This window comes from Streptomyces bungoensis (assembly GCF_001514215.1).
Lineage (GTDB): Bacteria > Actinomycetota > Actinomycetes > Streptomycetales > Streptomycetaceae > Streptomyces > Streptomyces bungoensis.
The window spans coordinates 302,475-357,534 of sequence record NZ_KQ948852.1 but is presented as its reverse complement, the minus strand read 5'-3'; the positions used below and the strand labels follow the sequence as shown (position 1 = coordinate 357,534).

Genomic DNA, 55,060 nt, shown 5'->3' with positions numbered 1-55,060 from the left:
CCGGCGCCGCGGGCGACACGTCCGCCCTGGCACTGAAGATACTGGTCGCCGGCGGATTCGGTGTCGGCAAGACGACCCTCGTCGGTGCCGTCAGCGAGATCCGTCCGCTGCGCACCGAGGAACTGCTCAGCCAGGCCGGTCAGCTGGTGGACGACACCGACGGCGTGGACCAGAAGGTCACGACGACCGTCGCCATGGACTTCGGACGCATCACGATCCGCTCCGGCCTCTCCCTGTACCTCTTCGGCACGCCGGGGCAGGACCGCTTCTGGTTCCTGTGGGACGAACTCTCCCAGGGGGCCCTCGGCGCCGTGGTCCTCGCGGACACCCGCCGGCTGGAGGACTGCTTCCCGGCGGTCGACTACTTCGAGCACCGGCGCATCCCGTTCGTCGTGGCCGTCAACTGCTTCGCCGGAGCGCGCAGCCACGACGCCGACGACGTCGGCAGGGCCCTCGACCTGGACCACGGCACCCCGGTGGTGCTGTGCGACGCCCGGGACAGGAACTCCGGCAAGGAGGTGCTGATCCGACTCGTCGAGTACGCCGGGCGGATGCACACCGCCCGGCTCCTCGACTCGGTGGGCTGAGCCTCAGCCGGCCAGGTCCCTCACCGCCACCACCTTGTCCACGGCCACCCGGACCAGGAGTTCACCCGGGACGCCGTTGCGGGCCCCGTACTCCTCGGCACGCTCCTCGCCCATGTACCGGGCGGCGATGCGCGTGGCCCAGCGGCGCACCTCGTCCAGATCCTCCGACAGGCGGGCGCGCCCGCTCAGCACGACGAAATGGAACGGCGGCCGCTCGTCGTCCACGCACAGGGCGATCCGTCCGTCACGGGCGAGATTGCGCCCTTTCACGGTCTCCTTGCCGGTGTTGAAGACCAGTTCCTCCCCGTCCAGCAGGAACCAGATCGGGGCGACATGGGGGCTCCCATCGGCGCTGACGGTGGACAACTTGCCGGTTCGGGTGCCGTACGAGACGAACGCCCGCCATTCCTCATCGGTCATCTTCTGTGCCATACGCCCATCCTGCTTGCCCGGACGCCGGTCGTGGGGAAGGCTGGCGGGCAGACCTACAGCCAGGAGACGACGTCACACGGGGAGACGGAACATGGCGCAGAACCAGGGTCTCGGATGGCTCCTGGACGATCTGACCGAGCGGGTGCAGCACGTCCGGCACGCACTCGTGCTGTCCAGCGACGGACTCGTCACGGGAGCGAGCACGGGGCTTCGCCGGGAGGACGCCGAGCATCTGGCGGCCGTCGCCTCCGGTCTGCACAGCCTGGCGAAGGGGTCGGGGCGCCACTTCGGTGCGGGCAGGGTGCGCCAGACGATGATCGAGTACGACGACGCCGTACTGTTCGTGACCGCCGCCGGCGCGGGCAGCTGCCTGTGCGTGCTCAGCGGCGCGGAGGCCGACATCGGCCAGATCGCCTACGAGATGACCCTCCTCGTCAACCGCGTCGGCGAGCACCTCGGCGTGGACGCCCGGCAACCCGACCGCAGTCCCACCTCAGACCTCTGACCTGCGTATTCGCGGTCCCCCGCGGAGTTGTCCACAGGCTCGCAGCGGTCTGTGCCGAAACGGCTACCGTGTGTGCACGGCAAACGCACAGGGCGTGAGCCACACTCCACGGGGGAGTACGACCATGTCGGGAAGCACCTTCGTCCCCACTCGCTCCAGTGCCGGCGGCCCCACCCGCTCCAGCACCTGGGCGCCGAGCCGCGCGGCTCGCGAACTGGAGCTCAAACGAGCCGAGTTCGATCTCGCCGTCCACCTCGGCCGCATCCGTACCGTGCCCGGCGGGGGCGGCGGGGGCGGCGGGGGCGGCGGGGGCCGCCGGGTCGAGCGTGCCGAGATCGAACGGCTGCGCGCCCAGGAGGGGTTCCCGGAATCCCTCCGGCAGCGCGTCCAGGTCGTGGGTACCGCGGAGGGGGCCGCGCTCATGGGCATCTCCGCAGGCAGGTTCACCCGCCTCGCCCGGTTGGGTCTCCTGGTGCCGGTGCGCTTTTATCTCAACCGCTACCGCGCCGTGGTCTGGCTGTATCTGGCCGAGGAGATGCGGCAGTTCGCGGCCGGTGAGGAGAACGCGCACCTGCTCAAGGGGCGCACCCCCGAGACCCTGCGCAGCCAGGTGGCGGCCGGTGTGGACCTGCGCGCCCGCAACTGGCGCGGACGGCACCTGGGATTCCTGCTCCGCCAGGCGGAGGACCCGTGGGCCCGGGCCGGTGCCGTGGCGGCCTTCCTGCCGCCCGTCGAGGTGGCCGAAGTCGTCACCGACCCGAGCGAGCGCGCCGAGCTGCACCGGTTCCGGCCGACGCCACCTCATCAAGGGGCGCCCGCATCGCCCACCGCGCACCTCGCCGGCGAACTCGTGACGGCGCAGGACCCGGACGAGATCGGCTGGCTGCGCAGCGACCTGGCGCACGCCGTGCGGGAGGCACGCGCTCACGCGACGGCTTCGCGCCCGGCCCCACGAGGCACCGAACCCGAGGCCCGGACGCCGGCGGCACACGCCAGGTCCGCGGTCCGGACCGGCACCCGGCCCACCTGCCGGCCGGAACCGACGCCGGAACAGCAGAGCAGCGGCCTCGAGGGCCGGCGTCCGGGCCGTGGACTGAGGAGCTTGCTCCGCCGCAGAAGTCCCCGGCCCGCAACGGTCTGACTCCCCTGCGGGCGCGGCGCAGGTCCTCGACAAGTCCGGAAGCGCGCTTACAGAGCCCGGAACAGACCCTCCTGGACCACCGACACGAGCAGCCGTCCCTGCAGGTCGTAAATGCGCCCACGGGCCAGACCGCGCCCGCCGGTGGCGATCGGGGACTCCTGGTCGTAGAGGAACCACTCGTCCGCACGGAACGGCCGGTGGAACCACATCGCGTGGTCCAGCGACGCCATGTCGAAGCCGCGCCGGCCCCACAGAGGTTCGACCGGGATGCGGACGGCGTCGAGGAGGGTCATGTCACTGGCGTAGGTCAGCGCGCAGGTGTGCACCAGCGGGTCGTCCCCGAGCGGTCCCACGGCGCGCATCCACACGGCGCTGCGCGGCTCGGCCCCCTGTATCTCCTCGGCGTTCCAGCGCAGCCGGTCGACGTAGCGGATGTCGAACGGCTGACGGCGCGCCATTCGCTCCAACTGCTCCGGCAGCGTGCCCAGATGCTTACGGATCTCCTCGGTCACCGTCGGCAGCGTCTCCGGGTCCGGCACCTCGCGGGCCGGCGGCAGCTGGTGTTCGAACGGTCCTTCCTCAGGCTTGTGAAAGGAGGCGGTCAGATTGAAGATCGTGCGGCCCTGCTGCACGGCCGTGACCCGGCGCGTGGTGAACGACCGCCCGTCGCGTACCCGCTCCACCTGGTACACGATCGGCACGCCCGGCCGGCCCGGGCGCAGGAAGTACGCGTGCAGCGAGTGCACCGGGCGGTCGCCGTCCGAGGTGCGCCCGGCGGCCACCATGGCCTGGCCCGCCACCTGCCCGCCGAAGACCCGCTGCAGGGACTCGTGCGGGCTGCGGCCGCGGAATATGTTGACCTCGATCTGCTCCAGGTCGAGGAGGTCGACCAGTCTCTCGGCCGGATTCGTCGTCATCGGTGGGACTCTCCCGGGGTCACAGCTGGCCGACATCGGTGACACGCACGATCGCACGGCCCTCGGCGTCGGACGCCGCGAGGTCGATCTCCGCGCTGATGCCCCAGTCGTGGTCGCCGCGGGGGTCGTCGAAGATCTGGCGCACACGCCACAGACCGTTCGCCGGCTCCTCCTTGATGACCAGCAGCTTGGGGCCTCGGGCGTCCGGTCCGGTGCCGAGGTCGTCGTACTCGTCCCAGTACTTGTCCATCGCCTCGCCCCACGCCTCGGCGTCCCAGCCCGCCTCGCCGTCCATCTCGCCCAGTTCCTCGACCTGGTCCAGGGCCGCCAGCTCCACGCGGCGGAACAGGGCGTTGCGGACCAGCACCCGGAAAGCGCGCGCGTTGGTGGTGACCGGCTTGACCTCGTCGGCCTTCTCCTGGGCCTCCTCGGCGGTCATCTCCTCCGGATTGGCCAGCTGCTCCCACTCGTCCAGCAGGCTGGAGTCCACCTGGCGGACCATCTCGCCGAGCCACTCGATCAGATCCTGCAGGTCCTCGGACTTCAGGTCGTCCGGGATGGTGTGGTCGAGGGTCTTGTAGGCGCTCGCCAGGTAGCGCAGCAGGATGCCCTCGGTGCGGGCCAGCTCGTAGACGGACACCAGCTCCGTGAAGGAGAGCGCCCTTTCGTACATGTCCCGGACGACCGACTTCGGCGACAGCGGGTGGTCGCCGACCCACGGGTGGCTCTTGCGGTAGGTGTTGTACGCGTGGAAGAGCAGTTCTTCCAGCGGCTTCGGGTACGTCACGTCCTGGAGGCGCTCCATGCGCTCCTCGTACTCGACGCCGTCGGCCTTCATCGCGGCCACGGCCTCGCCGCGCGCCTTGTTCTGCTGGGCGACGAGGATCTGCCGCGGGTCGTCCAGGGTGGACTCGACGACGGACAGCATGTCCAGGGCGTAGGACGGCGACTCGGGGTCGAGGAGTTCGAACGCGGCGAGTGCGAACGTGGACAGCGGCTGGTTCAGCGCGAAGTCCTGCTGGAGGTCGACCGTGAGCCGGACGATGCGCCCCTCGGCGTCCGGCTTGTCGAGCTTCTCCACGATCCCGCCGTCCAACAGGGAGCGGTAGATCGCGATCGCCCGGCGGATGTGCCGGAGCTGCTGTTTGCGCGGCTCGTGGTTGTCCTCGAGGAGGTGGCGCATCGCCTCGAAGGCGTTGCCGGGGCGGGCGATCACCGACAGCAGCATCGTGTGCGTCACCCGGAACCGCGAGGTCAGCGGCTCGGGCTCGGAGTCGATGAGCTTCTGGAAGGTGTTCTCCGTCCAGCCGACGAACCCCTCCGGCGCCTTCTTGCGGACCACCTTGCGGCGCTTCTTCGGATCGTCGCCCGCCTTGGCGAGGGCCTTCTCGTTCTCGATGACGTGCTCGGGGGCCTGGGCGACGACGAGTCCCGCGGTGTCGAAGCCGGCCCGGCCCGCGCGGCCCGCGATCTGGTGGAACTCACGGGCGCGCAGCGTGCGCACCCGGCTGCCGTCGTACTTGGTCAGGGCCGTGAACAGCACCGTCCGAATCGGCACGTTGACCCCCACGCCGAGGGTGTCGGTGCCGCAGATGACCTTCAGCAGACCGGCCTGGGCGAGCTTCTCCACCAGGCGCCGGTACTTGGGCAGCATGCCGGCGTGGTGGACGCCGATGCCGTGCCGGACGTAACGGGAGAGGTTGCGGCCGAACTTGGTGGTGAAGCGGAAGTTGCCGATCAGCTCGGCGATCTGCTCCTTCTCCTCGCGCGAGCACATGTTGATGCTCATGAGCGCCTGCGCCCGCTCCACGGCCTGTGCCTGGGTGAAGTGCACGATGTACACCGGCGCCTGCCTGCTCTGCAGCAGATCCGTGAGCGTCTCCGTCATCGGGGTGTACTTGTACTCGTAGGACAGCGGGACCGGGCGGGTGGCCGACCGGACGACCGCGGTAGGGCGACCGGTGCGGCGGGTGAGGTCCTTCTCGAAGAACGACACATCGCCCAAAGTCGCCGACATGAGGATGAACTGCGCCTGAGGGAGCTCCAGCAGCGGGATCTGCCAGGCCCAGCCCCGGTCGCCCTCGGCGTAGAAGTGGAACTCGTCCATGACGACCTGGCCGACGTCCGCGCCCTTGCCGTCGCGCAGGGCGATCGAGGCCAGTACCTCGGCGGTGCAGCAGATCACGGGCGCGTCGGCGTTCACGGAGGCGTCGCCGGTGAGCATGCCGACGTTCTCGGTGCCGAACAGCTTGCACAGCTCGAAGAACTTCTCCGACACCAGCGCCTTGATCGGGGCGGTGTAGAAGGTGACCTCGTCCCGGGCCAGCGCGGCGAAGTGCGCCCCCGCCGCGATCATGCTCTTGCCGGATCCGGTGGGTGTCGAGACGATCACGTTCGCCCCGGAGACCACCTCGATCAGCGCCTCTTCCTGATGGGTGTAGAGGGTGAGACCGCGCTCCTGCGCCCACGACTCGAAGGCTTCGTACAGGGCGTCGGGGTCGGCGGTCGGCGGCAGCTGATCGATGAGGGTCACGCCCCCATCTTGCCTGGCCATCTCTCTCAGAGGGGAATCGGCTGCGGCTGCGAAGATCATGACCGCTACGCTGTGTCGCCGGCGAGGCGCCGGCGCGCCAGGTCAACTGGACAGCGGCACACGAGGAATGGGGCGGGAAGCGGCCATGATGGGACCAGCACACTCACTGTCGGGGGCGGCGGCCTGGCTGGGCGTCGGGGCGGCCGCCGCCGCGGCCGGGCACCCGATGCCCTGGCCGGTCCTCCTGGTCGGCGCGCTGATCTGCGCCGGCGCCGCGCTCGCCCCGGACCTCGACCACAAGGCGGCCACCATCTCGCGGGCCTTCGGACCCCTCTCGCGCTGGATCTGCGAGATCGTGGACAAGCTGTCCTACGCGGTTTACAAGGCGACCAGGATGAAGGGCGACGCGCGCCGCTCGGGCGGTCACCGTACGCTCACGCACACCTGGCTGTGGGCGGTCGTCATCGGCGCGGGCAGCTCGGCGGCCGCGATCGCCGGGGGCCGCTGGGCGGTGCTGGCGATCCTCTTCGTGCACATGGTGCTGGCGATCGAGGGGCTGCTGTGGCGGGCGGCCCGGGGCTCCAGCAGCGACGTCCTGGTCTGGCTGCTGGCGGCGACCAGCGCCTGGATCCTCGCCGGAATCCTGGACAAGCCGGGCAACGGTTCCGACTGGCTGTTCACCGAGCCCGGACAGGAGTACCTCTGGCTGGGGCTGCCGATCGTGCTGGGCGCCCTGGTGCACGACATCGGGGACGCGCTGACCGTCTCCGGCTGCCCGATCCTGTGGCCTATCCCGTTGGGCCGCAAGCGCTGGTACCCGGTGGGGCCGCCCAAGGTCCTGCGGTTCCGGGCCGGCAGCTGGGTCGAGCTCAGGGTGCTGATGCCGGCGTTCATGCTGCTCGGCGGCGTTGGCTGTGCGGCTGCCCTCAACGTGATCTGAGGGGCCCGGCTCCCTCAGGTCGCCTCGCCCGCCCCTGCCTCGCCGTACCGGCGCTCGAACCGGGCGATGCGGCCCTCGGTGTCCACCGTGCGGGCCTTGCCCGTGTAGAAGGGGTGGCTCTCCGAGGAGATCTCCACGTCGATCACCGGGTAGGTCTCTCCGTCGTCCCACTCGATGGTCTGCTCGCTCCTGGCGGTGGAGCGGGTGAGGAAGGCGTAGCCGGCCGCGCGGTCGCGGAAGACCACGGGGTGGTAGTCGGGGTGCTTGTCCTGCTGCATGGCGGCTCCTCGCGCGCGGTCGGGCGGGCGGCGACCGGTCCGCCCCCGTCGCCGGCGGCGTCCCGGTCGTCCGGATCAGCCGGGAAGGGTGTCCTCGTCGACGATGTGCATCGCGGCCTCCTCGGCGGAGGCGGCAGCCCCGTCGATGCCGACGTCGGTGGCGACGAGAGCACTCTCCTCGTCCTCGTGCACCCCTTCGTCGGGGGCCACCAGGCGGCCGGAGCGCAGGGCGCCGACCTCGTTGTCGAGGAGTTCCCCGTCGGTGCCCTCGCAGTCGCCGAGACCGTCGCTGTCCGGCGCGGCGGTTTCGGGCAGCTCCTCGGCGAGCCGCTGGTCCAGCGTCTCCCCGGTCTGGCGTTCGCGCGCCGTCACCCCGGTGTGCTCCACCGCCCACGGCCGCTCGGGAGGGGACCAGCCGCGGTCGAGGGGGTCTTCGACGCCGTCGAAGTCCAGTGTGTCCTCGACGTCGAGCACACCCGAGTCCTCCCGGATCTCGGAGGGATCGGGCTGGTAGACGTCATCCCCCCATCCGTCGGCGCTGTCCACGGGTACCTCCAGGTGGTGAGGGCGGCCTCGTGCCCCGGCGAGGGGCGGCGCGCCGCCGGCACGCTCGGCACAGGGTGCGCACGACGGGAACCGCGGGGTCCCCGGCCGTTCCCCGAGCCGGTGCCGCTCTCCAGCCTTCCACTGCTGTTCGGCACCGCGCAACGGCACGGCGTCCCGCCGGTGGCGGAACGCCGGGGCCGGGATCTCCCCACGGGCTCTTGCCGGGGCCCGACGTCACCTGTGGACGACGCCGTTCATCCCCGCGCCCGCGCCCTCTCACCCGTGCCAGGACCGCCACAGGGCCGCGTACGCCCCGTCCGCCGCCACCAGCTCCTCGTGGCTGCCCAGCTCGCTGATGCGGCCGCTTTCCACGACGGCGATCATGTCGGCGTCGTGGGCGGTGTGCAGGCGGTGGGCAATGGCGACGACCGTGCGGCCGTCCAGGACGCGGGCCAGGGAGCGCTCCAGGTGGCGGGCCGCGCGCGGGTCGAGCAGCGAGGTCGCCTCGTCCAGGACCAGCGTGTGCGGGTCGGCCAGTACCAGCCGGGCCAGCGCGATCTGCTGGGCCTGTGCGGGGGTCAGCGTCAGCCCGCCGGAGCCGACCTCGGTGTCCAGGCCGTCGTCCAGCGCCCTCGCCCAGCCGTCCGCGTCGACCGCGCCCAGTGCCGCCCACAGCTCGGCGTCCAGGTCGCCGGGGGTCTCCCCGCTCGGGAGGAGCCGGGGGTGGGGGAGGGCCAGCAGGAGGTTGTCGCGCAGGGAGCCGACGAAGACGTGGTGCTCCTGGTTGACGAGGGCGACGTGGGAGCGGACGCGTTCCGCCGGCATCCTGGACAGCTCGGCGCCGCCCAGGGTGACACGGCCGTCCCGCGGCGCGTAGATGCCGGCGAGCAGCCTGCCCAGGGTGGACTTGCCCGCGCCGGACGGCCCGACCAGGGCCAGCCGGGTGCCCGGGGCGACCTCCAGGGAGACCTGGCGCAGCACGTCGACGCCCTCGCGGTAGCCGAAGCGCACCCGGTCCGCGTGCACGTCCCGGCCGGCCGGGGCCAGCCCAGGGTCTCCCGCATCGGGCTCGATGTCCCGGACGCCGACCAGGCGGGCCAGCGACACCTGGGCGACCTGCACCTCGTCGTACCAGCGCAGGATCAGGTTCACCGGGTCGACGAGCATCTGCGCGATGAGGGCGCCGGTGGTCAGCTGCCCCACGTCGATCCAGCCCCGCAGCACGAAGACGCCACCGACCATGAGCACCGAGCCGAGCACGGTGAGGTGCACGGTGTTGATGACCGGGAACAGCACGGACCGCAGCCAGAGGGTGTACCGCTCCCAGGCCGTCCACTCCTTGATGCGCTGCTCCGAGAGCGCGATGCGCCGGTCGCTCAGGCGGTGCGCCTCGATCGTGTGGCCCGCGTCCACGGTCTCGGTGAGCGCGGCGGCGACGGCGGCGTACCCGGCGGCCTCGGAGCGGTAACCGGCGGGGGCCCGCCTGAAGTACCAGCGGCACCCGGCCACCAGCACCGGTACCGCGAGCAGGACGGCGGCCGCCAGCGGCCAGGCCGTCACCACGAGGCCGCCGAGGAGCAGTACGGCCCACACGGTGCCGATGGCCAGCTGCGGCACGGCCTCCCGCATGGCGTTGGCGAGGCGGTCGATGTCGGTGGTGATGCGGGACAGCAGGTCGCCCGTGCCCGCCCGCTCCAGCACGCCCGGCGGCAGCCCGACCGAGCGCACCAGGAAGTCCTCGCGCAGGTCGGCCAGCATCCGCTCGCCGAGCATCGCACCGCGCAGCCGCACCTGCCGTACGAAGACGGCCTGCACGACCAGCGCGAGGACGAACACCCCGGCGGTCGCGGGGAGATGAAGGTCCCGCGCCTTGTCCGACACCCGCTCGACGAGGCCGCCGAGCAGGTAGGGGCCGACCATGGAGGCGACGACACTCACGGTGTTGACGGCGATGAGCAGCAGGAAGGCCCGGCGGTGCCGGCGGAACAGCTCGGCCACGTAGGCGCGCACGGTGGCGGCGGCGCCGACGGGCAGGGTGGTGGCGGTGGTCGGGGCCGCCGGGTCGTACGCCGGTGGCGCAACGCCGATCATGCGCTCTCCTCGATCTCTGCGAGCTTGTCCGAGGCACCCAGGAGGGCGCCCTGCCCGGTCAGGTTCCGGTCCGCGCCGGCCGGCGCCGGGTCCTCCTCGGTCTCCCGGGTCACCACGGCCCGGTACCGGGGGTCGGTGGCGACCAGTTCGCGGTGCACGCCGACCGCCAGGACCTCGCCCTCGTGGACGAGGGCGACCCGGTCCGCCCGGTCCAGCAGCAGGGGCGAGGAGGTGAACACCACCGTGGTGCGCCCCGTGCGCAGCCGCCGCAGACCGTCCGCGATGCGGGCCTCGGTGTGCGAGTCGACCGCGGAGGTCGGTTCGTCCAGGACCAGGACCCCGGGATCGGTGACCAGGGACCGGGCCAGGGCGAGCCGCTGGCGCTGGCCGCCCGACAGCGAGCGGCCGCGCTCGGTGATGCGCGCGTCCATCGGGTCGGCGGCCTCCAGCGACCCCTGCACCAGGGCCTCCAGCACGTCCTCGCACTGCGCGGCCGCGAGCGCGTCCTCGGCGCTGACGGCACCGGAGGCGGGCACGTCGAGCAGTTCGCGCAGCGTGCCGGACAGCAGCACCGGGTCCTTGTCCTGGACGAGGACCGCGGTGCGGGCGCTGTCGAGCGGAAGGTCGTCGAGCGGCACCCCGCCGAGCAGTACCGATACGCCCGGCTCGGCGGGATGGCCGCCCAGGCGTTCCGCGAGCCGCCCGGCCGCGTCCGGGTCGCCGCACACCACCGCGGTGAGCAGGCCCTCCGCCGCGAGCAGACCGGTGGCCGGGTCGTACAGATCGCCCCGGGGCACTCCGGCCTCGCGCGATCCTCCGGCGTCCGTGGGCCGCTCCAGTGACAGCACGCGTGCGGCCCGCTTGGCCGACGGCCGGGAGAAGGAGTACGCCATGGCGATCTCCTCGAAGTGCCGCAGTGGATAGCTGAGGATCATGACGGCGCTGTAGACGGTGACCAGTTCGCCGACCGTGATCCGGCCGTGGCGGGCCAGGTGGATGCCGTGCCAGACGACCGCGATCAGCAGCAGTCCGGGCAGCAGCACCTGAATCGCGGAGATCAGCGACCACATGCGGGCGCTGCGCACGGCGGCGTGCCGGACCTCCTGCGAAGCACGCCGGTAGCGGTCCAGGAACAGGTCCTCGCCGCCGATGCCGCGCAGGACGCGCAGCCCCGCGACGGTGTCCGAGGCGAGTTCGGTCGCGCGGCCGGCCTTCTCGCGCTGGAGGTCGGCGCGGCGGGTGGCCCGGGGCAGGAGGGGCAGAGCGGCGAGTGCCACGACCGGCAGGCCGACGGCGACGACCACGCCCAGGGCGGGCTGGTAGACGAGCAGGCCGACGCAGGCCACGACGACCGTCACCGCGGCCGCGGTGAACCGGGACAGGGCCTCGACGAACCAGCCGATCTTCTCCACGTCCCCGGTGGAGACGGCCACGACCTCGCCGGCCGCGACGCGCCGGGTCAGCGCGGAGCCGAGGTGGGCGGCCTTGCGGGCCAGCAGTTGCTGGACACGGGCGGCGGCGGTGATCCAGTTGGTGACGGCGGCCCGGTGCAGGAAGGTGTCGCCCACCGCGATCCCGATGCCGCACAGCAGCATCAGAGCACCCGTCAGGGCCAGGTCGGTGCCGGACTCCTCGACGACCGCCTGGATGGCGAGGCCCACGCAGAAGGGCAGCGCGGAGACGGAGACGAAGTGCAGCAGGCCCCAGGCCAGCGACCTCAGCTGGCCACCCAGCTGATTGCGCCAGAGCCACCACAGGAGGTGAGGACCCGATCGCGCGTCCGGTACGCCCGGGTCGGAATACGGAAGGTCTTGGATCTGCATGACGTCCCAGTGGCTCGTGTCAGGGCGGAGGAGATGGCGGCAAGCGGCGGCAGCAAACCGTGAAAGGGTCGCGTCGCGGCACGGCGAATTTCAACCGGTTTTTCCACCCGCCCGGTGAAGTCCGCCGGATCGGAGCCGCTTTCGGTCCGGCTCCGGTGACGCGGGGACAAGCCCGTCGCGCAGGCGGGGCCCCGGCGTGTCCAATACCGGGGTGGGCGCACGGCCTTGGGAAGGGGGATGCGACCATGGGTCGCGTGCGGATCGACGGTGTGTGGCGTGTGACGGCAGGAGTGGCGGCGTTCGGAACCCTGCTGGCGGGTCTGTCCGCCTGCGGTGGTGCCTCCGGAGGCGGCGGCACCCGTTCGGGTGGGGCGCCCGGCTCGGCGGCCAAGGCGTCGCAGAGTCCACCGGCCGACTCGACCCGAATCCCGGGCATCGGTGACCGCCTGTACCGGCACATACCCGCCGACTCCAGTCAGGTCGTCGTCGCGACCGGTGCGGGCAGGAACTCGGCCGAGACCACGGTGATGCTGTACACCCGGCGCGGTACGCGCTGGCACGCGGCGGGCAGTTGGCCCGCGCACAACGGCCGCCAGGGCTGGACCACCGACCACCACGAGGGCGACAAGCGCAGCCCGGTCGGCGTCTTCACCCTCTCCGACGCGGGAGGCGTACTGCCGGACCCGGGTGCCAAGTTGCCGTACGACCACAACGCGGCCGGCTATGCGACCCCGCGGTACTGGGCCGCGTCCCACCGGCACGACTTCGACTACGTCATCGCCATCGACTACAACCGCGTCAAGGGCACCGCGCCGCTCGACGGCACCCGACCCCTGGGCCAGGAGAAGGGCGGGGGTATCTGGCTGCATCTGGACCACGGCAGCGGTACCTCGGCCTGCGTCAGCGTCTCCGAGGAAGCCATGCGGTACCTGCTGCGCACGCTCGACCCCGCCCGGCACCCCGTGATCGTCATGGGCGACCGGGCGGACCTGGGCGGCTGACCGCGCCGCCGGCGCTTTCACGGCGACCGCGGCGGATCGGCCGGAAGGCGTTATTGCGGGCAGACAGGTCTCCCCGTAGAAAACCGGCCATGAGAAGACGGTTAGTCATGTCCATGCTCGCCGGAGCGACCCTCCTGGTGAGCACGCTGTTCGGCACCGGGGCTGCCGCCGCGCACGCCGCGGACGTGCCGCCACAGTTCGGCACCGACTGGCACGACCCGGTGACCGCGGCCCCGCAGGTCCCGCGGCCGCACACCACATCCTGCCGGGTCACCCTGGCCGAGGCGCGATTCCGCGACTTCAGCCCCTACCGGGGCGCGTACACGCCGCCCCGAGGCTGCGGCGAGCGCTGGAGCAAGGTCGTGCTGCGGCTCGACGGCACGGTGAAGGGCCGTCAGTTCGACCGCCTGGGCTATCTGCACGTCGGTGGTGTCGAGATCCTGCGCACCTCGACACCCGAGCCGTCACCCGACGGCATCGCCTGGCGCGTGGAGAAGGACGTCACCCGCTACAGCGACACCTTCCGCCGGGCGCAGGACGTCGAGATGCTCATCGGCAACGTGGTGGACGACACCTACACCGGCGTCATCGACGTCGAGGTGACCCTCACCTTCTACGCGGGCCGTCCCGCGAGCCCGGCCCCCGACCGCGTCCTCACCCTGGCCGGCACGCCCGGCGCCACGACCCTCACCACTGCGCGCAACAGCGAACGCATCGTCGCCGAGGTGTACGCCACCGGGTCCGGCGGCGGCTGCGAGGAGTTCTGGTACCTGACCGTGGCCGACCCGGCGCCGTACTCCTGCAAGGCCGATCGCGGTCCGTACCGGGAGGTGCAGATCAGGGTCGACGGACAACTGGCCGGGATCGCCGCGCCGTTCCCGCACGTGTGGACAGGCGGCTGGTCCAATCCCTACCTCTGGTACGTCGTTCCGGGCCCGCGGGCCTTCGACGTGCGGCCCGTCGAGTACGACCTCACTCCGTTCGCGGCGCTCCTCGACGACGGCCGCCCGCACCGGGTGGAGGTCTCCGTCGTGGGCGTGCCGGCCGGGCAGTCCGGCTGGAGCACACCCGTGAACGTCCTGGTCTGGCAGGACGCACACCGTGCCCGGCTGACCGGGGCGCTGACCGTGAACCGGGCGACGGACCTCGCCGACTCCTCGGTCTACACGCCCGGTACGCAGAACCGGGTCGACACCGAGGCCGGACACCGGCTCACCGTGGCCGGATACCTCGACACCTCGCACGGACGTGTGGCCACCACCGTCACCCGCACCCTCGCCAACCACTCCGCGCACCGCTGGACAGACGGCGAGAACGCGGACGGGCTGGACGCGACCTGGACGGACGACGAGGCGGTCACCACCGCAGGCGCGGCCGGCCCCGCGCGGACGACGCACACGCACCTGACGTACACCGTGAACGGGACCACGACCCTCGACCCGGACGGCCGGCTGCGCACCGTGCTGACCCTCGGCGACCGGGCCGCCCTCGTCCAGCGGCAAGGCGGCCGGCGCACCGCGTGGTGGCGGCTCGACGACACCTACAGCGGCGACGCCACGTACACGGTGAACGTCCCGCGCGAGCAGCGCCACGCGGTGGGCACATCGAGCGAGCGGTACCGTCGCCGTGGCTCGGACGGCTGCTACGACCGTTCCCTGACCACCGTGCAGGGGGTGCTGACGCAGGACCGCATCCGCTGCTGAGTCCGGGAACTCCTCCTGCGCCCGGTCCGGAGGGGCGGCCTCAGCAGTGCTTGGCGGGTGCGGCGGCCTCTCCCTCGATCAGCGTGTCCAGGAGCACACCGAGCACCTGGCGCTCCTTCTCGGTGAGCGGCGCGAGGATCTCCTCGGCCGCCGACCGGCGCGCCCCGCGCAGCTCGCGCAGGGCCGCCCGGCCGTCGTCCGTCAGCTCGATGCGGGTCACCCGCCGGTTCGCCGGGTCCGGCATCCGCCGCACCTTGCCGCTCGCCTCCAGCGCGTCGACCAGCGTCGTCACCGCACGGGGCACCACCTCGAGGCGCTCGGCGAGGTCCGCCATGCGGGGAGGGGAGTCGCAGTGCGCCAGGGTGCGCAGCAGCCGGGACTGGGCCGGCGTGATGGCGAGGTCGCGCCGCTCCAGGTGGCGTTTCTGGATGCGGTGGACCCGGCGGGTGAGCCGCAGCAACTGCTCGGCGAGCAGGCCGTCGGGATCGGGGCTGGTCATGCGGGAACAATATCAGGATGCCGTTCATTGTGAGTATAGGTAACAATGAGCTACGATCCGTCAGTCGCCGCCGGCGGTCCCATGCCGGCGCCCGCTCACCTCCGTAGGAGCCCATGCATCCCGACCGTGAACCCTCCTGGACCCCACCTGCCGACGCCGGGGAACAGCCGCGGCAGGTCCGCCGCATCCTGCGTCTCTTCCGCCCCTACCGCGGGCGGCTCGCGATCGTGGGCGTGCTGGTCGGCGCCTCCTCGCTGGTCTCGGTGGCCACGCCGTTCCTCCTCAAGGAGACCCTGGACGTCGCGATCCCGCAGGGCCGCACCGGCCTGCTGAGCCTGCTCGCCCTGGGCATGATCCTGAGCGCGGTGCTCTCCAGCGTCTTCGGCGTGCTGCAGACGCTGATCTCCACCACCGTGGGCCAGCGCGTCATGCACGACCTGCGCACCGCCGTCTACGGCCGCCTGCAGCGCATGTCCCTCGCCTTCTTCACCCGCACCCGCACCGGCGAGGTGCAGTCCCGCATCGCCAACGACATCGGGGGCATGCAGGCCACCGTCACCTCCACCGCGACCTCGCTGGTCTCCAACGCCACCAGCGTCGTCGCCACCATCGTCGCGATGGTCGCGCTCGACTGGCGGCTGACCGTCGTCTCCCTGCTCCTGCTCCCGGTCTTCGTGTGGATCAGCCGCCGCGTCGGCAACGAACGCAAGAGAATCACCACCCAGCGGCAGAAGCAGATGGCCGCGATGGCCGCCACGGTCACCGAATCGCTCTCCGTCAGCGGCATCCTGCTCGGCCGCACGATGGGCCGCTCCGACTCGCTGACCGCGTCCTTCGCCGAGGAGTCCGAAGGCCTGGTCGACCTCGAGGTCCGGTCGAACATGGCCGGGCGCTGGCGCATGGCCGTCATCACCATCGTGATGGCCGCGATGCCCGCCGTCATCTACTGGACCGCGGGCCTGGCCCTCCAGCTCGGCGGCCCGCGCGTCTCGCTCGGCACCATCGTCGCCTTCGTCTCGCTCCAGCAGGGCCTGTTCCGGCCCGCGGTGAGCCTGCTGGCGACCGGCGTCCAGATACAGACCTCCCTCGCGCTCTTCCAGCGCATCTTCGAGTACCTGGACCTGCCCGTCGACATCACCGAGCGCGCGCAGCCGGTGCACCTCGACCGGATCAAGGGAGAGGTCCGCTTCGAGGGCGTCGAGTTCCGCTACGACCAGGACGAAGCGACCCGTCCCGTGCTCGACGGCATCGACGTGACCGTCCCCGCCGGCGGCAGCCTGGCCGTCGTCGGCCCGACCGGCGCCGGCAAGTCCACGCTCGGCTATCTGGTGCCGCGGCTGTACGACGTGACCGGCGGCCGCGTCACCCTCGACGGCGTCGACGTCCGCGACCTCGACTTCGACACCCTGGCCCGCGCGGTCGGCGTCGTCTCGCAGGAGACGTACCTCTTCCACGCCTCGGTCGCCGAGAACCTGCGCTTCGCCAAGCCGGACGCCACCGACGAGGAACTGCACGCGGCGGCCAGGGCGGCGCAGATCCACGACCACATAGCCGCACTGCCCGACGGCTACGACACCGTCGTCGGCGAACGGGGCCACCGCTTCTCCGGCGGCGAGAAGCAGCGCCTGGCCATAGCCCGCACCATCCTGCGCGACCCGCCGGTCCTCATCCTCGACGAGGCGACCAGCGCTCTGGACACCCGGACGGAGGCCGCCGTGCAGGATGCCATCGACGCCCTGTCCGCCGACCGGACGACCGTCACGATCGCCCACCGCCTGTCCACCATCCGCAGCGCCGACCAGATCGTGGTCCTGGACTCCGGCCGGGTCGCCGAACAGGGCACGCACGAGGAACTGCTGTCCCTCGACGGGCGGTACGCGGCCCTGGTGCGCCGCGACGCGCAGTTGGAGCCGGCGGGCTGACGCGGCGGGGCGGGGCGCGGGCCGCCCGGCAGGGGCCCGAGTCGGCGGCTGGTGCGCAACCGTGGCCGACAAGATGACGATATGTCGGATTTGATGTCGTCTGCGTACTACCGTGCCCGCATGCAGATGAACACTCCGCGACGGAGCGCGAGGCGGCGCGGTACGGCGCTACGGAGCACGATGCCACGGAGCACGGCACGCCGCGGCACGGTGCGGCGGGGCGCTGTGCGAGATGGGGCGTTGCGTCTGACACGCCGGGGCAGGGTCGCCCTCGTCGCGACCGGCGCCGTGCTGGTGGGCGCGGCCGTGGCGGTGCCGCTGCTGAAGCCGAACGGCGGTCGTCCGGCGCCGGAGACCGGCACCCCGACGCGGACGCTGGTCGTCCCGGAGGGCTGGCGCGCGAGCCAGGTGTACGACGCCGTCGACCGGACGCTCGGACTGCCCCCGGGGAGCACCCGCGTGGCCCTGGACAAGGCCCACCTGCAGTTGCCGAGCGAGGCGGCCGGCAACCCGGAGGGCTACCTGTTCCCCGCGACCTATCCCGTCGCGAAGGGCGCCACTCCCGAGTCAGTGCTGCGTCAGATGGTCGACACCGCCAACGACGAGTTCCACAAGGCGCCGGTCGCGGCCGGGGCTCAGCTCAACGCGTTGAACGTCTACCAGACGGTCACCATCGCCAGCATTGTGCAGGCGGAGGCCGCGACGAAGGCCGACATGGGCAAGGTGGCGCGCGTCGTCTTCAACCGGCTGCAGCGCGGCATGCCGCTGCAGATGGACTCCACGCTCAACTACGCGCTGAACCGTACCGCCGTGCACACCAGCATCGACGACGTCCGCATGGACAACCCGTACAACTCCTACCAGCGCTTGGGCCTGCCGCCCACCCCCATCGGCAACCCCGGCGAGGACGCGATCCGCGCGGTGACCAGTCCGCCGGCGGGTGACTGGCTGTACTTCGTCACGATCGATCCCGGAGAGACCCGCTTCACCGCCGACTACACCGAGCACCTGCGCAACGTCGCCGAGTTCAACGCCCGCCACCAGCCGTCGACGCAGCCACCCCTGCCGAGCGGCAGCCCGAGCCCGCAGCGGTCCGCGGTCACCCGGCCTGCGGCCACGCCGCCAGCCCACTGAGCCCGCGTCTCGTCACGCGGCCGGCTCCAGCGGCTCACCGGACAGCAGCCGCCGGATGTCGCGCACGGCCGCCCGCCCGGCCCGGTTGGCGCCGACGGTGCTGGCAGACGGCCCGTAGCCGACGAGATGGATGCGCGGGTCGGAGACCACACGGGTGCCGTCCACCTGGATGCCCCCGCCCGGCCCGCGAAGCCGCAGCGGCGCGAGGTGGTCCAGCGCGGGCCGGAAGCCCGTGGCCCAGAGGATGACGTCGGCGTCCACGTGCCGGCCGTCCCGCCACTCCACGCCGTCCGGGGTGACGCGGTCGAACATCGGCTGCCGGTCCAGCACCCCGTCGGCCAGGCCCTGCCGGACGGCGTCGTTGAGCGGGAGCCCGGTGACGGAGACCACGCTGCGCGGCGGCAGTCCCTGCCGGACCCGGTCCTCCACCAGCGCGACGGCCGCCCGGCCCGCCTCCTGGCCGAACGGGCCCTCTCGGAAGACCGGCGGCCGCCGGGTGACCCAGGTGGTGGCGGCCGCGTAGGGGGCGAGCTCCAGCAGGTGCTGGGTGCCGGACGCGCCACCGCCCACCACCACGACCCGCCGGCCGGTGAACTCCTCCGGTCCGGCGTACTGCGCGGTGTGCATCTGCCGTCCCCGGAACGTCTCCTGGCCGGGGTAACGCGGCCAGAACGGCCGGTCCCAGGTGCCGGTCGCGTTGATCAGCGCGCGGGTGCGCCAGGTGCCGTCCGACGTCTCCACCAGCAGCCGCCCGCCGTCCCCCTCGCGCACGGCCCGCACGTCCACCGGCCGCCGCACCCGCAGCCCGAAGGCGCGCTCGTAGCGGTCGAAGTACTCGCCGACGACCTCCGCCGAGGGCCGCGCCGGATCGGCCTGCGTCAGCTCCATGCCGGGCAGGGAGTGCATCCCGTGCACCTTGCCGTACGTCAGCGACGGCCAGCGGAACCGCCAGGCACCGCCCGGCCCGGGGGAGTGGTCCAGCACCACGAAGTCACGGCCGGGCTCGAAACCGGTGCGCCGCAGGTGGTAGGCGCTGGACAGCCCGGCCTGTCCGGCACCGATGACGACGACCTCGACCTCGCGTGTTGCGTCCACGCCGCTACCAACCCGGTCATGTCCCGGGATCTTCCCGGCCGCCCGGCGCCCCTGACGTGTGGAACCCGGCGCCTGGGTCAGGATGGGGGCATGTCAGATGTCTTCACCACGCGAGTCCTGAACGTCGCCACCGGGTCCCGGGAGCGCGTCGTCGACCTCACCGGCGAGTGCGCGGAGTTCCTGCGCGAGGCCGCGGCGGGCCGTGACGGCCTGCTGAACATCTTCGTCCCGCACGCGACGGCCGGCATCGCCGTCATCGAGACGGGCGCCGGCAGCGACGACGATCTGCTGGCCGCCCTGCACACCCTGCTCCCCGCCGATGACCGCTGGCAGCACCGCCACGGCAGCCCCGGCCACGGCCGGGACCACGTCCTCCCCGCGATCGTGCCGCCGCACGCGACCCTCCCCGTCATCGGCGGCCGCCTCGAGCTGGGCACCTGGCAGTCCGTGTGCCTGGTCGACACGAACCGGGACAACCCCGACCGGCAGGTGCGGCTGAGCTTCCTGGGCTGACAGGGCGACGGGCGTCAGGCGTCCTTGTCCTGCTTCTCCTGCTTCAGGTTCTTGATCCGCGCCGCTTCCTTGCGGACCTCGGCCTGGGTGGCGCGCTCCTTCTCCAGCCACTCGGGCCGCTCCTGCTTGAGCGCCTCGATCTGCTCGGTGGTGAGCGGGTCGGTGACCCCTCCGCGGGCGAGACCGGCGATGGAGACGCCGAGCCTGGCCGCGACCACCGGGCGGGGGTGGGGGCCGTTCTCCCGCAGCTCGCGCAGCCACTGGGGCGGGTTGGCCTGCAGTTCGTTCAGCTCGGCGCGCGAGACCACACCCTCCTGGAACTCGGCGGGGGTGGCGGGGAGGTACACACCCAGCTTCTTCGCCGCGGTCGCGGGCTTCATCGTCTGGGTGCTCTGCTGCGAACTCATGAGGTCAAGGGTATCGGCCGGGCGCGGGCGGCCCGACCACGCCCGGTAACCTGACCTGGTGACAGGCTCGGAGGCACCACCGTCGTTCCGGCTTGCGTACGTTCCGGGAGTGATCCCCGCCAAGTGGGTGCGGATCTGGAACGAGCGCCTGCCGGACGTCCCGCTCACCCTCGTCCAGGTCCCGGCGGCCGAGGCGGCGGAGCTCCTGCGTGGCGGAGAGGCCGACGCGGGCTTCGTACGGCTGCCGGTCGACCGTACGTTCTTCAGCGCGATCCCGCTCTACACCGAGACCTCGGTGGTCGTCGTCCCCAAGGACCACCTGATCACGGCGGTGGACGAGGTGACCCTGGCCGACCTGTCCGACGAGGTGCTCTTCCACCCCCTCGACGACGTGTTCGACTGGGACAGCCCGCCGGGCGAGCCCGCCTTCGAGCGCCCGGCCACGACCGCGGACGCGATCGAGCTGGTGGCGGCGAACGTCGGCCTGCTGGTCGTCCCGCAGTCGCTGGCCCGCCTCCACCACCGCAAGGACCTCACCTACCGCCCCGTCGTCGACGCCCCCCGGTCCACCGTCGCGCTGTCGTGGCCGGAGGAGGCCACCACCGATCTGGTGGAGAACCTCATCGGCATCGTCCGCGGCCGCACGGTCAACAGCACGCGGGGCCGCACGGCGGCGAAATCCGACGAGCAGAAGCCGCGGAAGGAGCAGAAGGGGCAGCAGCGGAAGCGGCCGGACCAAGCGGGTACGCGTCAAAAGCCGTCTGCCGCCAAGTCGGCGGGTGGGACCGCGCGGGGCCGCTCGGGCGGCGGCAAGCCGGCCAAGCGGGGGAAGCCGCGCCGCAGGTCCTGAGACCGGCCCGGCCCGGCGCAGGGCCGCGAGGCCCGGCAAGCGGAAGACCCGCCGCAGCCCGCCCCGTCTCCTCAGGCCCCCCGCCCGACCCTCTCCTCCGCCCCGCCCTCCTCCGATCCCCGGCGGGCCCCCGCCCCCGCACTGACCGGGGCCGGGTTCAGGTGCCGCTCCCGCATGTCGGCGACCGCCAGCGCCACCGCGACCAGGATGATCCCCACCGCGGTCAGCAGTCCGAATTGCAGCGCCGTGCCGGGGCGGCCGTGGTTGGCCAGGTGGGCGAAGTAGACCGCGCCCACCACGGCGATGCCGGCCGCCGAACCGACGCGCTGCCCGGTCTGCAGGACACCGCCGGCCGCGCCGGCGCGGTGGACGGGCACCCGGGTGAGCGTGAGCGTGGTGTTCGGGGAGACCGTCAGGCCGGAGCCGATCCCGCCGACGAGCAGCGGCAGCGCCGTGGCCCAGCCCACGTCCTGCCCGGGCGCGAACTGCACCGCCAGGACCACGCCGAGCAGCCCCGCCGCCACCGCGCTCAGACCGATGACGACCAGCCTGCGGCCGAACCGCACCACCAGCCGGCCCCCGAGGGCGGCGCCGACCGCCGAGGCCGCCGCGAAGGGCAGGACGGTGAGCCCCGACGCCAGCGCGCTGTAGCCGACCGCGTTCTGCAGGTAGAGCGAGTAGACGAAGAACACCGTCGTGAAGCCCGCGAAGTACGAGAGGCTGATCAAGGCCCCCAGTGTGAAGGACCGCAGGGAGAACAGGCCCAGGTCGAGCAGTGGGGCCCGCCCAAGCAGCCCCTGCCGCTTCTCCCACGCCCAGAACGCGGCCAGCAGCAGCGCGGCCACCGGCAGCAGCGCCCACTTCTGCCGTCCGGTCCACTGCTGCTCCTGCACCAGGGGCAGCATCAGTGCGAGCACACCCGCCCCGAGGAGGGCCACCCCGAACAGGTCGAACTCCTCGCGCCTGTCCGTGGACGGGGGGTACCGGGGCAGCAGCCGCACCCCCGCGGCGAGGGCCGCCACCCCGATGGGCAGGTTGACGAAGAACACCCAGCGCCAGCCGTCGTCGGTGCCGACGGCATCGATCAGCAGGCCGCCCGCGAGCGGGCCCACCGCCGTCGACACCCCGATCACGCTGCCCAGCAGCCCGAAGGCCTTGGCGCGCTCGGCGCCCTGGAACATCTGCTGGATCAGCCCCGAGGTCTGCGGCGCGACCATGCCCGCCGCCGTGCCCTGGAGAAGCCGGAACAGCACCAGCCAGAACGCGCCGGGCGCCAGCCCGCACGCCGCCGAGGCCAGCGTGAACAGGGCGAGCCCGAACAGGAAGGCCTGCCGCCGCCCGCGCATGTCGCCCAGCCGGCCCGCCGGGACGAGCGCGAGCCCGAAGGCGAGGGCGTACCCGGAGACCACCCATGACTGGTCGGCCTCGGAGGCGCCCAGCCCGCGTTGCATCGAGGGGAGTGCCACGTTCACGATCGAGGTGTCGAGCAGCGAGATGAAGCCCGCCGTGAGACAGACCCCGAGCGCCTTCCACCGCCGGTCGTCGGGGGCGGGCTGGGCCTGGACTGTGGTCATGGGGTCACGCTAAGCAGTCGCCCGGCCCGCCGCGCGGCGGAACCGCCCGCCGCCGGCCTCGCACCCGCGCCTCCGGGCGCCGTACGGCCGTGACGCCGCCCCCGCGACCGCGCGGCCGGGCGTTACGCCGACCGGGCGGCGTACCCGCCGGGCGACGGGACGTCGACGCGTCGGGCGTCAGCCGCGCGCCGCCCGCCCGACCGACTCCACCAGGGGCAGCAGCCGGTACGGCACCCGTTCGCGCAGCGCCACCTCGGTGCGGGTGCGCACCACGCCGGGCATGCTGATCAGCTTCTGGATCACGTCCTCCAGATGGGCGTTGTCCCGGCCCACCACCCGCGCCAGCAGATCCCCGCCGCCCGTGATCGAGAACGCCTCCACGATCTCCGGTACGGCGGCCAGCGCGTCCCCCACGTCGTCCAGATGGCCCTGCGTGACCTCGATGTGCACGAACGCCAGCACGGGATGGCCGAGCGCGGCCGGGGAGAGCGAGGGACCCGTGCCGGTGATCACACCGTCCCGTTCCATGCGGTCCAGACGGGCCTGGAGCGTCCCTCGGGCGACGCCGAGGATGCGGGCGTACTCGCGCACGCTGGTGCGCGGCTGCTCCAGCAGCAGCCGCAGGATGCGGGTGTCGAGTTCGTCCACGCTCATGGCGTCGACTGTACCAATGGCCCAGGAGCACAAGGGGGAGCTGTGCCGTCCCACCTGGGCCAATTGTCTTCGAGGAGGTGGAGGAGAGGGCTGAGAATTACGCCAATGGACCAGTGATTCGGTCGAGACTTGAGCCATCGACCTCTTTGATGCTCTCATGGGGCCGTCGATGGCGCTGCGGACCCCGCGGCGCCTTTTCTGTGCTCTCCGGGGAGGGACTCCGTGCTGAAGAGGGTGTTCGTGGCTCCGGACCCGGGGCGGGCGCGGTTGCGCTTCGCCGCGCGGGCCGTCCTCGGCATCGCCCTGGCGGTCGTGGGGTGCGAACTGGCGGGGCAGTCCCTCGCCGGTGCCGTGACCGGCGGCCTGACGGCCCTGCTCGCCCTGTTCACCGTCGCCGACGCCACCGTACGCGGGCAGGCCGTCACCACGGCGCTGCTGCCGGCCGTCGGCGTGCCGGTGCTGGCCGCCGCCGCCGAGCTGCACGCGTTCCCCGTGGCACGGGACCTGGTCTTCCTCGCCGTGGTCGGCGCGGGCGTGTACGCGCGCCGCTGGGGCCCGCGCGGGCACAGCCTCGGCGTCTTCGCCTTCATGACCTTCTTCATGGCGCAGTTCCTGCACGCCGTGCCCGCACAGCTCCCCGGCCTGTACGCCGCCCTCCTGCTGTCCGTGCTCGCCGCCGCCGTGGTGCGCTTCGGCCTGTGGTGCTACGAACGCCGGCTGCCCCCGGCCGTCGTGCCCGCGCCGCCCGGCGGCACCGGACTGGCCCGCGTCACCACACGGCAGGCGGTCCAGGCGCTCGCCGGGTCGGGTTTCGCGCTGGCCGCGGGGCAGTTGGTGTCCGGGCAGCGCTGGTACTGGGCCGTGGGCGCCACCTGGTGGGTCTTCGTCAACACCGCCTCGCGCGGCGAGACGCTGGTCCGCGGCTTCCGGCGGGTCCTCGGCACCGTCGTCGGCATCGGCCTCGGCCTCCTCGTCGCCGTCCCCCTGCACGGCGCGCCCCTGCCCACCCTCGTCCTCCTGGCGGTCTGCGTCTTCGGCATCTTCTACACGGCCGCCGTCTCCTACACGTGGATGATGCTCTGGGTGACCCTGCTCGCCGAGCTGCTCTACGGCCTGCTCGGCGTCCTGAACCCCGGCCTGCTCGCCCTGCGCCTGGCCGAGACCGGCGTCGGCGCCCTCGGAGCCGCGCTCGCCGTGCTGCTCGTGCTGCCCGTCACGACCCACGCCACCACCGACGCCTGGATCCAGCGGGCCCTGCGCTGCGTGCACGCCTGCACCGCCGAGGCCGCCGCCCGGCTCGCCGGCTCTCCCACCGCCGACCCGGCGCCCCGGGTGGCGGAGCTGGAGGGGCTGCTCGGGCGGGTGCGGCTCTCGGTCGCTCCGCTGGTGCACCCGCTGAACCCGGTGCTCGGCCGCAAGCGGCGCGCCCGGCGGGTCCTGGCCCTCCTCGACGACTGCGCCCGGGAGATCCGCGGTCTGGTCGCGGTCGCCGCGGACCCCGAGGCCTCCCACGACGCCCGGCTGGCCGCCGCCTGCTGGCGGGTGGAGGCCGCGGTCGAGGCGCTCACCGAGGGCGGCTCCGGACACCTCCACCGGCCCGCCGAGACCCCGGCCGAGCCCGCCCTCGCCCATCTGCACGGCCTGGAGCGCGCGCTCGCCGAACTGGCCGAGCCGCTGCGCGCACGGCCGGTGACCCCGCTGGTGGAGGCCTGAGAGAAACGGCCTCCCGCTTGGTCTAGACCGAAGCCGGTCGACTGCTACCGTCGGCACTGGCGCGGACCGAGAGGGGACAGCGGTGGCACAGGGCGGCAGACGGCACAGGGCGTTCATCGGGTCGTTCACCGCGGCGGGCGGCCCGGGCCTGGTCACCGCCGAGGTCCACCCGGGCACCGGCGCCCTCACGCTCACCGGCAGCCTCGGCACCGTCCCCGACCCCTCCTACCTGGCCCTGTCCCCGGACGGGGCCATGCTCTACGCGGTCAGCGAGACGGCCGAGGGCGCCGTCGCCGCGTTCCGCGTCGGCGGCGACAAACCGGAGCCCGCCGGTCCGCCCGTGCCGGTCGGCGCCGGCGGCCCCACCCACCTCAGCGTGTACGCCGGGCACGTGCTGACCGCCAACTACGGCTCCGGCAGCGTCACCGCCGTCCCGGTACGCCCGGACGGCACCCTGGGCGCGCCCTCCGGAGAGCTCCGGCACACCGGCTCCGGTCCGCACGACCGGCGCCAGCGCGGCCCGCACGCCCACCAGGTGCAGCCCGACCCCAGCGGCCGGTGGGCGGTCAGCGTCGACCTCGGCACGGACTCGGTCCGGGTGTGCACCCTGGACGGCGGCGCCGTGGCCCTGCACCGCGAGATCGCGCTGCGTCCCGGCTCGGGCCCCCGCCACCTGGCGTTCCATCCGGACGGCGAGCACGCCTACGTGCTCAACGAACTGACCCCGACCGTCACCGTCTGCCGCTGGGACGCGGCCGGCGGCGCGCTGAAGCCGCTGGCCGAGGTCCCGGTCCTGCCGGGCGCCCCGGCGGGCGACGCCTACCCCTCGGGCATCGTCGTGGCGCCCGACGGCCGCTTCGTGTGGACCGCGACCCGCGGCGAGGACGTCCTGTCCGTCTTCGCGGTCCGGGCGGACGGGCTGCGCCTGATCGGCACGGTGCCGTGCGGCGGGCACTGGCCCCGCGCCCTGGCCGAGCACGCCGGGTTCCTCTACGCGGCCAACGAGCGCTCCGGGGACGTGACCTGGTTCGCGCTCGACGAGCGGACCGGTCTGCCCCGCTACGACGGCTCCGTGCAGGTCGCCGCGGCGTCCTGCGTGGTTTTCGGCCGACCGGCCCCGTGAGGCGGCGAGAGGCCCGCCCCCCCCGGACACGGCGAAGGGCCCGCTCCAGCTACTGGAGCGGGCCCTTCGCCGTGTCCGGGGGCGACGTGCCGGTCAGCGGGCCGGCGTGCCCTGCGCCGGCTGCGGGGCGATGCCCAGCGCGGTCGTGTACTTGGCGAGGGCGAGCTTGCCGATCGCCGGGTAGGCGCCGAGCGCCTCGGCCGTGGCGCAGCCCACCTCCTCGGCGGCGGCCGTGAGCAGCGCCGCGTCGATCTCCGGGCCGATCAGGTACGGCGCGAGGGCCAGCTGCTGGGAGCCGGAGGAGCGCAGCTGCTCGGCCACCGAGGCGATCGAGCCGTCCTGGTCCAGGGCCGCCGCCATCACCGGCACCGCCAGGCGCGCGGCGAGCAGCATGCCGGTGATGCCGGCCGCCTGCACGGCCTCCTCGCCGCCCACGGAGGCCAGGATGATGCCGTCCGCGGCGGTGGCCACGGTGAACAGGCGCGCACGGTCGGCGCGCGCCAGGCTCGCCTCGGACAGGCGCACGTGCAGCGCCTCGGCGAGCAGCGGGTGCGGGCCGAGCACGTCGGTCAGCTCGGCGGCGACCCGGCTGTCCATCACGGACTGGCGGATCTGGCGCAGCAGCGAGCTGTCCGGGCCGGCCAGCAGCGGGACGACGACGGCGACCGGGCCGTCGGGCTCCTTGACCTCGGCACCGGCGGCGAGGGCCCGCTCGTAGCGGGCGGTGCGCTCCTCGGCGGCGCGCGTCAGAACGGCCTTCAGGCTGGGGAACTCGGTGTCGTCCCCGTCCAGGTACCCGATCCGGGCATCCAGGCCGGGCAGCTCGGAACGAGCGATGCTCACGACCTCCTCGGCGAGGCTGCGCGTGGCGGCGCTGGGCACGCCGGGCACCGCGAGGACGAGCGCGGGCGCGCCCTCGGGAGCCACCAGCGGTTCCGGCCGGCGGTGCCGTCCGGGCTGGCGGGGTCGCGGCATTCGTACTGGCAGGCCGGACGCGGGCCCAGTGGGGGAGCTCATGGCGCCGCATGTTACTAACTTCCTGGGCTCCCCTGTTCGGGGAGGGTGCAGGTGAGCGGTATCCGTCCGGTTTTGTCTGCTGAGTTACGCCCTCTTGGCAGGTGTTTCAGGTACGCGCCGGACAACTCGCACAGAACCGCCGTTATGCGGGAAACACGCAGAGCAGCGTGGGCTCACCCGGGAGGGCGAGCCGGCCCGCCGCCAGCTCGTCGGCGATCCGCACGCAGCCGTGCAGCGGGTCGCCCTCGGCCGGGACCTGCCGCGCGTGCGGCAACCGCTGCGACAACTCCTCGCGCAGCGGTGCGAGGAGAGGGGCGCCCATCTTCAGGAGGCCGCCCGTGAGCGCCACGTCGGGCTCGCCGGAGGCCGGGCACACGGCCGCGGCGGACTCGGCGACGTTGCGGGCGGCGGCGCGCAGGATGCCGGCGGCCACGGGGTCGTGCGGGGCGCTGTCGGCCACCCGGGGGGCGAACGAGGCGAGCACGGCCGGGCGGTCGGCGCGCGGGTAGAGCAGGCCGGGCAACCCGCGCACCGGGCCGAACTGCTCCTCCGCGCAGGCCAGCAGCGCGGCGGAGCCGCCGTCGCGGCCGTCGTGGGCGCGCAGCGCCGCCTCCAGGCCCGCCCGCCCGATCCAGGCCCCGCCGCCGCAGTCGCCCAGCAGATGGCCCCAGCCGTCCGCGCGCCGCCAGCGGGTCAGGTCGGTCCCGATCGCGATGAGGCCGGTGCCCGCGGCGACGACGGCACCCGGACGCGGCCCGAGCGCGCCGACGTACGCCGTCACCGCGTCGGCGGCGAGCGCCACGGTCCGCACGCCCAGCTCGCGGCCGAGCGCGCCGGGCAGTTCGGCGCGCAGGGCGTCGCCCAGGGATGCGAACCCGGCGGCGCCGACGACGGCCGTGCCCAGTTCGCCCAGCCCGGCTTGCTGTCTCAGGTGCAGGACGAGGGGCACCAACTGGGCCGTCAGATGCCCGGGATCGATCCCCCGGGCACCGGTGCGGACCGGTTCCGCCGTCGCTCCCCGGGCCGACGGCGCCCGCCCCGGGACACCGACGGCGACCCGGAGGCCCGAGCCCCCTGAGTCCACGGCCAGGTAGCCGGGGACGGTCACGGCAGGCGCCAGTCCACCGGCTGTCCGCCCTGCTGGATCAGCAGGTCGTTGGCCCGGCTGAACGGACGCGAGCCGAAGAACCCGCGGTCGGCCGACATGGGCGACGGGTGGGCCGACTCCACGGCGGGCAGCCGGCCCAGCAGCGGGCGCAGGTTGCGGGCGTCGCGGCCCCACAGGACGGACACCAGCGGCTTGCCGCGTCCCGCGAGGGCCCGGATCGCCTGCTCGGTGACCTCCTCCCAGCCCTTGCCCCGGTGCGCGCCCGGGCTGCGCGGCGCCGTGGTGAGCGCCCTGTTGAGCAGCAGCACCCCCTGCTGGGTCCACGGTGTGAGGTCGCCGGTGGACGGCAGAGGCAGCCCCAGGTCGGTCTGCAGCTCGCGGAAGATGTTGATCAGACTCGGCGGCAGCGGGCGCACCTCGGGCGCGACCGAGAACGACAGGCCGACCGCGTGGCCCGGGGTGGGGTACGGGTCCTGACCGACGATCAGGACCCGTACCTCGTCGAAGGGCTGCTGGAAGGCGCGCAGGACGTTCGCCCCGGCCGGGAGGTAGGTGCGTCCCGCGGCGATCTCCGCGCGCAGGAAGTCGCCCATGGCGGCGATCCGTCCGGCGACGGGCTCCAGGGCCTTCGCCCAGCCGGGTTCGACGATTTCGTGCAAGGGTCGTGGTGCCACGGGCGTCACCCTACTGCCGTTCACCGGTCGGCGATCACGCTACGACCGGTGCCGGCCGAGGATGACCGGACCGCCGACTCCGCCGACCGCCTCCGCGTCCACCTCCTTCGCCGGCGCCGCCGGAAGGCCGCCGGGTCAGGCGATCACCGCGGCCCGCACGCACAGCACGTCCGGCAGGTGCGAGGCGAGCTGCTGCCAGCTGTCGCCGTCGTCGGCCGAGGCGTACACCTCGCCGTTGCGGTTGCCGAAGTAGATCCCGGCCGGATCCGCGTCGTCCGTCGCCAGCGCGTCGCGCAGCACCGTGCCGTAGTGGTCCTCCTCCGGCAGCCCCTTGGTCAGCGGCTCCCAGCTCCCGCCCGCGTCGGCCGTGCGGAAGACCCGGCAGCGGCGGTCCGCGGGGACCCGGTCGGCGTCGGCGTTGATCGGGAAGACGTACGCCGTGCCGCCGCGGTGGGGATGGGCGGCCACGGCGAAGCCGAACGTCGACGGCAGGCCCGCGCCGATGTCGGTCCAGTGCGCGCCCGCGTCGTCGCTTCTGTACACACCCCAGTGGTTCTGCAGGTACAGCCGGTCCGGGTCGGCCGCGTCCCGGGCGACCTTGTGCACGCACTGGCCGAACTCCGGGTCGGGGTCCGGCAGGAACACCGCGGACACCCCGGAGTTGGACGGCGACCAGCTCGCCCCGCCGTCCGCGGTGCGGAACACCCCGGCGGTGGAGACGGCCACGGTCACCGCCCGCGGGTCGCGCGCGTCGGTGAGCACCGTGTGCAGGCCCTCACCGCCGCCGCCCGGCACCCAACGGGAGCGGGTCGGGTGCTCCCACAGGGGACGCACCAGCTCGAAGCTCTCCCCGCGGTCCTCGGACCGGTACAGCGCGGCCGGTTCCGTGCCCGCGTACACCACGTCCGGCTCGGCGGCGGCCGGGTGCAGCTGCCAGACCCGCTCCAGCGAGGCGCCGGTGTCCTTGGGGAACTTGACGGCGGGCCGGGCCGGTTCGGTCCAGGTGCGGCCCAGGTCGTCGGAGTGGAACACCGACGGGCCCCAGTGCGCGCTGTCGCCGCCCGCCAGCAGCCGCGGTGTGCCGCCGCGGGTGTCGATGGCGACCGAGTACACGGCCTGCGCGTTGAAACAGGGGCGGTCGTCGAACTCCCAGGTGCCACCTCGCCGTCGCCCGATGAACAGGCCCTTGCGGGTACCCACGGTGAGCAGGACCTCGGTCATGCCGATCACCTCCGGGACGTCTTCGTCCAGGTAGTCGTCAGATACCGGTCAGTCTGCACCGCACCACTGACAGTCACCCCGCCAAGGCGCGTCACCGCAGGTCACGGCGGTGACGTCACCCCGGCACCGAGATCTGCCGGGCCGGTTCCGGCATGAGCCTGCGCGAACCGGGTGACTCGTGCGACCGTCGGGGTGACGGCTCGTCGTGAGCAACGGAGCGGCCCCGCCCGTATGGGAGGTCGGTCCGGCCTGTCGGTGCGCTCGTGAGGAGGATGCCTTTGAAGGCGTTCCGTGGTCCCAAGGTGTGGCTGTGGCGCTGGCGGCGCAATCCGCTGCGGCGGAGGGCCGACGTGGTGGAGGCCTGGCTGCTGCTCGCCGCCTGGCTGCTGACCGTCGTGACCGGGGTGCTGGCCGGTCTGCTGGCGGCGCGGTCGGTGGAGCACGGGCTGGCCCGGGAACGCGCGGACTGGCGGCCCACCGTCGCCCGCGTCGTCGCGCGGGCCCCCGGACGGACCACCGCCGCGGGCTCCGGGGGCGAACGCGTCTGGGCCGAGGTGCGCTGGACCGCCCCCGACGGCGAGAACCACACCGGGCAGGCCCGGGTCGCGCCCGGCAGCAGGGCCGGGACCCCGGTCACCGTCTGGACCGATCCGCGGGGCCACCTGGTCTCCCGCCCCACCACTCCCTCCGAGGCGGCCTTCCGCGGCACCCTGACCGGCGTGCTGGTGGGAGTGACGGCCGCCGCCGTCCCCCTCTTCGGCGGTCTGGCCCTCCGCTCCCGCCTGGAACGCCGCCGCCTGGCCCACTGGGACGCCGAATGGGCCCGCCTGGGACCCCAGTGGGGGCGCATGACCGGCTGACCTGCCCGCCGCCCGGCCCGCTCCTACAGGCCTGCCAGCACCGCCGCGCACGCCCTGAGCAGCGCCTCGTCCCCGGGGATGTCAGGCGGGCCGTCGTACCCGCGGGCGCGAGCCGTGTGGCGGCGCGGTGAGGCGAGTTCCGCCGCCATCAGGTCGCGCAGCGGTGCGGCGGCCCGGCCCATCGCGGCCAGGCACCGCGCGACGGGGCCGCGGGTGCGGGGGCTGTCCGTCCAGGCGGTGCGCAGCACCGGGAGCACGGATTCCGGGTCCCCGGTGATGCGCCAGAGCGCGGACGCGGCCGATGTCCGGTCCCGGGGCGGGCCCGACGCCGCCAGCCGGCGCAGCTCCGGCAGGGCCGCGCGGGCGGCCGGACCCATCCCGCCCAGGTGCCCCGCGGCCGCCCGGCGCCTTCCCGGGTCGTCCTGCGCCAACTCCCGCAGCAGTGCCGGGAGGACGAGGGAAAGGTCGCCGTCCGCCGACCACAGGGCGCCCGCCGCGGCGGCCGCGTGCCGGCCGTGGAGCAGTGCCCGCAGGACCGGGGCCGCCGCTCGTGTCGTCCCGAGGGCGTCCAGGGTGCCCACGGCCTGCCCGGCGACCCGCTCGCGCGCCCCGAGGCCGTCCGGCGCGCCGGACAGCAGGCGCAGCACCTCCGGTGTCGCGGCGGGATCGCCGATGGCCCTGAGCGCGGCCAGCAACGGGGCGGCGAGTGCGTCGGCGGCGGGGGAGTCCAGCGGGATCCGGGCCAGCCGGTGCCGTAACGCCGGGACGAGAGGAGCCGCCGCCGGGCCCAGGTGCGCGATCTCCCGTCCCACGCCGTCGGGCATCCGGGGGCCCGCCAGCACGTGCGCCAGGAACGGGACCGCCCGGGGATCGCCGCTGCGGGCCAGGGCCTTGAGCGCGCCGCCCAGGGCGGGGGCGCCGCGCTCCCACCGGTGGGTCCACAGGTCCGGCCGGACGGCCAGCAGGGCGTACAGGTCGTCCGCGGCGGGAGCGGCCAGGTCGTACAGCTCCGACAGGACCGACACCGCCGCGTCCCGTAACCACTCCTGCTCCGAACCCAGTTGGCCGCCGAGCAGGGCCACGGGCCCGGCGGTGTCGGCGCGCCAGCCGCGGAAGAGCACCGCCGCCATGCGCACGGCGTTGCACCGGTCCATCGGATCCGGGCTGCCCAACTGCCCGCTCAGCAGGGCGATCCGCTCACCGGTCCGGTCACCGAGTGCCGTGTGCAGGGTGCGCAGCAGCCGGGCGCCCTCCTCGTCGGAAGGGCGCAGCCGCCGGATCCGCCCCACCAGGGTGTCGTTCCCGGACCGCACCGGGACGCGGGCGCGGCGCGCCGACCGGTCGCGCAGCAGCCGGACGGCCGTCGGCACCAGGCCGTCCGGCACCCGGTCGGGTGCGGCGAGCGCCAGCTGGCCCAGGGCGGCCAGCCGCAGCCCCGGGTCGCCGGGCGGGGCGCTCTGCTCGGCCAGGACGTCCACCGCGGCGGCGGCATGTCCCGGGTGCCGCCGGGCGAACAGGCCGACGGCCTCGGTGAGCGTGAGCAGGACCCGGCCGTCCCGCTCGGCCGGGATCCGCCGCCGCACCAGGTCCAGGATCCGGGCCGGGTCGTCGAGGAAGCGGACGACGGCCCCGGCCGCCGCCGCGCGCACCCCCGCGTCCGTGTCCCCGAGGAGGGACACGAACACGTCCGCGCCCGCCCGCACCGCCTCACGCGCGCGTGCGTCCCCGCTCTCCGCCCCGATGCTGACCAGCAGCTCCACGATGCAGCCCCGCTCCGGCACCACGTCGCGCGCCGCCAGCGAGAACAGGAAGGGCACGCAGGCGAGCGTCGAGTCGTACACGTTCCCCTCGTGGTGGACCGTGCCGTACATGCCGTCGAGCGCGGTCTCCCGCTCGGCGGCGTCCGCGGAGGCGAGGCCCCGCAGCCATACGGGTACGTCCTCCGCGCTGCCGTGCGCGTGGTGCAGCGAGGCCCAGTCCACCTCGTCGATCCCCGTGAACACGTTGTCCTCCCCGGGCGAGTGCCACCTGATCGCGAGTCTGTACCACGCCACTGACAACGATGTGCGGTCACGCGCTGACTGTGTGCGATCCGTCGGCTGTCACCGGCCACGCGGACGGCACGGGTCCAGTCGCCCGGAGAGGCCCGGGCGACCGGGGGTCAGGCACCCCCGGGCAGGGCCCGATCCAGGATCGTGTCCAGGTCGGTCCCGGCCGGCAGCGTGCCGAACGCGAACCCCCAGTCGCCGCCCAGCCGGGTCGCGCAGAAGGCGTCCGCGACCGGGTGCGGAGCGTGCCGGACCAGCAGGGAGGCCTGCAGGACGAGGGCCATCCGCTCGACCAGCCGGCGCGCGCCCACCTGGCCGGTTTCCGCGATCTGCTTCCGCAGCCCGGCCACGGCCGCGTCCAGGCGGGCGTCCGCCCCGCGCGCGTGGGCGAGTTCGGTGAACAGGGCCTCGGCGGTGCCCGGTTCCCGGCCCAGGGCGCGCAGCACGTCCAGCGCGTTGACGTTGCCCGAGCCCTCCCAGATCGACAGCAGCGGAGCCTCCCGGTAGTGGCGGGGCATCCCGGAGTCCTCGACGTACCCGTTGCCGCCCAGGCACTCCAGGGCCTCCGCGGTGAAGGCCGGCCCCCGCTTGGTGACCCAGTACTTGCCGACCGCGGTGGCGATCCGGCGGAAGGCCCGCTCCCCGGCGTCCCCGCGCACCGCCCGGTCCGCGGCCCCGGCCAGCCGCAGCGTGAGCGTCGTCGCCGCCTCCGACTCGAGCGCCAGGTCGGCCAGGACGTTGCGCATCAGCGGCTGCTCGGCCAGGCGGGCGCCGAACGCGCTGCGGTGGCGTGCGTGGTGGCCCGCCTCGACGAGGGTCTTGCGCATCAGGGTCGCCGACGACATCACGCAGTCCAGGCGGGTGCAGTTGACCATCTCGATGATGGTCTTCACGCCCCGCCCCTCCGGTCCGACCAGCCAGGCCACCGTCCGGTCGAACTCCGGCTCCGAGGAGGCGTTGGACCGGTTGCCGAGCTTGTCCTTCAGCCGCTGGATGCGGAAGACGTTGCGGCTGCCGTCCGGCAGCACCCTCGGCACCAGGAAGCAGGACAGGCCGGCCGGGGCCTGAGCGAGCACCAGGAAGACGTCGCACATCGGCGCCGAGGTGAACCACTTGTGCCCGCGCAGCGTGTACACGCCGGGCTCGCCGGTGGGCGTGGCCACGGTGGTGTTCGTCCGGACGTCCGAGCCGCCCTGCTTCTCGGTCATGCCCATCCCGGCGAGCAGCCCGGGCTTCTCGGTGGGCACGCGCAGCCCGGGGTCGTACGCCCGGCTGGTCAGCAGCGGCTCGTAGACCTCGGCCAGATCCGGCTGGGCGCGCAGGGCGGGCACGGCGGCGTAGGTCATCGACGTCGGGCAGCCGTGCCCGGCCTCCGTGTGCCCCCACACCAGGCCGCCCGCCGTGCGGGCCACGTGCGCACCCGGCCGGTCGTCCCCCCAGGGGGCGCCGGCCAGGCCCTCGGCGACCGCGGTCCGCATCAGGTGGTGCCAGCTGGGGTGGAACTCGACCTCGTCGACGCGGTGGCCGTAGCGGTCGTGGGTGCGCAGTTCCGGCTCGTGCCGGTTGGCCAGCTCGCCCCACTCCTGGGCCTCCTCGCCGCCGGCGCGCAGCCCCAGCCGCCGGACGTCCGCCTCGGCCCACCCGGCGCCCTCGCGGCGCAGCCCCTCCAGCAGGGCCGGGTCGTCGGAGGCGTCGTACGGGGCCAGCGGCGGGGCCTGGTTGGTGACGTGGTGGGTGGCGTACTGCGGCTGCGGCGGCGACTGCGCGCTCATCGGGACCATGGATCCATGTTGCACTTCCGCTGCGGCTGTCGCAATGATGCAACAAGGAGGCGCACGTACAGTACGTGCCCATGCGCATGAACGTGTCGGCCGCGCCGGGCGGGACCGGCCTGCCGCCCCTGTCCGCGCGGTCGGTCGTCCTCAGCCTGCTGCTGGGCGCGCATCCGCCCGAGCTGCCGGTGAAGGACCTGGTACGGCTGGTGGAGCCCTTCGGGATCGGCGGCTCGACGCTGCGCGCCGCCCTGAGCCGCATGGTGGCCGCCGGGGACCTGCGCCGCACGGACGCCGTCTACCGGCTCAGCGACCGGCTGCTGGCCCGCCAGCACCGCCAGGACGAGGCGCTGCGCCCCCGTACGCGCGCGTGGGACGGCGACTGGGAGATGCTGGTGGTGACGGCGACCGGCCGGGGCCCCGCCGAACGCGCCGACCTGCGCGGCCGGCTGACCGCCCTGCGCCTGGCCGAGCTCCGCGAGGGGGTGTGGCTGCGGCCGGCCAACCTCGACCGCGCCCTTCCCGCTGATCTCGCGCGCGTCGCGCTGCTCTGCACCGCCCGCCCCGACGGCTCCCCGCCCGCCCTGGCCGCCCGCCTCTGGCCGCTGGACGACTGGGCGGCCACCGCACGGCACCTGCTGGCCCGCGCGGCCGGCGCCCGCCGTCCCGCCGACCGGCTCACCGCCTTCGCGGCGGCCGTGCGCCTCCTGCTCACCGACCCCGTGCTGCCGCCCTGGCTGCTCCCCGCCGACTGGCCCGGCGAGGAGCTGCGCACCGCCTACGCCGGGTACCAGCGCGAACTGGCGGCCTCCCTGGAACGGCAGACGCGCGAGGTGTGACCCCGGCCCGGGCGCGGCGAGGGCCGCCGTCCGCCGTGGACGACGGCCCTCGCCGGCACGGGCGCCCTACTTGTAGGTGATGTCCGAGGACGAGTACTTGCAGTACGTCCCGTCGGGTCCCGAGCCGTTCTTGGGCGGTTCCGCGCCGGTGTTGTTCCCGATGTACTTCTGGCAGGGGACGATCTTCTTGCTGGAGTCCCCGACGATGGTGATGTTCCTCAGCGTCGCGCTGTCGCCGTAGTTGGTGTTGATGCCGACGATCGCGGTGCCCTTGTAGGTGGCCTCGATGGTGTTGAGGTTGATCGTGCGCTTGTACTGCGTCTTGCAGTTGCCGCACGAGCGGACCAGCTTGCCGAAGTTCTTGACGGCGAAACCGGACACGTTGAGGGTGCCCGCGCCGTTGAACTGGAAGACCTTGTCACTGGCTTCCCTGGCGCCGCCGCCCGAGACGGTGTACACGTTCGACGACGAGGAGCCCTTGAAGGTCGCCGCGTCCTCGCCGACGTCCTCCCACCAGACGTTCTGCAGCGTGCAGCTGCCCTCGCAGTGGATGCCGTCCGCGGCGGGGGCACCGATGATGACGTTCTTCAGGACGGTGCCGGGTGCCAGGTCCAGGATCGGGTCCTGGCTCTCGCTCTGGCCCCCGGTGCCCAGGTCGCCGCTGCCGTACAGGCGCTTCATCCCGTAGTCCTTGGTGCCGGACAGCGAGATGGTCTTGGTGACGGCCTGACTGCCGTTGGCGGTGGGCCAGGTGGCCGCGTCCGCCGGGCCTCCGCTGGCCATGATCATGCCAAACATGAGGCCCAGGGCGGCCAGTCCGCCCAGCAGGTGTGCGGGTGCTCGTGAGGTCATGTCCCGAATGCCTTCCTCCGAGTGGGGGGTGGTCACTTACATGAACTTCGTACGTAAGGCTGGACGCATGTCCGCAGCGCTGGCCGCGTTGAGCCCGCACGGCGGGCTTACGGGTCACACTGATGAACGGAACGTAGAGTGCAAGCGCTTTCTAGTCAACGCCTCGCGTACGCCTCTTTTCGGCCAGTGAGGAAGTGGTGTGGGAGCGCTTCCATGAGTGGCTGTGTCCATGCCACGATGCCGATTGCTCCCCGCGCGACGCCGCACGAGCCGCGATCAGAAGGGACCGAAGGACCGTGCCCCCCACAGCCACCCCCCACCACCCGAGGACACCGCTGCGCCCGGCGGTGCTCGCCCTCCTCGCCGCGCTGCTGCCCCTGCTCGCGGCGCTGACCCTGGTCGCACCCGCGGCCGCCGCCCGGACCGGGTCCGTCCCCACCGCGACCCTCACCGAGGTCACCGGTTTCGGCGAGAACCCCAGCGACCTGCGGATGTACGTCTACGTCCCGAGTGGCGTCGCCGCCCGTCCGGCGGTCGTCGTCGCCGTGCACTGGTGCGGCGGCTCGGCGTCGGCGATGTACTCCGGCACCGAGTGGGCCTCGCTCGCCGACCGGTACGGGTTCGTCGTCGTGTACCCGTCGGTGACCCGCGCGAGCAAGTGCTTCGACGTCTCCTCCTCGCAGGCCCTGCGGCGCGGCGGCGGCAGTGACCCGGTGGGCGTCCGGTCGATGGTCGACTGGGTCACCCGCACCTACTCCGCCGACCCGGGCAAGGTGTACGTCACCGGCATCTCCTCCGGCGCGATGATGACCAATGTCCTGCTCGGCGACTACCCCGACGTGTTCGCCGCGGGGGCCGCCTTCTCCGGGGTGCCCTTCGGCTGCTTCGCCACCACCGACGGTTCCGAGTGGAACAGCGCCTGCGCCGGCGGCACCGTCACCCACACCGCGAAGGAGTGGGGCGACCTGGTCCGCGCCGCCTACCCCGGCTACACCGGCCCCCGGCCCCGGATGCAGTTGTGGCACGGCACCGCCGACGACACGCTGCGCTACCCGAACCTCGGCGAGGAGATCAAGCAGTGGACCGACGTCCTCGGCGCCGGCCAGACGCCCACCGCCACCGACTCCCCGCAGTCCGGCTGGACCCGCACCCGCTACGGCGGCACCGGTGACCGGGCTCCCGTCGAGGCGATCGGCCTCCAGGGTGTGGGCCACAACCTGTACACCTACGGCATGGCCGCCCGGGCCCTCACCTTCTTCGGCCTGGACGCGGGCGGCAGCGAGCCCCCGCCCCCGGCCGTCGGCTGCGAGGTCACCGTCACGACCAGCGCCTGGAACACCGGGCTGACCGCCTCCGTCACCATCACCAACACCGGCACGACGACGGTCAGCGGCTGGAAGCTGGGCTTCACCCTGCCCGCCGGTCAGACCATCACCGGCGGCTGGAACGCCACCTACAGCCCGTCCTCCGGCTCGGTGACGGCCGCCGACGTCTCGTACAACGGCAGCATCGCGCCCCATGCCGGCGTGAGCATCGGCTACCAGGCCACCCACACCGGCAACGCCGCGGCACCCACGGCCTACACGCTCAACGGCACCGCCTGCACGGTCGGCTGACGCACCGGGCGGGCGCCGGGACGCGGCATCCCCCGTCCCGGCCCCCACCCGCCGGCGCTCGCACCGGCCGTCCCGGCGCCCACCCCCAGACGCCCGCACCGGCCGCCCGGCTCCTCCCGCCCCCGGGAAGCCCCCGGGAAGGCATCCTCCCGTCCCCAGGAAGGCACACGTGAAGCCGTCCAGCAGATCGCCGCTCGCCGCCCTGCTCACCGCGTGCGTCCTCGTCCTCGCCCTGGCCGTCTCGTCCTCCGCGCTCCGGGCCCTGGTCGAGGGCCGCGGTCCGGCGGCGCCCGGGACCACTCCGGTGACCGACGGCCCGCACTGGGCGAACACCTGGACCGGCATGCCCCAGCTCACCGAACCCGCGAACCTGCCGCCCGCGCCGTTCAGAGACGAGGATTCGGTGCTGGCCGACACCACGGTGCGGCAGACCGTCCGGGTCACCGTCGGCGGCCACCTGCTCAGGCTGCGCTTCTCCAACGCCTACGGCGACACCGAGCTGCCGCTGACCGCGGTGACCGTGGCGCTGCCGCGGGACGGACGGGCCGGGACCGCCGCGGTCGAGCCGGGCAGCCTGCGCCGGGTGACCTTCTCGGGACGCGACTCGGCGACCGTCCCGGTCGGCGCCCAGGTCGTCTCCGATCCCGTCCGCCTGGACCTGCGTGCCGGGTCCGAGCTGACGGTGACGGCGTACACCGCGCAGGGGCAGCCGTCGCTCGCGCTCACCTCGCACCCGGGCTCGCGCACCACCTCGTACCTGCTGCACGGCGACCACACCCGGGACCCGGACCCGGCCGACGCGACCCCGGTCGACCACTGGTACCTGCTCAGCGACGTCGAGGTGCGGGCGCCCGGCGCCACCCGGGCGGTGGCCGTCGTCGGCGACTCGCTCACCGACGGGCGGGCCTCCACGACCAACGGCAACGACCGCTGGCCGGACCAGTTCTTCGACCGGCTGCAGAAGACCACCGCCACCTCGGACATCGCCGTCCTCAACCAGGCCGCCGGCGGCAACCGCGTCCTCCACGACGGCCTCGGCCCCAACGTGCTGGCGCGGCTCGACCGCGACGTGCTGTCCCGCAGCGGGGTCTCCTGGCTGATCCTCTTCGAGGGCGTGAACGACATCGGGACCGCCGAGGCCACGCCCGGGGCGCAGCGCGCGATCAGCGACGACCTGATCGCCGGCTACCGGCAGATCGTGCTCCGCGCCCACGCCCAGGGAATCCGCGTCTACGGCGCGACCCTGACGCCGTTCGGGGGCAGCACCCTGTACGACGACCCCGCGGGGGAGCGGGAGGCGTCCCGGCAGCGCCTCAACGCCTGGATCCGCACGCCAGGCCACTTCGACGCGATGATCGACTTCGACCGGGCGGTCCGGGACCCGGCGCGGCCGAACCGGCTGCCGGCCGATCTCCAGGCCGGGGACTGGCTGCACCTGAACCCGCGGGGGTACGGCGTCCTCGCCGCGGCGGTTCCCCCGGGGCTGCTCCGGCGGACGTGAGTTCCCGGGAACGACTCCGCCTCGCCGTCGTCGCACGGGGTCCCGCCGACGCGTCCTACGACCGCACGGCCGACCGGGCCACCCTCAACAGCGCCTCCCAGTCGGCCAGCTTGACCACGCCCCGGCCCAGCCGCGCGCCGAGTTCGGCCTCGGCGCGCTCGATCGCCAGCCAGCCTGCCCACGGCACCGGCTCCAGGCCCGCCGCGCGCAGCGCCGGGAGCGCGTCCTCGGGTACCTCCCGGCGCACGAGGGCGGGCGCCTCGGCGAGCAGGGCGGCCGCCGTCTGCTTGGCGCACGGCCGGTTGGTGCCGATCACGCCGGTCGGGCCGCGCTTGATCCAGCCGGCGACGTACTCGCCCGGCGAGGCGACGCCGTCGCGCAGGACGCGGCCGTCCCGGTGCGGCACGGTGCCGCTCGCCGGGTCGAACGGCAGGCCCTCCAGCGGCACGCCGCGGTAGCCCACCGAGCGCAGCACCAACTGCGCCGCCACGTCCTCGAACCGCCCGGTCCCGGTCACGCCGCCGTGCCCGTCCGGCACCGTCCGCTCGAAGCGCACGGCGCCCACGCGGCCGCCGTCCGCGAGCAGTTCCACGGGCCGCAGGAAGAACCGCAGCCGGATCCGGCGCGCCGTCGGCAGGGACCCGGCGCTCGCCCAGCCGCGCAGCGCCTCCACGTTGCGGCGCTGCACGGCGGGCAGCGCGGACGGGTCGGCGCACCCCGGGTCCAGGTCCAGCTCGCTCTGCTCCACGGTCACCTCGGTGCCGGGCAGGCCGCCCAGCTCGCGCAGCTCCTTGGTGGTGAAACGGGCCTGCGAGGGGCCGCGCCGGCCGGTCATGTGGACCTCGGTGATCCCGCTCGCCGCCAGCGCGTCCAGGGCCCCCTGCGGCATGTCCGTCGGGCGCAGCTCACCGGGGCCCCGCACCAGCATCCGCGTGACGTCCACGGCCACGTTGCCCACACCGATGACCACCGCCGAGCGGACCCCGCGCACGAACCCCGCGTCGGCCGCGTCCGGATGCGCGCTGTACCAGGACACGAACTCGGTCGCCGACCAGCTGCCCGGCAGCTCCTCGCCGGGGATGCCGAGGCGGCGGTCGGCGGCGGCGCCCACGCAGTACACCACCGCGTGGTACAGCTCCCGCAGCCGCTCCACGGGCAGCCCCCCGGGCCCGCCCACCCGGACCCCGCCGAGGAACCGCACCCGCTCGTGCTCCAGCACGGTGCGCAGGCTGCCCTGCAGGGACTTGATCTTCTCGTGGTCCGGGGCGACGCCGTAGCGCACCAGCCCGTAGGGGCACGGCAGCCGGTCGAGCACGTCCACCCGCACCCCGGGATCCAGCTGGACCAGGCTCTGGGCGGTGTAGCACCCGCTCGGCCCGGAGCCGACGACGGCGACACGCAGCACGGCGGTACTCCTTGCCCCAAGCAGGAGAGTGTGCGGACGGCTCCAGCATGGCACCGCCCCGCCCGGGACGGCAGGGGCCGACGGAGTGATCCCGTGATCGCCGCGGGGCGCGGGCGGGCGCATCGGCGCCGGGGCCGGCCGGCTAGTCCGTCCGCTCCCCGGTCGCGAAGAACCGGGACAGGTCCTCGCCCGGCCCCGCCGCGGTGTCCGTGTCGCTGCCGGGGGGCACGCCCATCTCCCAGTCGAGCCCGTACCGCGCGAACAGCTCGGCCCGCAGGGCCGGGACGGGCATCGGCACTCCCGGCACGAGCGCCGCGAACACCGCGCCCATCAGCAGGGCCCGCAGCAGCGGGTAGTCCGCCGTCACGTCCGCGGAGCCGTACCGGGCGACCGTGTCGCTCAGCAGCTCCGAGAGCCGCCGCTGCTCCGGGCACTGCAGGAAGCCCTCCGCCTGGAGCAGCCCCGCCATGTGCTGGCGCATGAGCACCGGACGGTCGTGGGCGAGCCCCAGGATCGCGTCGACGGCGCGCGCCAGCCGCTCCCGGCCGTCCTCGGTCCGGGGATCGCGTTCCAGTGCCTCCTCCAGCGTGCGGTGCATCAGGCGGTGCACCGCGGACTGCACCAACTGGCGCTTGCCGGGGAAGTAGTACGACACCAGCCCGCGCGCGGAGCCGGCCCGGTCGGCGATGTCGGCCAGCGTCGTCGCCTCGAACCCGCGCTCGTCGACCAGTTCGACCGCGGCCTGCAGGAGCCGTTCCCGGGAACGCCGCCGCAACTCTTCATTGACCGAGGCGCTGCGCGGGGACATCCTGTAACTCCTGCGTTGACTGGCTGCCAGCCAACTATACTCAGCGCGGGTGGCACCGCTCTGCGCGGGGCCCGCTCGGAGCTGCCGTCCGTCTGGGGCGACACGGGGGATCGTCTCAGACGGACGGCTCCGGGTTCCGTCGTCTCAGCGGCGCGCGTCAGCCCACCAGGTCCAGCACCGGCAGCAGCGCGTCGGGGCGCTGTGTCACCGGCAGATGGTCCACGAAGTGCACGCGGCAGCCCAGGGCGGCCGCGCCGCCGTCCGCCGGGCGGCTGTCGCCGACCATCAGCACCCGCCGCGGATCGACGTCCAGTTCCGCGCAGGCCACCGAGAAGAGCCGGGGGTCGGGCTTCTGCACACCGTGCTCGTACGAGAGCACGTAGGCGTCCACGAACTCGTCCAGCCCGTGCTCGCGGAAGACCGGGCGCAGGTCCCAGCCGATGTTGCTCACCACGCCGACGCCGATCCCGCGCTCGCGCAGCGTGCGCAGCACCTGGGCCGCGTCGGGGTACGGCGACCAGGCCGCCGGCGTCATGTGCCGGTCGTACAGCGCGTCGTGCAGAGCGGGGTCGGGCAGCGCGACCCGCCGGGACAGCCCGGTGTAGGCGGCCCGGTGCAGCGCGGCGCTCTCGTCCCGGACGGCCCACACCCCGGCGAACTCCTCCGGCAGCGCCACCGGCGCCGCCCCGCCGGGCAGCGCCCCGGCCTCCTCCAACGCCCGGGCGGCTTCTGCCAGTTCGCCTTCCGGCAGGGCCAGACCCGTCTCCTGCAGTACGGCACGCAGCCAGGACTCGGCGGACTCGATGCGGAACAGGGTCCCCGAGAAGTCGAAGAGCACGGCGGTCATGTGCCGGACTCTACCGGCGGCGTACGCCGTACCGCGCGGCCCGTGCCCCGGCCGGTGACCGGGACGAGCGGCCCTAACCCAGTGCCCGCAGCCCGGGGACGAGGGCCACCACGACCGGTACGACGGGGACCAGTGCGGCCGTCGCCGTCAGGCGCAGGCGGTGCAGGGCGGGCAGGCGGTCGGGCGGTGTGAGCAGCCGGTGCACGCGGTGCGGGACATGGGCCTGCGGGGTGGGGCCGGGCCCGAACACGCCCCGGTCCTCGTTGAGTTCGACCAGCGCCAGGGCCGTCGTCAGCCGGCCGAAGCGCCGGGAGGCCATGTCGTCGGCGGCCAGCTCGACCAGCCGGTGCATCTCGTCGCGGAACGCGGCGAACACCGGCACCTGCGGGAACCCGCCCGCCAGCGCGGCCGAGCAGTGCAGCAGCCAGTCGTGCCGCGCCCGGTCGTGACCCTGCTCGTGGGCGAGCAGCGCGTCCAGCTGACGGCCTTTCAGCCGACGGAGCGCAGCCGTGGTGACGACGAGTCGGGGCGCCGTACCGGGCAGCCACCAGGCGTCGGGCCGCTCGCCCTCCAGCACCACCAGCCGCCCGTCCGCCGGCTCCTCGCCGGGCAACAGGGGCGCGCGGACGAGCAGTTCGGTCCGGCGTCGCCGTCGCCGCGCACGGGCCCGCACGATCTCGCGCACCAGCATCAGCAGGGTCCACAGGCCGCCGCAGGCGAGCACCACCGCGACCGCCGCCGCCCAGGGGCCGGCCGCTCCGAGGGCGTAGGCGTCCGTCACGGCCCGTGGGGCCGGGCCGAACACGGGCCCGCGCACCGCCTGCCAGGCCGCCGCCGCGCTGAGCGTCATCGACAGCGCACAGCACAGCAGCACGCCCGCCACCACGCACTGCCACGCCCACAGGGCGACCACCGGCTCACGGTCCGGCCAGTCGGCCCGCGCGAGCAACCGCGGGCCGGCCACGGCCGTCAGGATGCCGAGCAGCAGCAGCAGTGCCACGGGGACCATCATGGGCAGCACCCTATGAGCGCGGGGCGGCTCATGGGCCGGTGCGCGGTGCCGAAGTGACCCAGGCAACGCCGGTGCCTCGCCGTGCCACTGCCGTGGCGCTGCTGGGGTTCACATCGTCAGCAGCATGGCGACCATGCCGATCCCCATCGAGAGCCGGCAGGCCCTGGCCAGTTCCGGACGGTCCCCCCAGCGCACCGCGCCCGGCGGACGCCCCCCGCCCGACGTGACGGCGGCGGGCACCAGGCGGGCTCCGGACAGCAGGACGTACCCGGTGAAGTAGGCCAGGAGCGCGCCCGTCACCAGTGGCACACCGGTGCCGGGGTGCGTGTGGTGGTGGGTGGCGGGCGAGGCGGCCATGGCGAGGGACATGTAGACCATCGCCGCCGTCCCCACCAGGTGGTGCAGATGGTGAAGGCTGTCGCGGGCCGCCCGCAGGGTGCGCAGAGCCGCCGCCCCGAACACGGCCGCGTACAGCGGCCACGCCCAGCCCGGCGGAGTGAACGCCGCGGCGGGCACGGCCATCGCGGCCATGCCGAACCCCATCAGCGCCTCCCCGCCCGCCGAGCGGCGCTGCTCCTCGACACCACTGCGCATCCGCAGCAGGCAGTAGGCGCCGGTCGCCGCGCACAGCGCGACCAGCAGCCAGGCCGGCCAAGCCGGTCCGTGCACGCGTGCCACCCCCTCCGACGGTCGGTCGGTCGGTCGAGGGATGCGATGCCCAGGGCCCGCGGTGCGCACGCGAGCGCAAGGGTGTACACGGGGAGCACTCGGCGGAGCACAGCAGGTGAGCGACAGGACCGCCGGAATGTTTACTTGTAAAACACATGCTAAATTAGTCCTATGATCCCTGCGACCCGACTCCGTCTTCCCCTGGCCGGGGTGCTCCGCCTCGGGCGGCCCGCCGACATCTGGTTCAAGCCCGCGCTGAGCGTGGTCGCCTCCGTCGCCCCGCCCAACCTGCTCCTGCTGGCGCTCGGCCGGCTCGATCTGGCCATGTACACGATGGCGGGCTCGCTGTGCGCGCTCTACGCCCACAACCGGCCGTACGCCGCCCGGGCCCGCGCCCTCGCCTGGGTGGTGCTCGGCATGGTCGGCGGTCTCGCCGTCTCCCTGCTGGCCGCCTCGCTCACCGGCGACGCCGTCGTCCTGGTCACCGTCGGCGCCCTCATGGCGGCCGCGCAGAAGGCCTTGTGCGACGCCACCCGTATCGGGCCGCCCGGGAACGTGGTGCTCACCTTCATCAGCTCGGCCTCCCTGTTCGCGCCGCAGCACCTGGGCCAGGTGCCCGGCCACGTCGGTCTCGCCCTGCTGGCGGGCGCCTGGGCCTGGCTGGTCGGCATGGCGCCCGGACTGCTGCGCCCGCACGGCCCGGAGCGCCGCGCCACCGCGCAGGCCCTGGACGCCGCCGCCGCGTACGCCGCCACGGGCGGCACCGGGGAGGGCCACGGCAAGGCCCGTGCCGCGACGGCCGCCGCCGTGCACACCGCCTGGCAGTCCCTGCTCACCCCGGGTACCCGCCCCGACCGCACCCGGCGCGCCCTCGAACAGCTCCTGGTCCGCGCCGAGGTGGCCCTCGCCGCGCCCGCCGACACCGACCCGGAGCGGCTGCGCGGCTGGGCCCGCGGCCTGCGCGGCACCGGCCGGATCCCCGAGGTGGAGGCCCCGCGCGAGTCGGCCGACGAGCTGCTCGGCGTGGACACCGAGCTCGCCGTCCCGCGCCGTTCGCTGCGGCACCGGCTCGCACCGCTCGCCCCCCTCGCCGCCCGTACCGCGCTCGGCAGCGCCCTCGCCGGCTACGCCACCCTGGCCCTCGGTGTCGGCCGCCCCTACTGGGCCCTGGTCACCGCCGCCTCCCTCTACCAGGCCAACCTCACCCTCACCTGGAGGAGGAGCATCCAGCGCGTCGTCGGCAACCTGGCCGGCGTCCTCGTCTTCGCCGCCGTCGTCCCGCTCGTCCATCTCCACCCCGCGGTCCTGGTGCTGAGCTGCGTGGCCTTCAACTTCGGCGCCGAGGCGCTCATCGGCCGCAACTACTGGCTGGGCACCGTCTGCGTCACGCCGATGGCCCTGCTCATCACCGAGTTCGGCCGCGTCCAGGACCCCGGTTCGCTGATCACCGAGCGCGTCCTGGACACCCTCGTAGGGGCCGTGGTCGGCTTCGTCGCCGCCGTCGCCGTCACCAACCGGCGCAGCGGCGACCGTCTCGAGCGGACGCTCGCCGCGGCGGACCGCGCCCGGGAGGACGCCGCCCGCCTGCTCGCCGAACCCCACCCGGCACCCCGCGCCCTGGAGACCGCGCGCCGCGCTCTCGCCGCGGCCCTGGTCGATCTGCGCGCCACGGCCGACGCGGCGGCGGGGGAGTGGTGGCAGCGCGCGCTGCCCGAGGAGCGGGTCGTTCTCACCGAGCAGTCCGGACACCGTACGCTCGCCGCGACGGTACGACGCCAGGGGCTCGCGCCGCTTCGGCGGGACACGGGCAGGACGACGGAGGACGCACGGCCATGACGCCGACGAACGGACGACCGACAGCCGAGGACGCCCAGCCCGGCGTCCGCCCGGCCCCGGCGGGAACGGCACCGAACGGCCCATCCGAGACCCGCTCCGGGGCCGGTGGCGCCGAGGCCGGGCCGGGTCCCGCGCGCGAGGGCCGGGCCCCCGCCGCCCCCGACGACACCGTCGCCGCGGTCGTCACGCAGTGGCGGGCCGTGCACCCCGAACTGAACACCGGGCCCATGGAGGTCATCGGCCGGATCAACCGCTGCGCCGCCCTCCTCCAGCAGGCCGAGGACGCCCCGCTGCGCCGGGCCGGGCTCAGCCGCGCCGAGTTCGACCTCCTCGGCGCCCTGCGCCGCACCGGCCACGAACTCACTCCCGGCGAACTGGCCCGGGAGACCTTCTCCTCCGGGGCGGCGGTCACCAAGCGGCTCAAGCAGCTGACCGAACGCGGACTGGTCGAGCGGCGCGGGGACACCCGCGACCGCCGCGTCGCCCACGTCCGCCTCACCGACTCCGGCCGCGACCTCGTGGACGGCATCCTGCCCGAGCAACTCGCCTACGAGACCGCGGTGCTCTCCGTCCTCTCCACCGACGGCCAGACCGAACTGGCCACCCTCCTGGCCGACCTCCTCGGCCGCCTGGAAGGCCGCATGGGCGCGCTGCGCGCCTGAGCGGCGTGGCGAACGGCCCGCGTACCGGCGTTCAGATCCCCGGCCGGTACCGCATCGGATGGTCGGCGGGCACCTCCACCAGGACGATGCGGGTGCCGTCCGGGTCGGTGATCCACATCTCGATCAGGCCCCAGGGCTCCCGCACCGGTGGCCGGGCGATCGCGACGTCCTTGGCGCGCAGTTCCTCGTGGGCGCCGGTCACGTCCTCGACCTGGAGCCAGAGCTGCAGCGCCGGTGAGGGCGGGGTGTCGGAACGGCCGGAGACCTCCAGGAAGCCTCCGCCGAGGAAGTAGACGGTCCCGCGCTCGGGGCCCGTGCCGAACTCGCGGTAGACGGCGAGGCCGAGCTGCTCCCCGTAGAAGGCGCGGGAGCGTTCCGGGTCGGTGGGGTGGAGAAGTGTCCGGCTGCTGAGTACGTGCACCATGCATCCGGACTCTAGTGGCAGGGTTACCCTCGACCACGCTCAGCCGCGCACGAGATCGGAGACCGCTCCATGGACACCACCGCCACCCGACTGACCTTCCGTGATGCCACCGAGGCCGACGTGGACGCACTCGTCGCGCTGGTCGAGTCGGCGTACCGGGGCGAGAGCAGCCGGGCCGGTTGGACCACCGAGGCGGACATCCTGGAGGGGCAGCGGACCGACCCGGAGGGTGTGCTGGAGGTCATCAGGTCGTCCGACAGCCGGCTGCTGGTCGTCGAGCAGGACGGTGGCATCGTCGCCTGCTGCCAGCTCGAGCACCGCGGCGACCACGCCTACTTCGGGATGTTCGCGGTCAGCCCCACCCTGCAGGGCGCGGGCCTGGGCAGGACGGTCATCGCGGAGGCGGAGCGGCAGGCCCGTGCGGCGTGGGGCGTCACCGAGATGCACATGACCGTGATCTCGGTGCGCGACGACCTCATCGCCTGGTACGAGCGCCGCGGCTACCGCCGTACGGGACGGACGACGCCGTTCCCGTACGGCGACGAGCGCTTCGGCGTTCCGCGCCGCGACGACCTGCGGTTCGAGCTGCTGGTCAAGGAACTGGCCTGACGGCTCAGGCCGTGAAGCGGCCCGTGCGCTTGATCTCGGGGAAGTCGGTCGTCGCCCCGTCCAGCCCCAGCGCGCGGACCAGCCGCAGGTGGTCCTGCGTGTTCACCACCCAGCCGATGATCTTCAGGTCGGCCGCGCGCGCGTGCTCGACGACCTCCAGGGTCAGCCGCCGGATGTTGAGGCAGACGGTCGCGGCGCCCACCGCCCTGGCCCGCTCCACCACGTCGGTGCCGTAGCGGCTCGCGACCAGCGCGGTGCGCACGCCCGGCACCAGCCGGGCGATCTCGGCGACCGCCTCGTCGTGGAAGGAGGACACCTCCACCCGGGAGACCAGGTCCCGCCGGTGCATGACCTCGGCCAGCGCCCGGGCCGCCGCCACGTCCTTGATCTCCGCCTGCAGCGGCGACCGCACCGCGTCCAGGACCTCCTCGAACACCGGCACCCGCTCGCCGCGGCCCGCGTCCAGGGCACGCAGCTCCGCGAGCGTCTTCTCGGCGATCGGGCCGGTGCCGTCGGTCGTGCGGTCCACCTCCGTGTCGTGCATGACGACCAGGGCGCCGTCCTTGCTCAGGTGCAGGTCGAGTTCGATCAGGTCGAGGCCGGCCGCTTGCGCGGCGACGAAGGAACGAAGGGTGTTCTCGGGCTCGACACCCATGACCCCGCGGTGACCGATGGTAAGGAAGTTCAAGGTTCAACTCGCTTCCGTCGACGGCGGCTCGGCGCCGGCGGACGACGGCGGTACGTCGTCGTCCGCGCGGCAGGCTCGCAGCCTAATGGCCGGGTCCCGCGATGAACCCGCACCTGCGGGAGGGGATCGGCGCACGGGCGTGCGGTGCCTGGCCCGCGTCACCACCTCGGTCACCCGGGCGTGGGCGAGTCCCCGCGTCGTTGACCGGCCGGATCCGATCGGTGTCCGGTCCGGCCCCGCGCTCCCCCTCGCTGCGGCGAAAGTGACCGTCGTCACGGTTTCACACAGGAAAAACAGCGGTGACCAAGGGGGTGGGCAGAATAATTTCCCGCGCTGCCTCTTGCTGGGAGAAACGGGGTATGCATACGGTGTCCATACGCGAGGTTCTCCTGTGGAGGATGGGACATGACGGAAATTCTTGTGCAGGCGGCTACGGAGGAGCAGGTTCCTTCGCTGACCAGGGTGGTTGAGCACCCGGCCTGGGCCGTGCTCAAGGATGCCGTGGAGCAGATCCGGCCATGGCAGTCGAAGGACGGATCGATCGACTTCGACGCCGAGGGCGCCCCGCGGCAGGCCGACGCCGTGGCGGCCGTGGAGCGTGTCGTCGACGCGGTCGAGCGGCTCTCCCCGCTGCTCCCGCACGACGCCGCCTACCACGAGGCCCTGCTGCGGGACCTGCGCCGCTGGGCCGAGGGCGGCTTCGCGGTGCCGGACTTCCTGGACTCCCTGCTGGCCTTCCAGCCCGCCGCGAACCGCGCGGACGGCCTGCAGCACCTGGTCGTCTTCCCGATGTACACGCAGAACGGCAACCCGGACCGCAACCTCGAGGCGGTCGTGCTGCGGATGGTCTGGCCCGAGTGGCTGGCCGAGCTGGAGCGCACCCGGTACGACAACCCGCTCTTCTGCGGCATCACGTTCGAGGACTTCACGTCCGGCTACGACACCAACTCCGCGGTGCTCTTCCCGGAGACCATCGCCGTGCGCGAGGCGCCGGAACGTTTCTCCTGGGGTGGCATCTTCTGCGACCGCGAAGCCGCCCGCTTCCGCCGCGTCACCGAGGCGGCCGTCGAGCTCCTGGGCCTCCAGCTGCCCGAGGACATCGCCGCGATGGTCCACGACCAGAAGCGCTGCGAAGAGGCCTTCGTGCTGTGGGACATGGTCCACGACCGCACCCACAGCCACGGCGACCTGCCGTTCGACCCGTTCATGATCAAGCAGCGCCAGCCGTTCTGGATGTACGGCCTGGAGGAGCTGCGCTGCGACCTCACCGCCTTCAAGGAGGCGGTGAAGCTCCAGGCGGACGGCGTCCCGCAGGCCCGTGACGTGCAGTACGCGGTGCTCTTCGACCGGATGTTCCGCTTCCCGGTGACGGGCGACCGCAACCGCAACTACGACGGCCTCGGCGGCCAGCTGCTCTTCGCCTACCTGCACAAGCACGACGTCGTCCGCTGGACCGACAACAAGCTCGCCATCGACTGGGAGCGCGCCCCGCAGGTCACCAACCAGCTGTGCGCCGAGATCGAGAAGCTGTACCGCGACGGCATCGACCGCCCCAAGCTCGTGCACTGGTTCGCCGGCTACGAGCTGGTGTCGGCCTACCTCGCCCCGCACCCCGGCTCGAAGTGGGCGAAGGGCCCGGACGCCCTGGACCTGACGCAGCCGCCGCGCAAGCTCGTGGACGACGTGCTTCCGGACGAGTTTCCGCTCAGCATGTTCTATGAGGCCCTGTCCAAGAAGCTGAAGAACGTGATCGCCTCCACCAAGGGCATCACGGCGGACGGTGCCGAGCGGATCGCCGCGTGAGCGACCGCGTCCAGAACACTGCGCTGAAGGGGAAGACCATGGGGAACGGGGCCAACGGGGCGCTCAGCGGTGCGGTGATCGCGGTCGCCGGTGCGGGCGGGCCCGCCGGGCGCGCGGCGCTGCTGCGGCTGGCCGAGGCCGGCGCGACCGTCGTGGGGGCGGACAACGACCCGCAGCGGCTGTCGGAGGCCGTGGACGCGGCCCGCTACGCGTCCGGCGGCGCCAGCGTCATCGGTGACACGGTGGACCTGCTCGACCTGCAGTCCACCCGGGACTGGGCCGCCCACATCGAGAAGGACTTCGGCCGGGTGGACGGGCTCGTGCACCTGGTCGGCGGCTGGCGCGGCAGCGAGACCTTCACCAAGACCAGCCTGGACGACTGGGACTTCCTGGAGCTGCTGCTGGTCAAGACCGTGCAGCACACCTCGCTGGCCTTCCACGAGGCGCTGCAGCGCAGTGACCGGGGCCGGTACGTCCTGATCAGCGCGGCCGGCGCGAGCAGGCCGACCGCGGGCAACGCCGCGTACTCCGCGGCCAAGGCCGCCGCCGAGGCGTGGACGCTGGCCCTGGCCGACTACTTCCGCAAGGCCGGGGGCCCCGAGGGGCCGACGTCGGCGGCTACGATCCTGGTGGTGAAGGCGCTGGTGCACGACGCGATGCGCGCCGAACGCCCCAACGCGAAGTTCGCGGGCTTCACGGACGTCAAGGACCTGGCCGAGGCCGTCGAGGGCGTCTGGAGCAAGCCCGCCGCCGAAGTGAACGGAAACCGTCTGTGGCTGACCGAGAAGCCGTGAACCCTCCCAGGACCGACGCGCGTCGTCATCACGACCCCGAGGTCCGCGGTTTCGCCAGTGACAACTACGCGGGTGCCCACCCCGAGGTGCTCGCCGCCGTCGCCCTCGCCAACGGCGGGCACCAGGTGGCGTACGGCGAGGACGACTACACCGGGAACCTGCAGCGGATCATCCGCAGCCACTTCGGCGCCACCGCGGAGGCGTTCCCGGTCTTCAACGGCACCGGCGCCAACGTCGTCGCGCTCCAGGCGGTCACCGACCGCTGGGGCGCGGTGATCTGCGCGGAGAGCGCGCACATCAACGTCGACGAGGGCGGCGCGCCGGAGCGCATGGGCGGCCTGAAGCTGCTCACCGTGCCCACGCCGGACGGCAAGCTCACCCCCGAGCTGATCGACCGGCAGGCGTGGGGCTGGGAGGACGAGCACCGGGCCATGCCGCAGGTGGTCTCGATCACCCAGAGCACCGAGCTGGGCACCCTCTACACGCCCGACGAGATACGCGCGATCTGCGAGCACGCCCACGCGCACGGCATGAAGGTGCACCTGGACGGCTCCCGGATCGCCAACGCGGCCGCCTCCCTGGACGTGCCGATGCGCACGTTCACCAACGCGGTCGGCGTCGACATCCTCTCCCTGGGCGGCACCAAGAACGGCGCGCTGTTCGGCGAGGCGGTGGTGGTCATCGAGCAGGACGCGGTGCGGCGGATGAAGCACCTGCGCAAGATGTCCATGCAGCTCGCCTCCAAGATGCGCTTCGTATCGGTGCAGCTGGAGGCGCTGCTCGCCAAGGACCTGTGGCTGCGCAACGCCCGCCACGCCAACGGGATGGCCCAGCGGCTGGCGGAGGGCGTGCGGGCCGTGCACGGGGTGGAGATCCTCTACCCGGTGCAGGCCAACGGCGTCTTCGCGAAGCTGCCGCACGACGTGAGCGAGCGCCTGCAGAAGCGGTTCCGCTTCTACTTCTGGGACGAGACCGCCGGAGTGGTCCGCTGGATGTGCTCCTTCGACACCACGGAGGAGGACGTCGACCTGTTCGTGGCCGCGCTCAAGGAGGAGATGGCGCGCTAGCCCCCATGCTGCATAGGTATGCGGTCACCTGAAAAGTCATTGACTGTCGGGTGATCGCATTCCTATGCTCTGCGGGCATGGAGCCGATCCAGGACACCGACGACCTCTCCGCGTACCTGACCGCCGACGAGGCCATCGATCACGAGCACCCCGTGGTGCGGGAGACCGCCGCCCGGCTGGCCGAGGGTGTAGCCGACTCGTATGAATATGCGCGGGCCGCCTATGAGTTCGTGCGCGACACGATCCCGCACTCCGCCGATGCCGGCGATCCCCGCGTCACCTGGCGCGCCTCGGACGTGCTGCGGCTGCGCACCGGCATCTGCCACGCCAAGGCGCACGCGCTCACCGCCCTGCTGCGCGCCGAGGACATCCCCACGGCGCTGTGCTACCAGCGGCTGACGCGCGACGACGGCAGCGGCCATGTGCTGCACGGACTGGTCGCCGTGCGCTTCCACGGGGCCTGGCACCGGCAGGACCCCCGGGGCAACAGACCGGGTGTCGACGCGCGGTTCTCCCTGGACGGCGAGCGGCTCGCCTGGATCCCGGACCTCGCGTCCGGTGAGCTGGACCACCCGGTGCTGTACGCCGCACCGCACCCGGCGGTCCTCGACGCGCTCAAAGCGGCCCCGGACCGCCCCTGTCTGTGGAAGACGCTCCCCAGTGCCCTGTGAGGCCGGGTGCGCGCTCCCGCGGGTGTCAGAGCGCCTCGGCCGCGCGCAACTGCTCCACCGTCGGCGCCGTACCCCCGAGGTGGGCCGGCATCCACCAGGTGTCCTCCGTGCCCCGGGGGCGCGCGGGATAGGCGCGCTGGGCCGCCTCCAGCAGTTCCTGGACGCGCTCGCGCAGGCGGCGGGTGATGGCGCCGGCGTACTGGTCGCGCGGGGCCTCCACGGGCTCGCCGACCCGGATGGTGACGGGAGTGTGGCTGCGGCCGAAGTTGCGCGGGTGGCCCTTGGTCCACAGCCGCTGGGTGCCCCACAGCGCCATCGGGACCAGCGGCACGCCCGCCTCCTGGGCCAGGCGCGCCGCGCCCGACTTGAAGCTCTTGAGCGTGAACGACTGCGAGATCGTGGCCTCCGGGAACACCCCGACGACCTCCCCGGAGCGCAGCGAGTCCAGCGCGTGCTCGTAGGCGGCCTCGCCCTGCCCGCGGTCCACCGGGATGTGCTTCATCCCGCGCATCAGCGGCCCCGACACCTTGTGCCGGAAGACGGACTCCTTCGCCATGAAGCGCACCAGGCGCTTCTGCGGCAGCGCCGCCAGGCCGTTGAAGATGAAGTCCAGGTAGCTGATGTGATTGCTCACCAGGACCGCGCCGCCCGAACGCGGAATGTTCTCCGACCCCTGGCAGTCGATCTTCAGGTCCCATGCCTTGAAGAGCGTCCTGGCGAGACCGATGACGGGACGGTAGACCAGCTCTGCCATGGGCGGGGTGAGCCCTTTCTGCTCTGCTCGGGAAAGGCGGGCTCCCGGCGGGGAAAGTTACGCAGCCGTAGGTTACGGCGTCTCGCAGATCGTGCCCGAAGAACGGACGGGTAGCCAGTCCTGGTGCCCCGTGGCGGCGAGATCCTCGTCACGTCGGATTCCCTCACGAGTCAAGCGTTCCGCGACGGAGACTCATGCGGGCGGCGGGAATCTTTGCAGTCTCGTGAACGCTGGGGCGGATGACGACCGGACTGGTGGTGAGGAGCGTGCGGGTGCGCGGGCGGGACGACGGCGAGCGGCTGGACGCCGGCCGGCTGGGCGGCGAACTGGGCGAGCGCGCCACGCTCGTGCAGTTCTCCAGCGCCTTCTGCGCACCCTGCCGGGCCACCCGGCGCGTGCTCAAAGAGGTGGCCGCCCTGGTGCCGGGCGTCGCCCACGTCGAGATCGACGCGGAGGCCCGCCTGGACCTCGTCCGCGAACTCGGCGTCCTCAGGACGCCCACCGTGCTGGTCCTCGACGCGGACGGCCGGGTGGTGCGGCGCGCCGCCGGACAGCCGCGCAAGGCCGACGTCATCGCCGCACTGGGGGAGGCCCTGTGAGCGGCGTGACGTATCTCCCGGATCGCGGGACGAACTTGACGGCGCCCGCCGGATGTCGTCAGCCTGACCATATGCCTACGGAACCCCTTCTTCCTTCCGGGCGGGCCCACTTCGGTGCGTCCCGCACCGCGAGCGCGCGCTGTCCGGGCTGTTGAGCCGTCACGAACCCGCTCCTCACGGCCCGAAGAAGAAGGACAACTCCATGACGGTCTCCGCCGCCCCCGGCACCTTCCAGCTCGCCTCGCCCGACCTGCTCCGCTCCACCTTCCGCCGGCACGCCGCCGGCGTCGCGGTCATCACCGCGAGCGGCGACCGGGGCCCGGTGGGCTTCACCGCCACCTCCCTCACCTCCGTCTCCGCCGACCCCCCGATGGTCTCCTTCGGGATCGGCACGGGGGCCTCCAGCTGGCCGGTCGTGGCCGAGGCCGAGTACGTCGGCGTCCACATACTCGGCGAGCACCAGGGCGACCTGGCCGCGACCTTCGCCCGCAGCGGCGCCGACCGCTTCGGCGCGCCCACGGCCTGGTCGCCGGGCCCGGAGGGTGTCCCCGTCCTGGACGGCGTGCTGGCCTGGCTGGTCTGCCGGATCGTCGGGCGGGTCCCGGCCGGTGATCACCGGATCGTGCTCGCCGAGGTGGTCCTCGGCGACCCCACGGGCACCGGCCGTCCCCTGCTCTACCACCAGGGCAGCTTCACCGCCCTGCGGGATTGATCACGCCTTTCCCGCCCTGCGCGGACGTCGAGTTCCGGTTACGCTGCGTTGCGAAGGTCACAGTTCAAAGCGCTTGCTTAGCGGGCAGGAACTGGGTGTACTGACGAGTAATATTTCGTTCGGAGCGCGCGGACGCCCCGACCGGAATCGGCCGCTTGAGGCGCCTATGCTGCCTCCAAGAGGCAGCCAGGAAATGACGATGCAGTAGGAG

The 55,060-nt window shown here is 73.4% G+C and carries 52 protein-coding genes (1 of these 52 running past the window's edge); 25 read left to right on the top strand and 27 right to left on the bottom strand.

Annotated features, from left to right (window positions below; genetic code table 11):
- Nucleotides 1-587: the 3' portion of a GTP-binding protein gene (locus AQJ66_RS05905; RefSeq protein ID WP_061918310.1), read on the top strand. It extends 16 nt beyond the left edge of the window; the window shows 587 of its 603 coding nt (coding positions 17-603); its start codon lies off the left edge, out of view; it ends in the stop codon at nucleotides 585-587.
- Between the two features lie 3 nt (nucleotides 588-590).
- Here the strand turns inward: AQJ66_RS05905 and AQJ66_RS05900 are convergent, their stop codons facing one another.
- Entirely contained in the window at nucleotides 591-1,019 is a 429-nt protein-coding gene (locus AQJ66_RS05900; protein WP_061917598.1) for a PPOX class F420-dependent oxidoreductase, read from the bottom strand.
- A gap of 91 nt (nucleotides 1,020-1,110) precedes the next feature.
- Between AQJ66_RS05900 and AQJ66_RS05895 the strand changes: the two genes are divergently transcribed.
- Together AQJ66_RS05895 and AQJ66_RS05890 are read left to right on the top strand one after the other, a co-directional pair.
- Nucleotides 1,111-1,524 (top strand): roadblock/LC7 domain-containing protein, encoded by a 414-nt coding sequence (locus AQJ66_RS05895; protein WP_061917595.1) that lies wholly within the window; start codon nucleotides 1,111-1,113, stop codon nucleotides 1,522-1,524.
- Nucleotides 1,525-1,648: 124 nt separating this feature from the next.
- A complete protein-coding gene (locus tag AQJ66_RS05890) occupies nucleotides 1,649-2,665 on the top strand; it encodes a DUF6397 family protein (RefSeq protein ID WP_061917592.1) in 1,017 nt (338 codons plus the stop codon).
- Nucleotides 2,666-2,712: 47 nt separating this feature from the next.
- On the opposite strand, the gene AQJ66_RS05885 is transcribed toward AQJ66_RS05890, so the two are convergent.
- Nucleotides 2,713-3,582 carry an acyl-CoA thioesterase gene (locus AQJ66_RS05885; RefSeq protein ID WP_061917589.1) on the bottom strand — a complete coding sequence of 290 codons (870 nt, stop codon included), beginning with the start codon at nucleotides 3,580-3,582 and terminating at the stop codon, nucleotides 2,713-2,715.
- A gap of 19 nt (nucleotides 3,583-3,601) precedes the next feature.
- Entirely contained in the window at nucleotides 3,602-6,115 is a 2,514-nt protein-coding gene (locus AQJ66_RS05880; protein ID WP_061917586.1) for a DEAD/DEAH box helicase, read from the bottom strand.
- A gap of 145 nt (nucleotides 6,116-6,260) precedes the next feature.
- On the opposite strand from AQJ66_RS05880, the gene AQJ66_RS05875 reads away from it, so the two are divergent.
- Nucleotides 6,261-7,055 carry a metal-dependent hydrolase gene (locus AQJ66_RS05875; protein ID WP_061917583.1) on the top strand — a complete coding sequence of 265 codons (795 nt, stop codon included), beginning with the start codon at nucleotides 6,261-6,263 and terminating at the stop codon, nucleotides 7,053-7,055.
- 14 nt (nucleotides 7,056-7,069) lie between these two features.
- Here the strand turns inward: AQJ66_RS05875 and AQJ66_RS05870 are convergent, their stop codons facing one another.
- The 4 genes from AQJ66_RS05870 to AQJ66_RS05855 all read right to left on the bottom strand — a co-directional run bounded on the left by AQJ66_RS05870 (nucleotide 7,070) and on the right by AQJ66_RS05855 (nucleotide 11,793).
- A complete protein-coding gene (locus AQJ66_RS05870; protein ID WP_061917580.1) occupies nucleotides 7,070-7,333 on the bottom strand; it encodes a type B 50S ribosomal protein L31 in 264 nt (87 codons plus the stop codon).
- A 75-nt stretch (nucleotides 7,334-7,408) separates the two neighbouring features.
- Nucleotides 7,409-7,879: a DUF5709 domain-containing protein gene (locus AQJ66_RS05865; RefSeq protein WP_061917577.1), complete on the bottom strand. Its 471-nt coding sequence runs from the start codon at nucleotides 7,877-7,879 to the stop codon at nucleotides 7,409-7,411.
- A gap of 276 nt (nucleotides 7,880-8,155) precedes the next feature.
- Nucleotides 8,156-9,970, bottom strand: a complete 1,815-nt coding sequence (locus AQJ66_RS05860) for an ABC transporter ATP-binding protein (protein ID WP_061917575.1) — start codon at nucleotides 9,968-9,970, stop codon at nucleotides 8,156-8,158.
- Nucleotides 9,967-11,793, bottom strand: a complete 1,827-nt coding sequence (locus AQJ66_RS05855) for an ABC transporter transmembrane domain-containing protein (RefSeq protein ID WP_061917572.1) — start codon at nucleotides 11,791-11,793, stop codon at nucleotides 9,967-9,969. The genes AQJ66_RS05860 and AQJ66_RS05855 overlap by 4 nt, the downstream gene beginning before the upstream one ends.
- Nucleotides 11,794-12,038: 245 nt before the next feature.
- Between AQJ66_RS05855 and AQJ66_RS05850 the strand changes: the two genes are divergently transcribed.
- Nucleotides 12,039-12,794, top strand: a complete 756-nt coding sequence (locus AQJ66_RS05850) for a L,D-transpeptidase family protein (RefSeq protein WP_061917568.1) — start codon at nucleotides 12,039-12,041, stop codon at nucleotides 12,792-12,794.
- Between the two features lie 89 nt (nucleotides 12,795-12,883).
- A complete protein-coding gene (locus AQJ66_RS05845; RefSeq protein ID WP_244162755.1) occupies nucleotides 12,884-14,497 on the top strand; it encodes a peptide-N4-asparagine amidase in 1,614 nt (537 codons plus the stop codon).
- A 40-nt stretch (nucleotides 14,498-14,537) separates the two neighbouring features.
- On the opposite strand, the gene AQJ66_RS05840 is transcribed toward AQJ66_RS05845, so the two are convergent.
- A complete protein-coding gene (locus tag AQJ66_RS05840; protein ID WP_061917561.1) occupies nucleotides 14,538-14,996 on the bottom strand; it encodes a MarR family winged helix-turn-helix transcriptional regulator in 459 nt (152 codons plus the stop codon).
- Nucleotides 14,997-15,109: 113 nt separating this feature from the next.
- Between AQJ66_RS05840 and AQJ66_RS05835 the strand changes: the two genes are divergently transcribed.
- The gene (locus tag AQJ66_RS05835; protein WP_061917558.1) at nucleotides 15,110-16,918 is read left to right on the top strand and encodes an ABC transporter ATP-binding protein; all 1,809 of its coding nucleotides are present in this window, start codon (nucleotides 15,110-15,112) and stop codon (nucleotides 16,916-16,918) included.
- 180 nt (nucleotides 16,919-17,098) lie between these two features.
- Complete coding sequence (gene mltG, locus AQJ66_RS05830) at nucleotides 17,099-18,052, top strand: endolytic transglycosylase MltG (RefSeq protein ID WP_079060084.1); 954 nt, start codon at nucleotides 17,099-17,101, stop codon at nucleotides 18,050-18,052.
- Nucleotides 18,053-18,064: 12 nt separating this feature from the next.
- Here the strand turns inward: mltG and AQJ66_RS05825 are convergent, their stop codons facing one another.
- Nucleotides 18,065-19,147, bottom strand: a complete 1,083-nt coding sequence (locus tag AQJ66_RS05825; RefSeq protein WP_061917553.1) for an NAD(P)-binding domain-containing protein — start codon at nucleotides 19,145-19,147, stop codon at nucleotides 18,065-18,067.
- Nucleotides 19,148-19,237: 90 nt separating this feature from the next.
- Here AQJ66_RS05825 and AQJ66_RS05820 point away from each other — a divergent pair, with 90 nt between their 5' ends.
- Nucleotides 19,238-19,660 (top strand): YjbQ family protein, encoded by a 423-nt coding sequence (locus AQJ66_RS05820; RefSeq protein WP_061917550.1) that lies wholly within the window; start codon nucleotides 19,238-19,240, stop codon nucleotides 19,658-19,660.
- 14 nt (nucleotides 19,661-19,674) lie between these two features.
- On the opposite strand, the gene AQJ66_RS05815 is transcribed toward AQJ66_RS05820, so the two are convergent.
- Nucleotides 19,675-20,067: a DUF5997 family protein gene (locus AQJ66_RS05815; protein ID WP_061917546.1), complete on the bottom strand. Its 393-nt coding sequence runs from the start codon at nucleotides 20,065-20,067 to the stop codon at nucleotides 19,675-19,677.
- A gap of 58 nt (nucleotides 20,068-20,125) precedes the next feature.
- Between AQJ66_RS05815 and AQJ66_RS05810 the strand changes: the two genes are divergently transcribed.
- Entirely contained in the window at nucleotides 20,126-20,917 is a 792-nt protein-coding gene (locus AQJ66_RS05810; protein WP_208611288.1) for a LysR family substrate-binding domain-containing protein, read from the top strand.
- A 71-nt stretch (nucleotides 20,918-20,988) separates the two neighbouring features.
- On the opposite strand, the gene AQJ66_RS05805 is transcribed toward AQJ66_RS05810, so the two are convergent.
- Together AQJ66_RS05805 and AQJ66_RS05800 are read right to left on the bottom strand one after the other, a co-directional pair.
- Complete coding sequence (locus AQJ66_RS05805; RefSeq protein ID WP_061917540.1) at nucleotides 20,989-22,491, bottom strand: MFS transporter; 1,503 nt, start codon at nucleotides 22,489-22,491, stop codon at nucleotides 20,989-20,991.
- Nucleotides 22,492-22,668: 177 nt separating this feature from the next.
- Nucleotides 22,669-23,145, bottom strand: coding sequence for an Lrp/AsnC family transcriptional regulator (locus tag AQJ66_RS05800; RefSeq protein WP_061917537.1), 477 nt, complete (start codon nucleotides 23,143-23,145; stop codon nucleotides 22,669-22,671).
- Between the two features lie 222 nt (nucleotides 23,146-23,367).
- Here AQJ66_RS05800 and AQJ66_RS05795 point away from each other — a divergent pair, with 222 nt between their 5' ends.
- Nucleotides 23,368-24,858 carry an FUSC family protein gene (locus AQJ66_RS05795; protein WP_061917533.1) on the top strand — a complete coding sequence of 497 codons (1,491 nt, stop codon included), beginning with the start codon at nucleotides 23,368-23,370 and terminating at the stop codon, nucleotides 24,856-24,858.
- Between the two features lie 82 nt (nucleotides 24,859-24,940).
- Nucleotides 24,941-25,981: a lactonase family protein gene (locus AQJ66_RS05790; RefSeq protein WP_061917530.1), complete on the top strand. Its 1,041-nt coding sequence runs from the start codon at nucleotides 24,941-24,943 to the stop codon at nucleotides 25,979-25,981.
- Between the two features lie 93 nt (nucleotides 25,982-26,074).
- Here the strand turns inward: AQJ66_RS05790 and AQJ66_RS05785 are convergent, their stop codons facing one another.
- The 4 genes from AQJ66_RS05785 to AQJ66_RS05770 form a co-directional block, all read right to left on the bottom strand.
- Nucleotides 26,075-26,998 carry a sirohydrochlorin chelatase gene (locus AQJ66_RS05785; RefSeq protein WP_107118863.1) on the bottom strand — a complete coding sequence of 308 codons (924 nt, stop codon included), beginning with the start codon at nucleotides 26,996-26,998 and terminating at the stop codon, nucleotides 26,075-26,077.
- A gap of 142 nt (nucleotides 26,999-27,140) precedes the next feature.
- A complete protein-coding gene (locus tag AQJ66_RS05780) occupies nucleotides 27,141-28,106 on the bottom strand; it encodes an N-acetylglucosamine kinase (RefSeq protein WP_061917524.1) in 966 nt (321 codons plus the stop codon).
- Nucleotides 28,103-28,780, bottom strand: coding sequence for a uracil-DNA glycosylase (locus tag AQJ66_RS05775; RefSeq protein WP_061917521.1), 678 nt, complete (start codon nucleotides 28,778-28,780; stop codon nucleotides 28,103-28,105). The genes AQJ66_RS05780 and AQJ66_RS05775 overlap by 4 nt, the downstream gene beginning before the upstream one ends.
- A 135-nt stretch (nucleotides 28,781-28,915) precedes the next feature.
- Entirely contained in the window at nucleotides 28,916-30,001 is a 1,086-nt protein-coding gene (locus tag AQJ66_RS05770) for a WD40/YVTN/BNR-like repeat-containing protein (protein ID WP_061918308.1), read from the bottom strand.
- Between the two features lie 278 nt (nucleotides 30,002-30,279).
- Here AQJ66_RS05770 and AQJ66_RS05765 point away from each other — a divergent pair, with 278 nt between their 5' ends.
- Nucleotides 30,280-30,861 carry an Rv1733c family protein gene (locus AQJ66_RS05765; protein WP_079060083.1) on the top strand — a complete coding sequence of 194 codons (582 nt, stop codon included), beginning with the start codon at nucleotides 30,280-30,282 and terminating at the stop codon, nucleotides 30,859-30,861.
- Nucleotides 30,862-30,884: 23 nt separating this feature from the next.
- Here AQJ66_RS05765 and AQJ66_RS05760 read toward each other — a convergent pair whose 3' ends face one another.
- Together AQJ66_RS05760 and AQJ66_RS05755 are read right to left on the bottom strand one after the other, a co-directional pair.
- The gene (locus AQJ66_RS05760) at nucleotides 30,885-32,864 is read right to left on the bottom strand and encodes a HEAT repeat domain-containing protein (protein ID WP_061917515.1); all 1,980 of its coding nucleotides are present in this window, start codon (nucleotides 32,862-32,864) and stop codon (nucleotides 30,885-30,887) included.
- 158 nt (nucleotides 32,865-33,022) lie between these two features.
- Complete coding sequence (locus tag AQJ66_RS05755) at nucleotides 33,023-34,690, bottom strand: DNA alkylation response protein (RefSeq protein ID WP_061917512.1); 1,668 nt, start codon at nucleotides 34,688-34,690, stop codon at nucleotides 33,023-33,025.
- A 71-nt stretch (nucleotides 34,691-34,761) separates the two neighbouring features.
- On the opposite strand from AQJ66_RS05755, the gene AQJ66_RS05750 reads away from it, so the two are divergent.
- Complete coding sequence (locus tag AQJ66_RS05750) at nucleotides 34,762-35,520, top strand: PaaX family transcriptional regulator C-terminal domain-containing protein (protein ID WP_061917508.1); 759 nt, start codon at nucleotides 34,762-34,764, stop codon at nucleotides 35,518-35,520.
- Between the two features lie 66 nt (nucleotides 35,521-35,586).
- Here AQJ66_RS05750 and AQJ66_RS05745 read toward each other — a convergent pair whose 3' ends face one another.
- Complete coding sequence (locus AQJ66_RS05745; RefSeq protein ID WP_061917506.1) at nucleotides 35,587-36,372, bottom strand: pectate lyase; 786 nt, start codon at nucleotides 36,370-36,372, stop codon at nucleotides 35,587-35,589.
- Nucleotides 36,373-36,668: 296 nt separating this feature from the next.
- On the opposite strand from AQJ66_RS05745, the gene AQJ66_RS05740 reads away from it, so the two are divergent.
- Nucleotides 36,669-37,988: an extracellular catalytic domain type 1 short-chain-length polyhydroxyalkanoate depolymerase gene (locus AQJ66_RS05740; protein WP_061917503.1), complete on the top strand. Its 1,320-nt coding sequence runs from the start codon at nucleotides 36,669-36,671 to the stop codon at nucleotides 37,986-37,988.
- Nucleotides 37,989-38,157: 169 nt separating this feature from the next.
- Nucleotides 38,158-39,489 (top strand): SGNH/GDSL hydrolase family protein, encoded by a 1,332-nt coding sequence (locus AQJ66_RS05735; protein WP_061917499.1) that lies wholly within the window; start codon nucleotides 38,158-38,160, stop codon nucleotides 39,487-39,489.
- Nucleotides 39,490-39,544: 55 nt separating this feature from the next.
- Here AQJ66_RS05735 and AQJ66_RS05730 read toward each other — a convergent pair whose 3' ends face one another.
- From AQJ66_RS05730 to AQJ66_RS05710, 5 genes are all read right to left on the bottom strand, one after another.
- Complete coding sequence (locus tag AQJ66_RS05730; RefSeq protein ID WP_061917496.1) at nucleotides 39,545-40,894, bottom strand: FAD-dependent oxidoreductase; 1,350 nt, start codon at nucleotides 40,892-40,894, stop codon at nucleotides 39,545-39,547.
- Between the two features lie 142 nt (nucleotides 40,895-41,036).
- The gene (locus AQJ66_RS05725; protein WP_061917494.1) at nucleotides 41,037-41,702 is read right to left on the bottom strand and encodes a TetR/AcrR family transcriptional regulator; all 666 of its coding nucleotides are present in this window, start codon (nucleotides 41,700-41,702) and stop codon (nucleotides 41,037-41,039) included.
- 157 nt (nucleotides 41,703-41,859) lie between these two features.
- A complete protein-coding gene (locus tag AQJ66_RS05720; RefSeq protein WP_061917492.1) occupies nucleotides 41,860-42,549 on the bottom strand; it encodes an HAD family hydrolase in 690 nt (229 codons plus the stop codon).
- Between the two features lie 73 nt (nucleotides 42,550-42,622).
- Entirely contained in the window at nucleotides 42,623-43,561 is a 939-nt protein-coding gene (locus AQJ66_RS05715; protein ID WP_061917489.1) for a M56 family metallopeptidase, read from the bottom strand.
- 108 nt (nucleotides 43,562-43,669) lie between these two features.
- Entirely contained in the window at nucleotides 43,670-44,230 is a 561-nt protein-coding gene (locus tag AQJ66_RS05710) for a DUF5134 domain-containing protein (protein WP_061917487.1), read from the bottom strand.
- Between the two features lie 171 nt (nucleotides 44,231-44,401).
- Between AQJ66_RS05710 and AQJ66_RS05705 the strand changes: the two genes are divergently transcribed.
- Together AQJ66_RS05705 and AQJ66_RS05700 are read left to right on the top strand one after the other, a co-directional pair.
- Nucleotides 44,402-46,066 carry an FUSC family protein gene (locus AQJ66_RS05705; RefSeq protein ID WP_061917484.1) on the top strand — a complete coding sequence of 555 codons (1,665 nt, stop codon included), beginning with the start codon at nucleotides 44,402-44,404 and terminating at the stop codon, nucleotides 46,064-46,066.
- Nucleotides 46,063-46,728: a MarR family winged helix-turn-helix transcriptional regulator gene (locus AQJ66_RS05700; RefSeq protein ID WP_244162754.1), complete on the top strand. Its 666-nt coding sequence runs from the start codon at nucleotides 46,063-46,065 to the stop codon at nucleotides 46,726-46,728. Before AQJ66_RS05705 ends, AQJ66_RS05700 begins: the two co-directional genes overlap by 4 nt.
- Before the next feature lie 31 nt (nucleotides 46,729-46,759).
- Here the strand turns inward: AQJ66_RS05700 and AQJ66_RS05695 are convergent, their stop codons facing one another.
- Nucleotides 46,760-47,152, bottom strand: coding sequence for a VOC family protein (locus AQJ66_RS05695; RefSeq protein ID WP_061917481.1), 393 nt, complete (start codon nucleotides 47,150-47,152; stop codon nucleotides 46,760-46,762).
- Between the two features lie 69 nt (nucleotides 47,153-47,221).
- On the opposite strand from AQJ66_RS05695, the gene AQJ66_RS05690 reads away from it, so the two are divergent.
- Nucleotides 47,222-47,761, top strand: coding sequence for a GNAT family N-acetyltransferase (locus tag AQJ66_RS05690; protein ID WP_061917478.1), 540 nt, complete (start codon nucleotides 47,222-47,224; stop codon nucleotides 47,759-47,761).
- A 4-nt stretch (nucleotides 47,762-47,765) separates the two neighbouring features.
- Here AQJ66_RS05690 and AQJ66_RS05685 read toward each other — a convergent pair whose 3' ends face one another.
- Nucleotides 47,766-48,449, bottom strand: a complete 684-nt coding sequence (locus AQJ66_RS05685) for a glycerophosphodiester phosphodiesterase (RefSeq protein ID WP_079060082.1) — start codon at nucleotides 48,447-48,449, stop codon at nucleotides 47,766-47,768.
- A gap of 405 nt (nucleotides 48,450-48,854) precedes the next feature.
- On the opposite strand from AQJ66_RS05685, the gene AQJ66_RS05680 reads away from it, so the two are divergent.
- The 4 genes from AQJ66_RS05680 to AQJ66_RS05665 all read left to right on the top strand — a co-directional run bounded on the left by AQJ66_RS05680 (nucleotide 48,855) and on the right by AQJ66_RS05665 (nucleotide 52,784).
- Nucleotides 48,855-50,252, top strand: a complete 1,398-nt coding sequence (locus AQJ66_RS05680; protein ID WP_061917471.1) for a DUF6421 family protein — start codon at nucleotides 48,855-48,857, stop codon at nucleotides 50,250-50,252.
- 38 nt (nucleotides 50,253-50,290) lie between these two features.
- Nucleotides 50,291-51,046, top strand: coding sequence for an SDR family oxidoreductase (locus tag AQJ66_RS05675; protein ID WP_061918304.1), 756 nt, complete (start codon nucleotides 50,291-50,293; stop codon nucleotides 51,044-51,046).
- Complete coding sequence (locus AQJ66_RS05670) at nucleotides 51,043-52,113, top strand: threonine aldolase family protein (protein WP_061917468.1); 1,071 nt, start codon at nucleotides 51,043-51,045, stop codon at nucleotides 52,111-52,113. The genes AQJ66_RS05675 and AQJ66_RS05670 overlap by 4 nt, the downstream gene beginning before the upstream one ends.
- A gap of 77 nt (nucleotides 52,114-52,190) precedes the next feature.
- Nucleotides 52,191-52,784, top strand: coding sequence for a transglutaminase-like domain-containing protein (locus AQJ66_RS05665; protein WP_061917465.1), 594 nt, complete (start codon nucleotides 52,191-52,193; stop codon nucleotides 52,782-52,784).
- 25 nt (nucleotides 52,785-52,809) lie between these two features.
- Here the strand turns inward: AQJ66_RS05665 and AQJ66_RS05660 are convergent, their stop codons facing one another.
- Nucleotides 52,810-53,538, bottom strand: a complete 729-nt coding sequence (locus AQJ66_RS05660) for a lysophospholipid acyltransferase family protein (RefSeq protein WP_061917462.1) — start codon at nucleotides 53,536-53,538, stop codon at nucleotides 52,810-52,812.
- Nucleotides 53,539-53,777: 239 nt separating this feature from the next.
- On the opposite strand from AQJ66_RS05660, the gene AQJ66_RS05655 reads away from it, so the two are divergent.
- Complete coding sequence (locus tag AQJ66_RS05655) at nucleotides 53,778-54,137, top strand: TlpA family protein disulfide reductase (RefSeq protein ID WP_208611287.1); 360 nt, start codon at nucleotides 53,778-53,780, stop codon at nucleotides 54,135-54,137.
- A 202-nt stretch (nucleotides 54,138-54,339) separates the two neighbouring features.
- On the top strand, nucleotides 54,340-54,849 hold the full coding sequence (locus AQJ66_RS05650; protein ID WP_061917459.1) for a flavin reductase family protein: 510 nt from the start codon (nucleotides 54,340-54,342) through the stop codon (nucleotides 54,847-54,849).
- Nucleotides 54,850-55,060: the final 211 nt, after the last annotated feature.

What these genes read in the sequence shown, in the direction of transcription:
- AQJ66_RS05900 (WP_061917598.1), bottom strand. Translation starts at nt 1,019, where the DNA reads ATGGCACAGAAGATGACCGATGAGGAATGGCGGGCGTTCGTCTCGTAC.
- AQJ66_RS05895 (WP_061917595.1), top strand. Translation starts at nt 1,111, where the DNA reads ATGGCGCAGAACCAGGGTCTCGGATGGCTCCTGGACGATCTGACCGAG.
- AQJ66_RS05890 (WP_061917592.1), top strand. Translation starts at nt 1,649, where the DNA reads ATGTCGGGAAGCACCTTCGTCCCCACTCGCTCCAGTGCCGGCGGCCCC.
- AQJ66_RS05885 (WP_061917589.1), bottom strand. Translation starts at nt 3,582, where the DNA reads ATGACGACGAATCCGGCCGAGAGACTGGTCGACCTCCTCGACCTGGAG.
- AQJ66_RS05875 (WP_061917583.1), top strand. Translation starts at nt 6,261, where the DNA reads ATGATGGGACCAGCACACTCACTGTCGGGGGCGGCGGCCTGGCTGGGC.
- AQJ66_RS05870 (WP_061917580.1), bottom strand. Translation starts at nt 7,333, where the DNA reads ATGCAGCAGGACAAGCACCCCGACTACCACCCCGTGGTCTTCCGCGAC.
- AQJ66_RS05860 (WP_061917575.1), bottom strand. Translation starts at nt 9,970, where the DNA reads ATGATCGGCGTTGCGCCACCGGCGTACGACCCGGCGGCCCCGACCACC.
- AQJ66_RS05855 (WP_061917572.1), bottom strand. Translation starts at nt 11,793, where the DNA reads ATGCAGATCCAAGACCTTCCGTATTCCGACCCGGGCGTACCGGACGCG.
- AQJ66_RS05850 (WP_061917568.1), top strand. Translation starts at nt 12,039, where the DNA reads ATGGGTCGCGTGCGGATCGACGGTGTGTGGCGTGTGACGGCAGGAGTG.
- AQJ66_RS05845 (WP_244162755.1), top strand. Translation starts at nt 12,884, where the DNA reads ATGAGAAGACGGTTAGTCATGTCCATGCTCGCCGGAGCGACCCTCCTG.
- AQJ66_RS05840 (WP_061917561.1), bottom strand. Translation starts at nt 14,996, where the DNA reads ATGACCAGCCCCGATCCCGACGGCCTGCTCGCCGAGCAGTTGCTGCGG.
- AQJ66_RS05835 (WP_061917558.1), top strand. Translation starts at nt 15,110, where the DNA reads ATGCATCCCGACCGTGAACCCTCCTGGACCCCACCTGCCGACGCCGGG.
- mltG (WP_079060084.1), top strand. Translation starts at nt 17,099, where the DNA reads ATGCCACGGAGCACGGCACGCCGCGGCACGGTGCGGCGGGGCGCTGTG.
- AQJ66_RS05820 (WP_061917550.1), top strand. Translation starts at nt 19,238, where the DNA reads ATGTCAGATGTCTTCACCACGCGAGTCCTGAACGTCGCCACCGGGTCC.
- AQJ66_RS05815 (WP_061917546.1), bottom strand. Translation starts at nt 20,067, where the DNA reads ATGAGTTCGCAGCAGAGCACCCAGACGATGAAGCCCGCGACCGCGGCG.
- AQJ66_RS05805 (WP_061917540.1), bottom strand. Translation starts at nt 22,491, where the DNA reads ATGACCACAGTCCAGGCCCAGCCCGCCCCCGACGACCGGCGGTGGAAG.
- AQJ66_RS05800 (WP_061917537.1), bottom strand. Translation starts at nt 23,145, where the DNA reads ATGAGCGTGGACGAACTCGACACCCGCATCCTGCGGCTGCTGCTGGAG.
- AQJ66_RS05785 (WP_107118863.1), bottom strand. Translation starts at nt 26,998, where the DNA reads ATGAGCTCCCCCACTGGGCCCGCGTCCGGCCTGCCAGTACGAATGCCG.
- AQJ66_RS05770 (WP_061918308.1), bottom strand. Translation starts at nt 30,001, where the DNA reads ATGACCGAGGTCCTGCTCACCGTGGGTACCCGCAAGGGCCTGTTCATC.
- AQJ66_RS05755 (WP_061917512.1), bottom strand. Translation starts at nt 34,690, where the DNA reads ATGGTCCCGATGAGCGCGCAGTCGCCGCCGCAGCCGCAGTACGCCACC.
- AQJ66_RS05750 (WP_061917508.1), top strand. Translation starts at nt 34,762, where the DNA reads ATGCGCATGAACGTGTCGGCCGCGCCGGGCGGGACCGGCCTGCCGCCC.
- AQJ66_RS05745 (WP_061917506.1), bottom strand. Translation starts at nt 36,372, where the DNA reads ATGACCTCACGAGCACCCGCACACCTGCTGGGCGGACTGGCCGCCCTG.
- AQJ66_RS05725 (WP_061917494.1), bottom strand. Translation starts at nt 41,702, where the DNA reads ATGTCCCCGCGCAGCGCCTCGGTCAATGAAGAGTTGCGGCGGCGTTCC.
- AQJ66_RS05720 (WP_061917492.1), bottom strand. Translation starts at nt 42,549, where the DNA reads ATGACCGCCGTGCTCTTCGACTTCTCGGGGACCCTGTTCCGCATCGAG.
- AQJ66_RS05715 (WP_061917489.1), bottom strand. Translation starts at nt 43,561, where the DNA reads ATGATGGTCCCCGTGGCACTGCTGCTGCTGCTCGGCATCCTGACGGCC.
- AQJ66_RS05705 (WP_061917484.1), top strand. Translation starts at nt 44,402, where the DNA reads ATGATCCCTGCGACCCGACTCCGTCTTCCCCTGGCCGGGGTGCTCCGC.
- AQJ66_RS05700 (WP_244162754.1), top strand. Translation starts at nt 46,063, where the DNA reads ATGACGCCGACGAACGGACGACCGACAGCCGAGGACGCCCAGCCCGGC.
- AQJ66_RS05695 (WP_061917481.1), bottom strand. Translation starts at nt 47,152, where the DNA reads ATGGTGCACGTACTCAGCAGCCGGACACTTCTCCACCCCACCGACCCG.
- AQJ66_RS05690 (WP_061917478.1), top strand. Translation starts at nt 47,222, where the DNA reads ATGGACACCACCGCCACCCGACTGACCTTCCGTGATGCCACCGAGGCC.
- AQJ66_RS05680 (WP_061917471.1), top strand. Translation starts at nt 48,855, where the DNA reads ATGACGGAAATTCTTGTGCAGGCGGCTACGGAGGAGCAGGTTCCTTCG.
- AQJ66_RS05675 (WP_061918304.1), top strand. Translation starts at nt 50,291, where the DNA reads ATGGGGAACGGGGCCAACGGGGCGCTCAGCGGTGCGGTGATCGCGGTC.
- AQJ66_RS05665 (WP_061917465.1), top strand. Translation starts at nt 52,191, where the DNA reads ATGGAGCCGATCCAGGACACCGACGACCTCTCCGCGTACCTGACCGCC.
- AQJ66_RS05660 (WP_061917462.1), bottom strand. Translation starts at nt 53,538, where the DNA reads ATGGCAGAGCTGGTCTACCGTCCCGTCATCGGTCTCGCCAGGACGCTC.
- AQJ66_RS05655 (WP_208611287.1), top strand. Translation starts at nt 53,778, where the DNA reads ATGACGACCGGACTGGTGGTGAGGAGCGTGCGGGTGCGCGGGCGGGAC.
- AQJ66_RS05650 (WP_061917459.1), top strand. Translation starts at nt 54,340, where the DNA reads ATGACGGTCTCCGCCGCCCCCGGCACCTTCCAGCTCGCCTCGCCCGAC.